The organism is Enterobacter sp. SGAir0187, assembly GCF_002952735.2.
In the GTDB taxonomy this organism is placed as follows: domain Bacteria; phylum Pseudomonadota; class Gammaproteobacteria; order Enterobacterales; family Enterobacteriaceae; genus Enterobacter; species Enterobacter quasiroggenkampii.
Genome location: NZ_CP025034.2, coordinates 3,937,398 through 3,995,068, shown reverse-complemented (window position 1 = coordinate 3,995,068; position 57,671 = coordinate 3,937,398). Strand labels below are relative to the sequence as shown.

Annotated in this window: 51 protein-coding genes, 1 tRNA gene and 1 pseudogene (1 of these 53 only partly in view); 6 read left to right on the top strand and 47 right to left on the bottom strand. The window is 55.1% G+C overall.

Going from position 1 to position 57,671, the window contains the following annotated elements; all coding sequences use genetic code 11:
- Window positions 1–112: 112 nt before the first annotated feature.
- The 15 genes from hisP to pdxB all read right to left on the bottom strand — a co-directional run bounded on the left by hisP (window position 113) and on the right by pdxB (window position 14,134).
- The gene (gene hisP, locus CWR52_RS19260; RefSeq protein WP_045908735.1) at window positions 113–886 is read right to left on the bottom strand and encodes a histidine ABC transporter ATP-binding protein HisP; all 774 of its coding nucleotides are present in this window, start codon (window positions 884–886) and stop codon (window positions 113–115) included.
- 8 nt (window positions 887–894) lie between these two features.
- The gene (locus CWR52_RS19255) at window positions 895–1,611 is read right to left on the bottom strand and encodes an ABC transporter permease (RefSeq protein ID WP_008502590.1); all 717 of its coding nucleotides are present in this window, start codon (window positions 1,609–1,611) and stop codon (window positions 895–897) included.
- Window positions 1,608–2,294: a histidine ABC transporter permease HisQ gene (locus CWR52_RS19250; RefSeq protein ID WP_014832782.1), complete on the bottom strand. Its 687-nt coding sequence runs from the start codon at window positions 2,292–2,294 to the stop codon at window positions 1,608–1,610. Before CWR52_RS19250 ends, CWR52_RS19255 begins: the two co-directional genes overlap by 4 nt.
- An 88-nt stretch (window positions 2,295–2,382) precedes the next feature.
- Window positions 2,383–3,165 (bottom strand): histidine ABC transporter substrate-binding protein HisJ, encoded by a 783-nt coding sequence (gene hisJ / locus CWR52_RS19245; protein WP_008502592.1) that lies wholly within the window; start codon window positions 3,163–3,165, stop codon window positions 2,383–2,385.
- Window positions 3,166–3,391: 226 nt separating this feature from the next.
- Entirely contained in the window at window positions 3,392–4,174 is a 783-nt protein-coding gene (argT, locus tag CWR52_RS19240) for a lysine/arginine/ornithine ABC transporter substrate-binding protein ArgT (RefSeq protein WP_023616063.1), read from the bottom strand.
- Between the two features lie 291 nt (window positions 4,175–4,465).
- A complete protein-coding gene (locus CWR52_RS19235; protein ID WP_104950452.1) occupies window positions 4,466–5,035 on the bottom strand; it encodes a UbiX family flavin prenyltransferase in 570 nt (189 codons plus the stop codon).
- 89 nt (window positions 5,036–5,124) lie between these two features.
- Window positions 5,125–6,642, bottom strand: a complete 1,518-nt coding sequence (gene purF, locus CWR52_RS19230) for an amidophosphoribosyltransferase (RefSeq protein ID WP_021241570.1) — start codon at window positions 6,640–6,642, stop codon at window positions 5,125–5,127.
- A 33-nt stretch (window positions 6,643–6,675) separates the two neighbouring features.
- Window positions 6,676–7,164, bottom strand: coding sequence for a colicin V production protein (gene cvpA / locus CWR52_RS19225; protein WP_000262116.1), 489 nt, complete (start codon window positions 7,162–7,164; stop codon window positions 6,676–6,678).
- Between the two features lie 165 nt (window positions 7,165–7,329).
- Complete coding sequence (gene dedD, locus CWR52_RS19220) at window positions 7,330–8,028, bottom strand: cell division protein DedD (protein WP_045908737.1); 699 nt, start codon at window positions 8,026–8,028, stop codon at window positions 7,330–7,332.
- Window positions 8,018–9,286 carry a bifunctional tetrahydrofolate synthase/dihydrofolate synthase gene (gene folC / locus CWR52_RS19215; protein ID WP_104950451.1) on the bottom strand — a complete coding sequence of 423 codons (1,269 nt, stop codon included), beginning with the start codon at window positions 9,284–9,286 and terminating at the stop codon, window positions 8,018–8,020. The genes dedD and folC overlap by 11 nt, the downstream gene beginning before the upstream one ends.
- 70 nt (window positions 9,287–9,356) lie before the next feature.
- The gene (gene accD, locus CWR52_RS19210; RefSeq protein WP_104950450.1) at window positions 9,357–10,262 is read right to left on the bottom strand and encodes an acetyl-CoA carboxylase, carboxyltransferase subunit beta; all 906 of its coding nucleotides are present in this window, start codon (window positions 10,260–10,262) and stop codon (window positions 9,357–9,359) included.
- Window positions 10,263–10,416: 154 nt separating this feature from the next.
- Entirely contained in the window at window positions 10,417–11,076 is a 660-nt protein-coding gene (locus CWR52_RS19205; protein ID WP_104950449.1) for a DedA family protein, read from the bottom strand.
- Window positions 11,077–11,104: 28 nt separating this feature from the next.
- Window positions 11,105–11,917, bottom strand: coding sequence for a tRNA pseudouridine(38-40) synthase TruA (truA, locus tag CWR52_RS19200; RefSeq protein WP_008502600.1), 813 nt, complete (start codon window positions 11,915–11,917; stop codon window positions 11,105–11,107).
- Window positions 11,917–12,930 carry an aspartate-semialdehyde dehydrogenase gene (locus tag CWR52_RS19195; protein ID WP_032646629.1) on the bottom strand — a complete coding sequence of 338 codons (1,014 nt, stop codon included), beginning with the start codon at window positions 12,928–12,930 and terminating at the stop codon, window positions 11,917–11,919. The genes truA and CWR52_RS19195 overlap by 1 nt, the downstream gene beginning before the upstream one ends.
- Window positions 12,931–12,997: 67 nt before the next feature.
- Window positions 12,998–14,134 (bottom strand): 4-phosphoerythronate dehydrogenase PdxB, encoded by a 1,137-nt coding sequence (pdxB, locus tag CWR52_RS19190; protein WP_104950448.1) that lies wholly within the window; start codon window positions 14,132–14,134, stop codon window positions 12,998–13,000.
- A 113-nt stretch (window positions 14,135–14,247) separates the two neighbouring features.
- Here pdxB and flk point away from each other — a divergent pair, with 113 nt between their 5' ends.
- Window positions 14,248–15,252 (top strand): flagella biosynthesis regulator Flk, encoded by a 1,005-nt coding sequence (gene flk / locus CWR52_RS19185; RefSeq protein ID WP_104950447.1) that lies wholly within the window; start codon window positions 14,248–14,250, stop codon window positions 15,250–15,252.
- A 90-nt stretch (window positions 15,253–15,342) separates the two neighbouring features.
- Here the strand turns inward: flk and CWR52_RS19180 are convergent, their stop codons facing one another.
- Both CWR52_RS19180 and fabB read right to left on the bottom strand, forming a co-directional pair.
- A complete protein-coding gene (locus tag CWR52_RS19180; RefSeq protein ID WP_104950446.1) occupies window positions 15,343–16,521 on the bottom strand; it encodes an MFS transporter in 1,179 nt (392 codons plus the stop codon).
- A gap of 208 nt (window positions 16,522–16,729) precedes the next feature.
- Window positions 16,730–17,947: a beta-ketoacyl-ACP synthase I gene (gene fabB / locus CWR52_RS19175; RefSeq protein WP_014832795.1), complete on the bottom strand. Its 1,218-nt coding sequence runs from the start codon at window positions 17,945–17,947 to the stop codon at window positions 16,730–16,732.
- A gap of 158 nt (window positions 17,948–18,105) precedes the next feature.
- Between fabB and mnmC the strand changes: the two genes are divergently transcribed.
- Window positions 18,106–20,103: a bifunctional tRNA (5-methylaminomethyl-2-thiouridine)(34)-methyltransferase MnmD/FAD-dependent 5-carboxymethylaminomethyl-2-thiouridine(34) oxidoreductase MnmC gene (gene mnmC, locus CWR52_RS19170; protein ID WP_104950445.1), complete on the top strand. Its 1,998-nt coding sequence runs from the start codon at window positions 18,106–18,108 to the stop codon at window positions 20,101–20,103.
- 494 nt (window positions 20,104–20,597) lie between these two features.
- On the opposite strand, the gene CWR52_RS19165 is transcribed toward mnmC, so the two are convergent.
- The 6 genes from CWR52_RS19165 to prmB are packed head-to-tail and all read right to left on the bottom strand — an operon-like array spanning window position 20,598 to window position 25,149.
- Window positions 20,598–20,876, bottom strand: coding sequence for a YfcL family protein (locus CWR52_RS19165; RefSeq protein ID WP_104950443.1), 279 nt, complete (start codon window positions 20,874–20,876; stop codon window positions 20,598–20,600).
- A 13-nt stretch (window positions 20,877–20,889) separates the two neighbouring features.
- Window positions 20,890–21,435 carry an elongation factor P hydroxylase gene (locus CWR52_RS19160; RefSeq protein WP_104950442.1) on the bottom strand — a complete coding sequence of 182 codons (546 nt, stop codon included), beginning with the start codon at window positions 21,433–21,435 and terminating at the stop codon, window positions 20,890–20,892.
- Entirely contained in the window at window positions 21,435–22,244 is an 810-nt protein-coding gene (locus tag CWR52_RS19155; protein ID WP_045908744.1) for a sulfite exporter TauE/SafE family protein, read from the bottom strand. The genes CWR52_RS19160 and CWR52_RS19155 overlap by 1 nt, the downstream gene beginning before the upstream one ends.
- Window positions 22,244–23,068 carry a penicillin-insensitive murein endopeptidase gene (gene mepA, locus CWR52_RS19150; RefSeq protein WP_023336439.1) on the bottom strand — a complete coding sequence of 275 codons (825 nt, stop codon included), beginning with the start codon at window positions 23,066–23,068 and terminating at the stop codon, window positions 22,244–22,246. The genes CWR52_RS19155 and mepA overlap by 1 nt, the downstream gene beginning before the upstream one ends.
- 2 nt (window positions 23,069–23,070) lie before the next feature.
- Window positions 23,071–24,156: a chorismate synthase gene (aroC, locus tag CWR52_RS19145; RefSeq protein WP_023312577.1), complete on the bottom strand. Its 1,086-nt coding sequence runs from the start codon at window positions 24,154–24,156 to the stop codon at window positions 23,071–23,073.
- Between the two features lie 60 nt (window positions 24,157–24,216).
- On the bottom strand, window positions 24,217–25,149 hold the full coding sequence (prmB, locus tag CWR52_RS19140; RefSeq protein ID WP_008502612.1) for a 50S ribosomal protein L3 N(5)-glutamine methyltransferase: 933 nt from the start codon (window positions 25,147–25,149) through the stop codon (window positions 24,217–24,219).
- 145 nt (window positions 25,150–25,294) lie between these two features.
- On the opposite strand from prmB, the gene smrB reads away from it, so the two are divergent.
- A complete protein-coding gene (gene smrB / locus CWR52_RS19135) occupies window positions 25,295–25,846 on the top strand; it encodes an endonuclease SmrB (RefSeq protein ID WP_008502613.1) in 552 nt (183 codons plus the stop codon).
- A 49-nt stretch (window positions 25,847–25,895) separates the two neighbouring features.
- Here the strand turns inward: smrB and sixA are convergent, their stop codons facing one another.
- The 4 genes from sixA to CWR52_RS19115 form a co-directional block, all read right to left on the bottom strand.
- Window positions 25,896–26,381, bottom strand: coding sequence for a phosphohistidine phosphatase SixA (gene sixA / locus CWR52_RS19130; RefSeq protein WP_032623034.1), 486 nt, complete (start codon window positions 26,379–26,381; stop codon window positions 25,896–25,898).
- Between the two features lie 209 nt (window positions 26,382–26,590).
- A complete protein-coding gene (fadJ, locus tag CWR52_RS19125) occupies window positions 26,591–28,738 on the bottom strand; it encodes a fatty acid oxidation complex subunit alpha FadJ (RefSeq protein ID WP_104950441.1) in 2,148 nt (715 codons plus the stop codon).
- Window positions 28,738–30,048: an acetyl-CoA C-acyltransferase FadI gene (gene fadI, locus CWR52_RS19120; RefSeq protein WP_021241580.1), complete on the bottom strand. Its 1,311-nt coding sequence runs from the start codon at window positions 30,046–30,048 to the stop codon at window positions 28,738–28,740. The genes fadJ and fadI overlap by 1 nt, the downstream gene beginning before the upstream one ends.
- A gap of 278 nt (window positions 30,049–30,326) precedes the next feature.
- Entirely contained in the window at window positions 30,327–30,611 is a 285-nt protein-coding gene (locus CWR52_RS19115; RefSeq protein WP_023336445.1) for a YfcZ/YiiS family protein, read from the bottom strand.
- A gap of 372 nt (window positions 30,612–30,983) precedes the next feature.
- Here CWR52_RS19115 and fadL point away from each other — a divergent pair, with 372 nt between their 5' ends.
- Window positions 30,984–32,306: a long-chain fatty acid transporter FadL gene (gene fadL / locus CWR52_RS19110; protein WP_048029663.1), complete on the top strand. Its 1,323-nt coding sequence runs from the start codon at window positions 30,984–30,986 to the stop codon at window positions 32,304–32,306.
- A gap of 44 nt (window positions 32,307–32,350) precedes the next feature.
- On the opposite strand, the gene mlaA is transcribed toward fadL, so the two are convergent.
- Window positions 32,351–33,103 (bottom strand): phospholipid-binding lipoprotein MlaA, encoded by a 753-nt coding sequence (gene mlaA / locus CWR52_RS19105; protein ID WP_104950440.1) that lies wholly within the window; start codon window positions 33,101–33,103, stop codon window positions 32,351–32,353.
- A 315-nt stretch (window positions 33,104–33,418) separates the two neighbouring features.
- On the opposite strand from mlaA, the gene CWR52_RS19100 reads away from it, so the two are divergent.
- Both CWR52_RS19100 and CWR52_RS19095 read left to right on the top strand, forming a co-directional pair.
- Window positions 33,419–34,348 carry a formate/nitrite transporter family protein gene (locus tag CWR52_RS19100; protein WP_104950439.1) on the top strand — a complete coding sequence of 310 codons (930 nt, stop codon included), beginning with the start codon at window positions 33,419–33,421 and terminating at the stop codon, window positions 34,346–34,348.
- Between the two features lie 75 nt (window positions 34,349–34,423).
- Window positions 34,424–34,495 (top strand) — tRNA-Arg (locus CWR52_RS19095).
- A gap of 49 nt (window positions 34,496–34,544) precedes the next feature.
- Here the strand turns inward: CWR52_RS19095 and CWR52_RS19090 are convergent.
- From CWR52_RS19090 to tssH, 19 genes and pseudogenes are all read right to left on the bottom strand, one after another.
- Complete coding sequence (locus tag CWR52_RS19090) at window positions 34,545–35,876, bottom strand: VasL domain-containing protein (RefSeq protein WP_104950438.1); 1,332 nt, start codon at window positions 35,874–35,876, stop codon at window positions 34,545–34,547.
- Between the two features lie 59 nt (window positions 35,877–35,935).
- Window positions 35,936–36,406: a hypothetical protein gene (locus CWR52_RS19085; protein WP_062936052.1), complete on the bottom strand. Its 471-nt coding sequence runs from the start codon at window positions 36,404–36,406 to the stop codon at window positions 35,936–35,938.
- A gap of 14 nt (window positions 36,407–36,420) precedes the next feature.
- Window positions 36,421–36,876 (bottom strand): type VI secretion system baseplate subunit TssE, encoded by a 456-nt coding sequence (tssE, locus tag CWR52_RS19080; protein WP_104950437.1) that lies wholly within the window; start codon window positions 36,874–36,876, stop codon window positions 36,421–36,423.
- Window positions 36,876–37,421, bottom strand: a complete 546-nt coding sequence (gene tssJ / locus CWR52_RS19075; RefSeq protein WP_104950436.1) for a type VI secretion system lipoprotein TssJ — start codon at window positions 37,419–37,421, stop codon at window positions 36,876–36,878. Before tssJ ends, tssE begins: the two co-directional genes overlap by 1 nt.
- Window positions 37,399–38,484, bottom strand: coding sequence for a type VI secretion system baseplate subunit TssG (gene tssG / locus CWR52_RS19070; protein WP_104950435.1), 1,086 nt, complete (start codon window positions 38,482–38,484; stop codon window positions 37,399–37,401). The genes tssJ and tssG overlap by 23 nt, the downstream gene beginning before the upstream one ends.
- Window positions 38,448–40,202, bottom strand: coding sequence for a type VI secretion system baseplate subunit TssF (tssF, locus tag CWR52_RS19065; protein WP_104950434.1), 1,755 nt, complete (start codon window positions 40,200–40,202; stop codon window positions 38,448–38,450). The genes tssG and tssF overlap by 37 nt, the downstream gene beginning before the upstream one ends.
- Before the next feature lie 63 nt (window positions 40,203–40,265).
- Window positions 40,266–40,538: pseudogene (locus CWR52_RS19060) on the bottom strand (PAAR domain-containing protein); the annotation flags it as partial.
- Between the two features lie 31 nt (window positions 40,539–40,569).
- Entirely contained in the window at window positions 40,570–42,171 is a 1,602-nt protein-coding gene (tssA, locus tag CWR52_RS19055) for a type VI secretion system protein TssA (RefSeq protein WP_104950432.1), read from the bottom strand.
- A complete protein-coding gene (locus CWR52_RS19050) occupies window positions 42,171–45,299 on the bottom strand; it encodes an ImcF-related family protein (RefSeq protein WP_252152200.1) in 3,129 nt (1,042 codons plus the stop codon). The genes tssA and CWR52_RS19050 overlap by 1 nt, the downstream gene beginning before the upstream one ends.
- A 339-nt stretch (window positions 45,300–45,638) precedes the next feature.
- Window positions 45,639–46,862 carry a hypothetical protein gene (locus tag CWR52_RS19045; protein WP_104950430.1) on the bottom strand — a complete coding sequence of 408 codons (1,224 nt, stop codon included), beginning with the start codon at window positions 46,860–46,862 and terminating at the stop codon, window positions 45,639–45,641.
- A gap of 234 nt (window positions 46,863–47,096) precedes the next feature.
- Complete coding sequence (locus CWR52_RS19040; RefSeq protein ID WP_104950429.1) at window positions 47,097–47,852, bottom strand: DUF6708 domain-containing protein; 756 nt, start codon at window positions 47,850–47,852, stop codon at window positions 47,097–47,099.
- A gap of 44 nt (window positions 47,853–47,896) precedes the next feature.
- On the bottom strand, window positions 47,897–48,694 hold the full coding sequence (locus CWR52_RS19035) for a DUF6708 domain-containing protein (protein ID WP_104950428.1): 798 nt from the start codon (window positions 48,692–48,694) through the stop codon (window positions 47,897–47,899).
- A 44-nt stretch (window positions 48,695–48,738) separates the two neighbouring features.
- Window positions 48,739–49,548, bottom strand: a complete 810-nt coding sequence (locus CWR52_RS19030; RefSeq protein WP_104950427.1) for a DUF6708 domain-containing protein — start codon at window positions 49,546–49,548, stop codon at window positions 48,739–48,741.
- 44 nt (window positions 49,549–49,592) lie between these two features.
- Window positions 49,593–50,381, bottom strand: a complete 789-nt coding sequence (locus CWR52_RS19025; protein ID WP_104950426.1) for a DUF6708 domain-containing protein — start codon at window positions 50,379–50,381, stop codon at window positions 49,593–49,595.
- 40 nt (window positions 50,382–50,421) lie between these two features.
- Window positions 50,422–51,216, bottom strand: a complete 795-nt coding sequence (locus CWR52_RS19020) for a DUF6708 domain-containing protein (RefSeq protein ID WP_104950425.1) — start codon at window positions 51,214–51,216, stop codon at window positions 50,422–50,424.
- Window positions 51,217–51,236: 20 nt separating this feature from the next.
- A complete protein-coding gene (locus CWR52_RS19015; RefSeq protein ID WP_252152167.1) occupies window positions 51,237–54,308 on the bottom strand; it encodes a T6SS effector BTH_I2691 family protein in 3,072 nt (1,023 codons plus the stop codon).
- Window positions 54,308–55,201, bottom strand: coding sequence for a hypothetical protein (locus CWR52_RS19010; protein ID WP_104950423.1), 894 nt, complete (start codon window positions 55,199–55,201; stop codon window positions 54,308–54,310). Before CWR52_RS19010 ends, CWR52_RS19015 begins: the two co-directional genes overlap by 1 nt.
- On the bottom strand, window positions 55,201–57,543 hold the full coding sequence (locus CWR52_RS19005) for a type VI secretion system Vgr family protein (protein ID WP_104950422.1): 2,343 nt from the start codon (window positions 57,541–57,543) through the stop codon (window positions 55,201–55,203). The genes CWR52_RS19010 and CWR52_RS19005 overlap by 1 nt, the downstream gene beginning before the upstream one ends.
- Window positions 57,540–57,671: the final stretch of a type VI secretion system ATPase TssH gene (tssH, locus tag CWR52_RS19000; RefSeq protein WP_104950421.1), read on the bottom strand. The gene runs 2,523 nt beyond the window's last position; the window shows 132 of its 2,655 coding nt (coding positions 2,524–2,655); its start codon lies beyond the right edge, outside the window; its stop codon occupies window positions 57,540–57,542. Before tssH ends, CWR52_RS19005 begins: the two co-directional genes overlap by 4 nt.

Sequence of the window (57,671 nt, the reverse complement as noted above, 5' to 3'; positions counted from 1 at the left end):
GATGCCCTCACCCCGACCCTCTCCCACAGGGAGAGGGAGAACATCCAGCCCGTTAGGCCCGGTAAGCGAAGCGCCACCGGGCGATTGGCCTGCACTGCGGTCTGATGCCCTCTTACTTCAGGGAGCCTTTAAGGAACTGCTGCAAACGCGGGCTTTGTGGGTTCGCCAGCACCTCGTCCGGGTGCCCCTGTTCTTCAATTTTTCCCTGATGCAGGAAAATCACGTGGTTCGAGACGTTACGGGCAAAGCCCATCTCGTGCGTCACCACCACCATCGTTTTGCCCTCTTCAGCCAGCTTCTGCATGATGCGCAGCACTTCGCCAACGAGTTCCGGGTCGAGCGCGGAGGTCGGTTCGTCGAACAGCAGCACCTCGGGCTCCATCGCCAGCGCGCGCGCGATGGAGACACGCTGCTGCTGACCGCCGGAGAGATGCACCGGGTATTTCATCTGCTGGCGCTCGTCGATGCCCACTTTTGCCAGGTATTTCACCGCGCGCTCGCGGGCTTCATGCTTGCTCAGGCCAAGCACCTGAACCGGCGCTTCCATCACGTTCTCCAGCACCGTCATGTGGCTCCAGAGGTTAAAATGCTGGAACACCATCGTCAGACGCGTACGCAGCAGACGCAGCTGGTGCTTATCGGCCACCTTCAGCTGGCCGTCTTTGTCACGCACCAGGTTGATGTTCTGCCCGCTCACCACAATCGAGCCTTCGCTCGGCTTTTCCAGGAAGTTAATGCAGCGCAGGAAGGTACTTTTACCCGAGCCGGATGAGCCGATGATACTGATCACGTCGCCCGCGTTTGCCTGCAGCGACACCCCTTTCAGCACTTCATGTTCGCCGTAGCGTTTGTGCAAATCAATAACGTTTAATTTGTTCTCAGCCATCATCTTTCTCAGTGCGTCGAAGAAGGTTTTATATGCTGCAACCAGCGTTTTTCAGCCTTACGGAACAGGCTAATCAGAACATAAGAGATAATTAAATAGAGCACCGCCGCAATGCCAAATGCGGTAAACGGCTGATAGGTCGCGGAGTTAATATCGCGCGCGATTTTAAGCAGATCCGGCACCGTCGCGGTAAAGGCAAGCGCGGTCGAGTGCAGCATCAAAATCACTTCGTTACTGTACGCCGGTAACGCGATACGCAAGGCCGACGGCAGAATGATGCAGCGGTACAGTTTCACCGACGAGAAGCCGTAGGCCCGCGCGGCTTCAATCTCACCGTAAGGGACAGAGCGAATTGCCCCCGCGAAAATCTCGGTGGTGTAGGCGCAGGTGTTGAGCGTCAACGCCAGCACCGTACAGTTCAGACCGCTGCGGAAGAACGCATTCAGCATCTCAGTGCCTTTTACGATCTCAAGCGTGTACATCCCCGAGTAGAACACCAGCAGCTGCACGTACAGCGGCGTACCGCGAAAGACGTAGGTGAACAGCCAGATCGGGAACTGGATAAATTTATTGTTCGACACGCGGCCAATGGCGAGAAACACCGCCAGAATTCCGCCCATTACCACGGAGGAGATCAGCAGCCAGAGCGTAATCGCCACGCCGGTAAAGCGGTAGCCATCCGTCCACAGCAGCGATTTCCAGTATTCCTGAATAATCTCAATCACAGGTCAGCCCTCTTCACACCCACGGAGTAGCGACGCTCGAGCAGAAGCAGCACACCATTGGAGACGGTCGTAAAGACCAGATAAATCACGCCACAGACCACCGCAAAGTAGAACGGCTCCCAGGTACTCTTGCCCGCCAGTTGAGTCGCTTTCACGACGTCTTCCAGACCGAGCAGCGAGACCAGCGCTGTCGCTTTGAGGATAACCTGCCAGTTGTTGCCGATGCCCGGAAGCGCATAGCGCATCATGGCCGGGAACATAATCCGGCGAAACGTTTGTGATGAGGTAAAACCAAATGCGGTTGCCGCCTCAATGTGACCTTTCGGCACGGCCATGTAAGCACCGCGGAAGGTTTCGGTGAAGTAGGCGCCGTAGATAAAACCGAGGGTAATAATACCGGCCACCATTGGGTCGATATCAATTTGTCCCATGCCCATCGCGTCCGTCACGCTGTTCAGCGCAATCTGCAGACCGTAAAAGATAAGCAGCATCAGCACCAGATCGGGAACGCCGCGAATAAGCGTGGTGTAGCCTTCAAAGATCAGCGCCAGCGGTTTGTTAGCCGAAAGCTTCGCCCCTGCGCCTGCCAGACCTATCAGCACCGCCAGCACCACGGAGCTGATAGCCAGCTCAAGGGTGACAAGCGCGCCCTGTAAAATAACGCCAGAAAATCCGTACAGCATACCGCGAGCCCTGTCGTATCGTGAGTGGTGGAACCGTGTCTTTTCCCCTCCCGCCGTGGGAGGGGCCGCACGTTATATGACGGGGCGATTAGCCGCCGTAAACATTAAAATCAAAGTACTTTTTCGCCAGCTTGTCGTACGTGCCGTCAGCGCGCATTTCAGCGAACGCTTTGTTCAGCGCCTCACGCAGTTCGTTGTCTTCTTTGCGCAGGCCCATACCGGTGCCCACACCAAACAGCTTAACGTCCTTAATGGACGGGCCACCAAACTTGTAATCTTTACCGACCGGCGTTTTCAGGAAGCCTTCGCTTGCCGCGACTTCATCCTGGAATGCGGCATCAATTCGGCCTGCCGTCAGGTCAGCGTAGATATTTTCCTGGCCCTGATAGGAGACAATTTCAATCCCCTTCGGTGCCCAGTGTTCGTTACCGTAGGTTTCCTGGGTAGTGCCCTGCAGCACGCCCACGCGTTTACCCTTCAGCGACTCCAGCGTTGGCTGAATGTCAGACGATTTCGCCACCACCAGACGTGAATCGGCCGCGTAGAGTTTGTCGGTGAAGGCAATCTCCTGCTGGCGTTTTTCGGTGATGGAGAGGGAGGACATAATTACGTCGATTTTTTTCGCTTTCAGGGACGGGATTAGCGCATCCAGCGGGTTCTCAACGTAGGTACACTGTGCTTTGATGCGTTTGCACAACTCATTGGCCAGATCGATGTCAAAACCGACCAGTTCACCCTTTGAATTCTTCGATTCGAACGGCGCATAGGTTGGATCGGTACCAATGCGAATTTTCTGCGGAATGGCTGCGAATGCCGCGGTGGCGCTGGAAAAGGCCAGTACCAGTGATAATGACAACACGAGTTTTTTCATATTTGTCCTCAACAAACTGTCTTCATACGGGATTTTTACGACGACGGGGTGGTGCTAATGTGCCATTAATCCCCTCAGTCAGGCAAAGATTAATGCCTTTCAGGCGGGAATTTTTGCATTATAAATGCGTAAGTATGCACAAAGCGATCCAATACGGTGCAACATATGCACCGTATTGGGTCAACCGCTCCCGTAACGCACCGTTACAGTGCGTTACCGCCAGGTGTTATTCACCGTATACGTTGAAGTCGAAGTATTTCTTCGCCAGTTTGTCGTAAGTACCGTCTTTACGCAGCTCCGCAAAGGCTTTGTCAAAGGCGGCTTTCAGCTCGGTATCATCCTTACGCAGGCCAATCCCGGTGCCGTCACCAAAGTACTTTTTGTCTTTCACCGACGGGCCTGCAAACGCGAATTCTTTGCCCGCAGGCTGCTTCAGGAAGCCTTCGCTCGCGGCGACTTCATCCTGGAATGCCGCATCCAGACGGCCTGCCGCCAGGTCAGAGTAAATCAGATCCTGGTTCTGATAGGCCACCACGTCTACGCCCTTCTCACGCCAGTTAGCATTGGCATAGCCTTCCTGCGTCGAGCCCTGAAGCACGCCGACATGCTTGCCTTTCAGCGAGTCGATGGTGGGCTTAATCGGGGAGCCTTTTGGCGCAATCAGGCGAGAATCCGCGGCGTAGAGCTTGTCAGAGAAGGCAATCTCCTGCTGACGTTTTTCGGTGATGGAGAGAGAAGAGATAATGGCGTCGATTTTCTTGGCTTTCAGCGACGGGATTAACGCGTCAAAGTCGCTGCCCACCCATGTGCATTTCACCGCAATGCGTTTGCACATCTCATTACCCAGATCGATATCAAACCCCACGAAATCGCCTTTCGCATCCTTGGAAGAGAATGGCGCATAGGTTGCGTCTGTACCGATACGAACCGTCTGTGGAAGCGCTGCGTAGCTACCTGCTGCCGCACTTAACCCCACGAGCAAAGACAGAGCCAGAACCGTCTTCTTCATACATTTACCCTCAAGTACCGTGATTTTATTATGTATTGTGTTGTGTGTTGTGTTGCAGGCTTCATCTTGCAGGTCTTATGCCACATTGCCGTCTGGTCAAAACTTCGACGTTAAATATGTTAATAAAACGTTGCGATATTGCCTTAATGGTGAAAGATAGCAGGTCTGCCGAACGAACCGGAGAGAGAAAAAGGGAAAAAACGAATTAAATGTCGAGGATATGATCGCCGTTGCATAATTGCCCTGAAACAGGGCAACTTGTCTTTTCATGCACCTGGTTTGTGCACAGATTCAGGCACCCTGCCAGCGGGTGAAGAGATCGTCGGGCAGGTCGATGTCAAACTGATCGAGCACCCGGTTAACCGTCTGGTTAATGACGTCGTCCAGCGTTTGCGGGCGATGGTAGAACGCGGGTACCGGCGGCATGATGACCGCGCCCAGCTCCGCAGCCTGCGTCATTAAGCGAAGATGGCCCAGGTGCAGCGGCGTTTCCCGCACGCACAGCACCAGAGGACGCCGCTCCTTCAGCACCACATCCGCCGCGCGCGTCACCAGGGTGTCCGTATAGCTATTCACAATGCCGGAGAGCGTTTTAATTGAACAGGGCAGGATAACCATGCCGGCTGTTTTAAACGAGCCTGAGGAGATGCTGGCAGCGATATCACGGGCATCGTGAACGACATCCGCCAGCGCCTGAACATCGCGCAGGGAGAGTTCGGTTTCCAGTGAGAGGGTCTGCCGCGCCGCCTGGCTCATCACCAGATGGGTTTCGACGTCCGCCACGTTACGCAGAACCTGTAACAAACGTACGCCGTAAATCGCGCCGCTGGCGCCGCTGAGCCCAACTATGAGTCGTTTCATGATTTTCGCCCTTACTGATTTCAGGGCAGACTGTGCAGGATTTTCCGGGGAGTTGCAAGTGAGGGCATACGCCCTCACCTGCCAGAGCATCAACCTTCGTTGTGCATCTCTAAGCTTTCAAGATCGTTCTGCAGCTGGACGGCTTTGGCGTCGTCGTTGCGCAGTGAATCAAGATAGTCGAGGTACTGCTGGTCAACGTCTTTGGTCACGTAAATACCGTTGAACACGGAGCATTCAAACTGCTGAATTTCTGGGTTCTCGGCACGTACCGCGTCGATGAGATCGTTCAGGTCCTGGAAAATCAGGCCATCAGCGCCGATGATCTGGCGAATTTCATCCACTTCACGGCCGTGAGCGATCAACTCGTTGGCGGTTGGCATATCAATACCGTACACGTTCGGGAAGCGAATCTCCGGCGCAGCAGAGGCCAGATAGACTTTCTTCGCACCCGCTTCGCGGGCCATCTCGATAATCTGCTCAGAAGTGGTGCCACGAACAATGGAGTCATCCACCAGCAGAACGTTCTTATCGCGGAATTCCGCGCGGTTGGCGTTCAGCTTGCGGCGCACGGACTTACGGCGCAGATGCTGCCCCGGCATGATAAACGTGCGGCCAACGTAGCGGTTCTTCACGAAGCCCTGACGGTATGGCTTATCCAGAATGCGGGCGATCTCCAGCGCGATATCGCAGGAGGTTTCCGGGATAGGAATCACCACGTCGATGTCGAGATCGTCCCACTCGCGGGCAATCTTCTCGCCGAGCTTGGTGCCCATATTGACGCGCGCGCTGTAGACGGAAATCTTGTCGATGAACGAATCCGGACGGGCAAAATAGACGTATTCAAACAGGCACGGGTTGCTGACCGGGTTGTCGGCACACTGACGGGTGAACAGCTGGCCCTTCTCGGTGATATACACCGCTTCGCCCGGCGCCACGTCGCGCAGGAATTCGAAGCCCAGGGTATCCAGCGCCACGCTCTCAGAGGCAACCATATATTCGGTACGGCCATCGCCGAGGTCGCGCTTGCCCAGCACCAGCGGACGAATGCCGTTTGGATCGCGGAAGGCGACCATGCCGTGACCGATGATCATCGCCACGCAGGCGTACGCACCGCGGATCTGGCGGTTGGTCGCGGCAATGGCAGCGAAGATATTGTCTGCTTCCAGCGGGTAGTGACGGAAGTTATCCAGCTCGCTGGCGAACACATTGAGCAGGATTTCTGAATCAGAGGTGGTGTTAATGTGGCGACGTTTCTCTTCGAACAGCTTCTTACGCAGCTCATGAGCGTTGGTCAGGTTGCCGTTATGGGCAAGCGTGATGCCATACGGTGAGTTGACGTAGAAAGGCTGTGCCTCAGAGGCGCTGGAACTGCCAGCAGTAGGATAACGAACGTGACCGATCCCCATATTACCTTGCAGACGCTGCATATGGCGGGCTTCAAACACATCGTTTACCAGGCCATTCGCCTTGCGTAAACGGAAGCAGTTGTTGGCATCAATGGTGATGATACCCGCAGCATCCTGCCCACGGTGCTGAAGCACCGTTAACGCGTCATAAATCGACTGGTTTACCGGCATGAAACCGGCGATACCGACAATACCGCACATTCGTCTTTTCCTCGTTAAGCCACATCTCAGGGTTTATGCCCTGGGCAAAAAACTCGACGAGCTTTGCAGATAGTCAAAGAACCATCTGATGATGAAGCTGAACTCTGGAATGAGCTGCGATTTCTGCCAGTCTTCACTTTTGGAGAACCCGGTGAAGGTATCCAGAAAGAACAGGATCGCGGCCACAATCAGCACGCCTCGTAATGCCCCGAAACAGATCCCGAGCACCCTGTCCGTTCCTGACAGACCGGTTTTCTCGACCAGCTGACCTATCACGTAATTCACGATAGCGCCGACAATCAGCGTTGCGATAAACAGCACCGCGATGGCAATTCCGTTTCGGACCAGTTCATCTTCAAAGCCCGTGAACCAGACAGACAGGTAAGTGTAGTAATGACTGGCGACAAAGAAAGCACAACCCCAGGTCACCAGCGATAACGCTTCACGAACAAAGCCACGGATCAGGCTAACCAGACAGGAAAAACCAATCACCGCAATGATGGCGTAATCAATCCAGACCATATGTGTCCCACGATTTAACGCCCTGTCATCCAGTTCGGGGCGAATTCTAACAGAAAAAGAAAACGTTTGCGTAGGGATTTCCTTCCCGCGCGTAAATAAAAAAGGCGCTGAAAAAATGTTCAACGCCGTGGCTTATCGCCTCTCTCTTAAAGGAGCAGGTCGTACTTAGTTTGCGCTGTAGCCCATCACCACACCGCTCAGGCCGGAGATCTGCTTCAGTTCACCCAGCGACCCTTTCAGTTTGTCTTTAGACGCTTCTGGCCCCACGAGGATACGGGTAATTTTACCCTGCACCGGCGTGGAAGGTGAAGTGTAAACACGATATCCCGCACTGCGCAGTTTGCTTACGACCTCGTTGACTTTATCAGCATTTTTCAATGCACCGAGCTGCACCACATAGGCTTTACCCGTTGGGGCAGCAGCGTCCTGCTGCGTCGGTTTTGCTGGCGGAGGCGTCTCTGACGCCGCGGCGAGCTGTTCTGCCGCTTTATCACGCTGCGGTTTCGGCTGCGGCTTCTCAACCGGCTTCGGTTTTTCAACCGGCTTAGGCTGCTCGACCGGCACAGGATCGATATCGCTGTTGCTCGTGGCCGCCAGGCGAGACGGGTCGAGCGACGGTGCGGCGGCATCACCCGCGCGCACCTCTTCCGCCGCGCCTTCCGGTGGCTGGGCAGGCAGCGCCTGCGTCGCCGCAGGCAGCATATCCGGCTCATCGCGGTCACCCGGTTTCGGCACCAGCGGAATCGCGGCAAACTCATCCTGATAATGCTTTTTCTGCCCGTCGAGCAGCCCGGGAAGAATAATCACCCCGAGCGCGACCAGCACAATGGTTCCTGTTAAACGGTTCTGAAACTTACTCGCCACCGGTTCTCCCCGCGTCCATCACTTCCATGACATGTGCCACCGTGTGGAATGAACCACACACCAGCACGGTATCTTCTGGTTTAGCATCCGCCATCGCGGCATGCCAGGCCTGCGCCACGCTACTGTAGATTGCGCCTTTGCCGAGATGTTCCATCAGCTGCTCAGCCGTCGCACCGCGCGGCCCCTCCAGAGGAGCACAATACCAGCTATCGACCACACTCTCCATGCAGGCCAGCGTCCCGCCGATATCTTTATCATGAAGCATACCGATAACCGCCAGCACGCGCCCGGTTTTTGGTAACGATTTGAGACGTCCCGCGAGATACGCCGCCGCATGGGGGTTGTGCGCCACATCCAGAATCAGGCGCGGTGACTCGCTCACAATCTGGAAACGTCCGGGCAGAATCGCGTTTTGTATGCCCTCGCGGATCGCCTGTTCGCTGACCACGAGGCCGCTGGCGCGCAGTGCCGCCAGCGCGGTGGCTGCGTTCGGCTGCGGCACCTGGGGCAGCGGCAGGTTGTCGAGTGCGCCCTGCGCATCGCTAAAGCGCCAGCCGTTGTCCTGAACCTCATACTGCCAGTCAACACTGCGGCGCAGCAACTGCGCGCCCTTCTCCTTCGCCACGTCAGCAATGGTATGCGGCATATCCGGCTCGCCAACCACGGCAGGTTTATTTGCCCGGAAAATACCGGCCTTCTCACGGCCGATACTTTCACGATCGGGCCCCAGCCAGTCAACATGATCCAGCGCGATGGAAGTCACCACCGCCACGTCCGCATCCACGATATTGGTCGCATCAAGACGTCCGCCGAGACCGACCTCAAGGATCACCACATCCAACTGCGCCTGTTTAAACAGCCAGAGGGCCGACAGAGTGCCGTATTCAAAATAGGTTAATGAGATCTCTCCGCGTGCGGCTTCAATTTCCGCGAACGATGCCGTATGCGCCGACTCCGGCAGCTCGCTGTTCTGCACACGAACCCGCTCGGTGTAGCGTACCAGATGTGGCGAGCCGTACACGCCGACCCTGTAGCCCGCCGCCATCAGGACGGATTCCAGCGTGCGGCAGGTGGTACCTTTGCCGTTGGTTCCCGCGACGGTGAACACGAAAGGCGCCGGTTTCAGCACATCAAGACGCGCGGCAACCTGGCTTACGCGCTCAAGCCCCATATCGATGGTTTTACTGTGCAGGTTTTCCAGATAAGAAAGCCACGCGGCCAGGGGCGACGTGGCTTGGGGAATGCTTTTATTTTCCATAATGCCCGGTTGTCATTAACAGATTAGAAAGCAAAAGGGCAGCGCCAACCGGCCCTGCCCTTTTCAGTTATCAGGCCTCGGGTTCCTGATCCGGTACCACCACGCCTTCACGCGGCTCATCCGGTTTCGGCGCTGGCAGATTCATCAGCTTCGCCAGGATGCGCGCCAGTTTCAGGCGCATTTCCGGACGGCGGACGATCATGTCGATGGCGCCTTTCTCAATGAGGAACTCACTGCGCTGGAAGCCCGGCGGCAGTTTTTCACGAACGGTCTGCTCGATAACGCGAGGACCCGCAAAGCCGATCAGCGCTTTTGGCTCAGCGACGTTCAGGTCGCCCAGCATCGCGAAGCTCGCGGAGACGCCGCCCATGGTTGGGTCGGTCAGCACGGAGATGTACGGCAGACCGCGCTCCTGCATCTTCGCCAGCGCTGCAGAGGTTTTAGCCATCTGCATCAGGGACATCAGCGCTTCCTGCATACGCGCACCGCCGGAGGCAGAGAAGCAGATCAGCGGACAGTTGTCTTCCAGCGCCTGCTCAACGGCACGCACGAAGCGCGCACCGACCACGGAGCCCATTGAGCCGCCCATAAAGGAGAACTCAAACGCAGCGGCAACAACCGGCATCCCATGCAGGGTGCCTTTCATGACGACCAGCGCGTCTTTCTCGCCGGTCTCTTTCTGTGCGGAGGCCAGACGATCTTTATATTTTTTGGAGTCGCGGAACTTCAGCACGTCTTTTGGCTCAAGCTCGCTGCCCAGTTCTACCAGAGAACCTTCGTCCAGCAGGCTATGCAGGCGGTTGCGCGCCGACATACGCATATGGTGGTCACACTTCGGACACACCTCAAGGTTGCGCTCCAGCTCTGCGCGATACAGAACCTGGCCGCAGCTATCACACTTCGTCCATACCCCTTCAGGAATGCTCGCTTTACGCGTTGGGGTAATGTTGCTTTTAATTCGTTCAATCCAGCTCATTGATAACCTTTCTGCCTGAACCTGGTCGTATGCCAGTTTTGCTATAAGAGGCGAATAATGCCATTTTTGCCTCCAACAGACCATGAATGTTGCACATTAAAACATAACAGCCCGAAACTTTGGATAAAAAAGTGGTCGAACCGCCAGTGTGCATTTACTTCGCTTGCTTTGCCGCCGCACGTTTGTGACGAATGATTTCGATAACGCCCGGCAGTACGGAAAGCACAATAATCGCTACAATCAGTAACTTAAGATTTTCCTGAACCACCGGGAGATCGCCAAACAGGTAACCTGCATAGGTAAACAGCAGTACCCACAGCAGCGCCCCCGCAACGTTATACAGGGCAAAATGACGATAGGACATATGCCCCATTCCCGCCACAAACGGTGCAAATGTGCGCACAATAGGCACAAAGCGCGCAAGGATAATGGTTTTTCCGCCATGGCGTTCATAAAACGCATGAGTTTTGTCTAAATAGCTGCGACGGAAAATTTTTGAATCCGGATTACTGAATAACCGCTCACCGAATACGCGTCCAATCGTGTAGTTGACCGCATCACCGACGATGGCGGCAATCACCATCAGCACCACCATAAGATGCACGTTCAGATCGTTGGTGGGCAGCGCCGATAACGCCCCGGCAACGAACAGCAGGGAATCCCCCGGCAGGAACGGGGTTACAACCAGCCCGGTTTCACAAAACAGAATGAGGAACAGAATGGCATAAACCCAGACGCCATACTGCGCGACCAGCTCTGCCAGGTGAACATCAATATGCAGGATGAAATCAATCAAAAAACGAATTACGTCCATATTGTCTAAGCCTTAATTGCACCTTTGTTTAGTCCGCTAAAAACAGCGGACCCATTGGCGGTTTCGGCAGGTCAAACCGATCCGGATAGTCTACCGAGACCAGATACAACCCTTCCGCTTTCGCCGTGGCTGCCGCAAGCGTTCTGTCCTTCGCTGCCAGCAGGTCTGCAATCCAGCTCTCCGGCTGGTGTCCGGCACCCACTTCCATCAGGCTGCCCACAATATTCCGCACCATATGATGTACAAAGGCATTGGCTTTGATATCCACCACCACATACGCGCCAAAACGGCTGACGTTGATGTGCATGACGTTACGCCACGGCGTGCGGGACTGACACTGCACCGCACGAAACGAGGTAAAATCATTTTCACCAATCAGACACTGCGCCGCACGATGCATGCGTTCCGCATCGAGCGGTTCATAAAAATGCGTCACGCCCTGGCTTAACACCGCCGGACGCAGACGCTGATTGTAGATGACGTAGCGGTAACGGCGCGCGGTGGCGCTGAAGCGCGCGTGAAAATCATCCGGCACAGCTTTCACCCAGCGCACCGCAATGTCACCAGGTAAATTCGCATTTACCCCCAGCGTCCAGGCGGCATCCTTACGCACGGCGGTGGTTTCAAAGTGAACCACCTGCCCCGTGCCGTGAACGCCCGCATCCGTACGGCCTGCGCACAGGACATTAATCGGCTCGTTTGCCACCTGAGAGAGCGCTTTCTCCAGCTTCTCCTGGACGCTGCGCACCTCATTCTGACGCTGCCAGCCATAATATTTACTGCCATCGTACTCAATACCGAGGGCAATTTTATGAACCGGCTTTTGTTCCACGTCTGACATCAGTACAGGTACTCCTGCACCAGTTTTTCAGCGATCTTGACCGCCATCAGCGCGCCGCCGAAACGAACGTTGTCGGCAACGGACCAGAACTGGACCTGCTCCGGCATACCGTAGTCGTTACGCACGCAGCCAACGGAAAGATGCGCGCTGCCGGTGGCATCGCCCACCTGAGTCGGGAACTCGCTCTCTTCAGAGAGGACGATATCTTCCCCGCGGCCAAACGCATCGCGCGCCTCTTCTGCCGCGAGGGGACGCAGCGCTTCAAAGCCGACCATCTGCGCGTGACCGTAGAAGACCGGGGACTGCACGACGCTTGCGGAGATCATCAGGCCATCGTCCTGCAGAATTTTACGCACTTCATCGACGATACGACGCTCTTCGCGCACGGAGCCCTCGCGGTCCGGCAGCAGCGGCAGCATGTTGAACGCAAGCTGGCGGCCAAAGAAATCATCTTCGTCAATCGGAATGCCGTTCAGCAGCTTCGCGCTCTGCCCGGCCAGGGCGTCAACGGCCTTTTTGCCGTTTGCGGACGCGGACAGCAGGCTGGTGACGGTAATGCGCGACAGGCCGCCGTCGTCGATCAGCGGTTTCAGGGCGGTCAGCAGCTGGCTGGTCAGGCTGTTCGGTACCGCAATGACGTTACGGTTGCGGTAATCAGCCAGCACAAACGGGTTCACGTCCGGCACAACCAGCGGCACATCCGGCTCCATGGAGAACAGGCCGCTCAGGTCGATGACCAGGCAGCCTGCGTTGGTCGCCTCTTCAACGTACGCCGCAGTGGCTTCAGCGCCTGCGGCGAAAAACGCCAGCTGCGCCTGCGTCCAGTCGAACGCCGCCGCATCCTGAACCATGACGGATTTACTGTTAAAACGCAGATGCTCACCCGCGCTATCGGTACGCGCCAGCGCATAGATATCGCCCACCGGGAACTGACGCTCAGCAAGCGTTTCGAGCAGGGCTTCGCCCACGGCACCCGTGGCACCTAAAATGGCAATGTTCCAGCCTTCAGACATGGTGGTTTACTCCAGAAATAAAAAAGCGTCCCTGTCGGAGTATCCGACAGGGAGCATTAAGAAGACATTAATGCGCCGGGTGATGAACGGCGTTAAACCCCAGCTTATGCAGCAACGTCGCCGCCGAGGCGTCATCGCACATGACATACAGGGAAGACCACTCGCGGCGCTCAACGTAGTGCTTGCGCAGCTTATCAAACTCACCCGGGATCCCCGCCACTTTACGCAGCAGCGCATCATCGCGGCGCACATCATACACCAAATGCACCAGCCTTTTCAGCGTTGCCTGATCGAGCGGGCCGTGAAGGGTAATGCGGCCAAATTCAGGCGCGGGGAGTAAGGTATCCAGCGCCACCTGCTGCGGATGACCGATAAAGGCGCTGTAGGCCTCGAAGACCTGCGTTGTGCCGCGGGCTTTCCCTTCGAGGGTATAACCGGCGATATGTGCGGTGCCCACGTCCACCTTGTTAAGCAGCTCAACGTTGAGGTCCGGCTCCGGCTCCCAGACGTCCAGCACCACGCTGAGATCTTGTCCTTCGTTCAGACACGTCAGCAGCGCGGCGTTATCGACTACCGGACCACGACAGGCATTTATCAGAATAGTGCCAGCCTTCAGACGGCGAATGAGCGCCTCATCGGCAAGATGCAGCGACTTATACGGCCCCTCTTTAAACAGCGGCGTGTGGAACGTCAGCACGTCACACTGTTCAACCAGCTCGTCCAGCGAGCGTAAATCCCCGTCATCGCCATTGTCTTTGCGCGGCGGATCGCACAGCAGCGTGCGGATCCCTAACGCTTCCAGGCGCTTTTGCAGGCGCCCGCCGACGTTACCCACGCCGACAATCCCCACGGTGCGGTCCTTCAGCGCAAACCCGTCGCGCTCGGCCAGCATCAGCAGCGAGGAGAAAACGTATTCCACGACGGCAATCGCGTTACAGCCCGGCGCGGCGGAGAAACCGATTCCGGCCTGCTTCAGCCATTTATCATCCACATGATCGGTCCCTGCCGTTGCGGTCCCAACGAACTTAATCGCCTTACCGGCGAGCAACACCTCATTTACTTTGGTTACCGAGCGCACCATCAGGGCGTCGGCGTCGTCCAGTTCGTTGACCGGGATTGGGCGACCAGGAACAGCCTTAACGTTACCCAGGCGGCTAAACAGCTCACGGGCGTAAGGCATATTTTCATCAACGAGGATTTTCACGTCTGAGTACCTGTTTGAGAGGAAGAAAACCTGGCAAGTGTGCCATAATCTGGCCGCCAGGCATATACGTCTGCCAGGTTTACGCTGAGTTTTGACTTTAAGGATTTTTGACGATGCAGCCCATTTCAGGTACGCCGCCACGCCCTCCGGGTGAAGGCCCTGTCACGCCAAACGTTGCCGGTGAACAACCGCTATCCACGCAACAGCGCACCGTGCTGGAGCGACTGATCACGCGCCTGATTGCGCTGACTTCGCAGCAAAACGCGGAAGTCTGGGCCGGGGTGAAGCATGATTTAGGCGTGAGGAACGACGCACCGCTGCAGTCACGTCATTTCCCCGCTGCCGAGCAAAATCTGAACCAGCGTATTACGACCGCGCAGCAGAACCACACCACGCGCCAGATTGTTTCTCAGTTGACGGAGCTGCTGGGCCAGGGAAATAACCGCCAGGCGGTGAGTGATTTTATTCGCCAGCAGTATGGTCAGACCGCGCTGGGCCAGTTGACGCCCGATCAGCTCAAAACCGTGCTGACGCTGCTGCAGAACAATCAGCTGTCGATTCCGCAGCCACAGGTGCGCCCGGCGACCGAGCGTCCGCTGCTGCCCGCCGAGCACAATACGCTCAAGCAGATGGTGACCAAGCTGGCCGCGGCCACCGGCGAGCCGACGAAGCTCATCTGGCAATCCATGCTGGAGTTGTCCGGCGTGAAGGCGGGTGAACTGATCCCGGCCAAACAGTTTACCCATCTGGTGACCTGGCTCCAGGCACGCCAGACGCTCAGCACCCAGAGCGCCCCTACCCTGCATACTGTCCAGGCCGCGCTGAAACAGCCGCTTGAGCCGCACGAGTTCGAGGTGATTCGGGATTATGCGCAGCAGAACTGGCAGGCCACGCCGCAGACGGTACTGACTACCGCGCAGGTGCAGGATCTTCTCAACCAGATCTTCGTTCGCCGCGCCGAGCGCGAAGGCGGCGTGCCGGAGGTGAGAAATGTTCAGCCGATTTACAGCCCGCTGTTTGCGCCGGTCGTCGAGACATTCAGAACGCTCTCTGCGCGTCCGGGATTGATGTTTATTGCACTGCTGATTGCGCTGGCGATTTTCTGGCTGGTTGCCTGATATTTTGCCCGGTGGCGCTGCGCTTACCGGGCCTACAACGGCTTGAACCGTAGGTCGGGTAAGGCGCAGCCGCCACCCGGCAACAACGACTCACGTTCTGCGAAACGCCACCAGCGTCACCACGATCCCCACCACCGCGGAAACCGCACCGGCCAGGAAGACGGACGGATAGCCAAACGAGGTCGCTAACAGCCCGGCCAGCGGCCCGGTAACGCCGTATGAGATATCCTGAAATGCCGCATAGCCGCCGAGCGCCGTCCCGCGCACCTGCGGGGCCACGCGCTTAACCACTTCAACGCCCAGCGCCGGGAAGATCAGAGAACAGCCGCAGCCGGTCAGCGCCGCCCCCAGCAGCGCCACGGATGCCACGGGCGCATTCCACAACAGCAGAAGACCGATGGTTTCAATGACCAGCGACGCCACCGCCACCTTCACACCGCCGAAGCGATCCGGCATCCAGCCAAAAAGCACGCGCATCAGCACAAACGCGCCCCCAAACGCGGTAAGCGTAAAACCGGCCATCGCCCAACCACGGCTCATAAAATAGAGCGAGACGAACGTCCCTATTACCGCAAAACCCACGCCCTGCAGCGCCAGGCCCAGGCCCGGCTGCCAGATTTGGCCGACCACGCTCCACAGGGAAGGACGCTCGCCTTTATGCGCGGGTACCTTACGCACCGAGCCGTTAAACGCCCATGCCACCAGCGGCAGCGCCATGGTGGTGGCAGCCAGCGCCGCAAAACCAAACTGGCTGTTGATCAGCAGGCCAAGCGGTGCACCGGCGGCCAGCGCGCCGTAGATGGCCATGCCGTTCCAGGACATCACCTTGCCGGAACGTGCTGGTCCCACCAGCCCCATTCCCCAGGTCAGGGTGCCGGTCAGCAACTGGCTTTCACCGAAGCCAAGAATTAAACGGCCCAGCACCAGCAGCGCAAATTTATACGCCGCGTCGACCGGCAGAAGTGCCGCCAGCAGCCAGGCGCCGCCCGCCAGCCCGCAGGCAAACATCCCCTGCAACGCCGAGCGTTTTGCACCGTGCTGATCCGCCAGCCGTCCGGCGTAACCGCGGGTTAATACCGTGGCTAAAAACTGAATGCCCACGGCAATGCCGACCATGGTGTTGCCATAGCCCAGCTCCTGATGAACGAACAGCGGGATCACCGGCAGCGGCAGGCCAACGGTCATATAGGTCAGGAATATCGCAAAGGCGATACGGAACAGCGAGACGTTCGCTGAAGGGGTTGTTTCTGTTTGAGTTACTGCAGTCATGCTTTACTCCGAAATGAAGAGTAAGGCGGGGAAATGCCACGCCCCCTCTACCTGATTATCAGGATTAAGGTGCGTTGGTTGACGTTAAACGCTTACGCATTATCGTGAGGATAATGTTGAGTGGTGAAGTTTGCCTGTGAGATCAGCTGCTTGTCAATGCATAAAAAAAGGGAGCCTTATGGCTCCCCTTCTGAATCAAACATAAAACTTATGCTTTCAGCTTACGCATGACCAGCGTGGCGTTGGTGCCGCCGAAACCGAAGCTGTTGGACATGACGGTAGTCAGCGTCGCTTCCGTTGGTTTGGTCACGATGTTCAGGCCAGCAGCCTGCTCGTCCATCTCTTCGATATTGATGCTTGGGGCGATAAAGCCGTTTTCCAGCATCAGCAGAGAGTAGATCGCTTCCTGCACGCCAGCCGCCCCCAGAGAGTGACCGGTCATGGCTTTGGTCGCGGAGATCGCCGGGCTGTTGTCGCCGAAGACTTCGCGGATCGCACCCAGCTCTTTCACGTCGCCTACCGGCGTAGAGGTACCGTGAGAGTTCAGGTAGTCGATTGGGGTGTCAACGCCGTGCATCGCCATCTTCATGCAGCGCACCGCGCCTTCGCCGGATGGCGCAACCATGTCGGCGCCGTCAGACGTTGCACCGTAGCCCACGATCTCAGCATAAATGTGCGCACCACGTGCCAGGGCGTGCTCCAGCTCTTCAACCACAACCATACCGCCGCCGCCCGCGATGACGAAACCGTCACGGTGCGCATCGTAGGTACGGGAAGCTTTGTCCGGAGTCTCATTGTACTTGGTGGACAGTGCGCCCATCGCGTCGAATTCGCAGGCCATTTCCCAGCCCAGCTCTTCACCGCCGCCAGCAAATACGATGTCCTGTTTACCCAGCTGGATCTGCTCAACAGCATTACCGATGCAGTGCGCGGAAGTCGCACACGCAGAGCTGATGGAGTAGTTCACACCGTGGATTTTGAACGGGGTCGCCAGGCATGCGGAAACCGCAGAACCCATGGCTTTAGTCACCACGTACGGGCCTACCGCTTTCAGACCACGCGGGCTACGCATTGCGTCAGCACCAAATACCTGCGCTTTAGATGAGCCGCCGGAACCGGCGATCAAACCCACGCGTGGGTTGTTCTGATAAACCTCTTCACTCAGGCCGGAATCTTTGATTGCTTCCTGCATGGAGAGATAAGCATAAATAGAGGCATCGTTCATGAAACGAACCACTTTGCGGTCAATCAAACCGGTGGTGTCCAGTTTGACGTTACCCCATACGTGGCTACGCATACCTGAATCTTTAAACTCTTCAGAGAAAGTGATCCCGGAGCGTCCTTCACGCAGAGATGCCAGGACTTCCTGCTGGTTATTACCGATGCTGGAAACAATGCCCAGGCCAGTAATCACTGCACGTTTCATTCAATACCTCTGTAAGTCGCACTATAGTAAGTTTCGAGTCGCACAATAGCGTACACTTGTACGCCGAACAAGTCCGATCAGACATTTTCTGCGGAAATTTGCACCGATGGACTCACATCGTTAAGATCGTGCCACTGCCTGTCAGACGAGTAACTTACGTGAAACAAAACGCTATACAACCCGCCAACCTCGAATTCAACGCTGAGGGTACACCTGTTTCCCGAGATTTTGATGATGTCTATTTTTCTAATGATAACGGACTCGAAGAAACTCGCTATGTTTTCCTCGACGGAAACCAGCTCAGCACCCGCTTCCCGGCGCACACGCGGAGCCTGTTTGTGGTCGCGGAAAGTGGATTCGGCACCGGGCTCAATTTTTTAACCCTCTGGCAGGCGTTTAACCAGTTCCACGCTGCACACCCTGAGGCTACGCTACAAAGATTACATTTCATCAGTTTCGAAAAATTCCCGCTCACCGCGCACGATCTGCGGCTTGCCCACCAGCGCTGGCCGGAGCTTGCACCCTGGGCGGAGCAGCTTCAGGCGCAGTGGCCGCCCCACATCGGCGGCTGCCACCGTCTGATTCTGGACGGCGGACGCGTGACGCTGGATTTATGGCTTGGCGACATCAATGACCTGACCGATACGCTCGATGATTCGATGAATCAGACGGTGGACGCGTGGTTCCTGGACGGCTTTGCCCCCGCCAAAAACCCGGACATGTGGAGCCAGCACCTGTTTAACGCGATGGCGCGGCTGGCTCGCCCTGGCGCAACGCTTGCCACCTTCACCTCGGCGGGCTTTGTCCGCCGTGGGCTGCAGGAGGCGGGCTTTACCATGCAGAAGACCAAAGGCTTTGGCCGCAAACGCGACATGCTGGTCGGCAGGATGGATCAGACGCTGGACATCCCCGCTCAGACGCCCTGGTTTGCGCGCCGCGCCAGCGTATTGCGCGACGTGGCGATCGTTGGCGGCGGGATCGCCAGCGCCCTGCTCTCGCTCGCGCTTCTGCAGCGTGGCTGGCAGGTCACGCTCTACTGCGCTGACGACGCGCCCGCCAGCGGCGCGTCCGGCAACCGTCAGGGGGCGCTCTATCCGCTTTTAAGCGCGCACGACCCGGCCCTGTTCCAGTTTTTCCCGGCGGCGTTTACCTTTGCTCGTCGCCTTTACGACGCCCTGCCGGTGGCGTTCGATCATGACTGGTGCGGCGTCACGCAGCTTGGCTGGGATGAAAAGAGCCAGCAAAAAATCACGCAGATGTTGTCGCTGGGTCTGCCGCAGGAGATTGCTCGCGCGGTGAGCGCGCAAGAGGTGAAAGACACCGCTGGCGTGGAAACCGGGTGTGGGGGCATTCAATATCCGCTCGGCGGCTGGCTGTGCCCGGCTGAACTGACCGCGGCGGTCATTGCCCTGGCGCAGTCGCGCGGGCTGACGGCGCATTATGCTCACACCGTTGAATCGCTGAGCCGAAGCGAGCGCTGGAATCTGCGTTTTGCGGATGGCAAAGCGGTAAGCCATGCCAGCGTTGTGCTGGCAAACGGGCATAACATCAACCAGTTTATCCAGACAGAAACGTTGCCGGTTTATCCGGTCGGCGGCCAGGTGAGCCATATCCCGACCGCGCCTGCGCTCGGCAAACTGCGCCAGGTGCTGTGCTATGACGGCTATCTGACGCCGCAAAATCCGTCTAACGGCCATCACTGCATCGGGGCCAGCTATCATCGTGGCGAAACGGAGATGCACTACAGCGAGGCGGATCAGTTGCAGAACCGCCAGCGCCTGATTGACTGTTTCCCGGATGCGGCGTGGGCGCAAGAGGTTGACGTTAGCGAGGGTGACGCGCGCTGCGGCGTGCGCTGCGCCACCCGCGATCATCTGCCGATGGCGGGCAACGTGCCGGACTACGAGGCGACGCTTGCGGCCTATGAGGATCTGGCTGAACACCAGGAAACCGCGGTGGCCTCACCGGTCTATCCAGAGCTGTTTATGCTGGGGGGACTGGGTTCCCGCGGGCTGTGCTCTGCCCCGCTGCTGGCTGAAGTGTTAGCCGCGCAGATGAGTGACGAGCCGATTCCGCTGGACAGGGTTACGCTTGCGGGGCTGAATCCGAATCGCTTGTGGGTACGGAAACTGCTGAAGGGGAAGAAGGTTAAGTAGGATGCGGTCAGGTGCCCTCAACCGTCCCTCTCCCACAGGGGTGAGGAATCCCCAGTAATTTTATACCTGAAGCGATGCATGTGACTTCAGGAAAATGAATGGCTTACAGCGATGCCCTGGTCCGGCTGTAAATCGCTGAGGCGTTTCCTGTAGGCCGGGGCGAGGCGCATGGATGCGCCGAGAGGGCGGGCTTTACAGGGACGTTACCTCCGCCCGTCCCCGAAAAGCCGGAAGGAATAAGCCGAAGGCACCGCGAAGCGGCGATTTACCGCCGGGAGCCCGGGTCGCCAGGGCGGTGGCGATTGAGCCGCCCTGGCACGTTCACCGGCCATGTCCTTAAAGAGTAGCAAGGAACATAAAGTGAACGGAATGACCACCAGAGCCGTATGTTCCCCCTCACCCCAGCCCTCTCCCTCAAGGGAGAGGGGGTCGTCCGTGCTGGTATTATTTTGTGGGGATTCCTCAGCCCACAGGGAGAGGGACGGGTGAAACATTTACTTCGTTTTCGCCTGCCGGAACAAATTGTCCCACATGCCCAGCACCAGTGACTGGTCGCGCGGAGAGAGCTCCCCGGCCAGAATGGCTTTTTCCAGGCTGCGGGTCACTTCAGCGTGAACGGCGTAGGCAGAGTGATCGTCACCCGCTTCCAGCTCGGCTACCGCGAGCGTCAGGTGACCACGCAGATAACCGCTGGCGAACAGCTCATCATCACTGGCGTGTTCCACCATGTCATCAATTAACGCCAGAATGCGTGATTCAAATTCTGCGATCATCTTCTTTCCTCTGTTAAAGATCTTCCGGCCAAGGGAAGCATTCCGCCGTGATAACCGGCGTGTGGTAATAATTCTGTAAGGCCTCAATCAGGCGTGCTGGACGTTCCGCGATGCCTTTCTCAAGATATTCCATCACCTGCGCATGCACGCGGCGCTGGAAGACGATACGGTCTGGCTCGAAGTCGCCTTCGAGGTTGTCACAGCTCACGTTGAACGGGAAACCCGCCGCGACGCAGAATAGCCATTCCAGCGCCTGCGGCTTCACTTCCACATCTTCAAACTGCCCCTGCGTGGCGGCGTCACGTCCGTCCGGGCAGTACCAGTAGCCGAAGTCCACCAGCTCGCGCCGCGCTTTCCCCGCAATGCACCAGTGCGAAATCTCGTGCAAGCCGCTGGCGTAAAAGCCGTGGGCAAAGACGATGCGGTTATACGGAACCTCGTCATCAGCAGGAAGATAGATCGGTTCGTCGTCGCCTTTAATCAGACGGGTATTAAAATCGTCAGCAAAACAGCCGTCAAAGATCTCAATCAGCTGTTCGTATTTATGCGTACTGTTCATTAGTGCATCCCCAACCAGGTGAGGATCTCCTGTCCATGGCTGTCATAAAGAAGTTTGGCGCTCATTACGGCCGAGACGATGACGATCATCGGGCGAATAAGTTTTTGTCCTTTGCTTAACACCAGACGCGAACCCGCGCGCGCGCCCAGGAACTGTCCTGCCATCATCACGAATCCGGTTGCCCAGATGACCTTGCCGCCAATGATAAACAGCAGCAGACCGCCGAGGTTCGACGTCGCGTTGAGCACTTTGGCATGAGCGGTCGATTTGGCGAGGTTAAACCCGGCCAGCGTCACGAACGCCAGCGCGTAAAACGAGCCTGCCCCCGGGCCGAAGAATCCGTCGTAAAAGCCGACGCAGCCCCCGGCAATCAGGGCAAACGGCAGGCCGTGCAGACGACGCTGGCGGTCTTCCTCACCGAGCTTCGGCATCAGCAGGAAATAAAGCCCGATGCAGATGACCAGAACCGGCAGGATCTGGCGCAAAATATCCGACTGCACGTGCTGAACCAGCAGCGCGCCCGACGTGGAACCAATAAAGGTCATCAGGATATTGAGCTTCTGGTCGGCCAGGCTCACCACCTTGCGGCGGATAAAATAGAGCGACGCTGAGAGCGAGCCGCCGCAGGCCTGCAGCTTGTTGGTGGCAAGCGCCTGCGCCGGGCTCATGCCTGCCGCCAGCAGCGCGGGTACGGTTAATAACCCGCCGCCGCCCGCAAGGGCATCAATAAAACCGGCCAGCATGGCCACGAAGAACAGCACCACCAGCAGCAGCGGTGACACCATAAACAGATCGACGAAATTATCCATTAAAGTACATGCTCATCCAGTAGCGCCTGGCAGGAAGGCGGCAACGGAGGCGGTGTCTTCTTCTCAGGCTTAGAGGTTCCAGGTTTTGCCGGTTCAAACCAGCTTTGCAGTTCCGCACCACAGCCATCGCCTGGCGGCGGAAGCGGCTGATCTTCACATTCCAGGCTGTTCGCCGGGCAGCGCAGGCGAACGTGCATGTGCGCGCGATGCTGGAACCACGGGCGCACTTTGCGCAGCCAGTCGCGGTCCGTTCCGGCATCCAGGCAGAGCTGCTGCTTGATGGCCGGGTTGACGAAAATCCGCGTGACGTCGTTATCTTCTGCCGCCAGCTTGATCATGCTGGAGACCTCCCGCGTCCACAGGGACGGCACAACGCGCTTGCCGTCGCTCGCCACCAGATCCAGCGCCTGCGGCTTCAGCAACTGGGCAGACGTCCAGCGCGCTTTCGGCAGCTGCAGGAAGATATCAACATCCAGTCCGGTCTGGTGACTGGCGTGGCCACCGTTAAAACGACCGCCGGCAGGCATCCCCATATCGCCAATCAGCATCGTACCCAGCCCCAGGTTATGCACCTGGTTTCCCAGACGCTGAATAAACAGCACCAGATCCGGGTGGCCAAAGTAGCGACGCTGGTCGGTACGCATCACCTGATAGGTATCAGACTGAAGAGGCAGCTCCTGGGCACCGACGATACAGCCGTTGGAAAAGGCGCCAATGGACTGCGCGCTCCCTGCCACCGGGTGGGTGATTTTTTGCCATGGCGTCGCAGCCAGACTGGCTCCACTGGCGAGCAGCGCCAGCAGAGCAATTGCGGTTTTTTTCATGTTTACCAGCGTGGAATGGTGGTCGTCACATCCGCATTCTGCGCGCGCTGGCGCAGGAAGTGATCCATCAGCACGATCGCCAGCATCGCTTCTGCGATCGGCACCGCGCGGATCCCCACGCACGGATCGTGACGTCCTTTGGTGATCATCTCAACTTCTTCGCCATCGCGGTTAATCGTGTGGCCCGGTACGGTAATGCTGGAGGTTGGCTTCAGCGCGATGTTGGCAATAATCTGCTGCCCGCTGCTGATACCGCCCAGAATGCCGCCCGCGTGGTTGCTCTGGAAGCCCGCCTTCGTGATTTCGTCGCGGTTCTGACTGCCGCGAAGCTGAACCACGTCAAAGCCGTCGCCAATCTCTACGCCCTTCACCGCGTTGATGCTCATCAGCGCGTGGGCGATGTCGGCGTCGAGACGGTCAAATACCGGCTCGCCCCAGCCAGCTGGGACGCCGTCGGCCACCACGGTCACTTTCGCGCCAATGGAGTCGCCCTCTTTTTTCAGACCGCGCATCAGTTCGTCCAGCGCCTCCAGCTTGTCGGCATCGGCGCAGAAGAACGGGTTTTGTTCAACCTGATCCCAGTCTTTGATCGCCAGCGGAATGTCGCCCATCTGGGTCAGACAGCCGCGGATAACGATGCCAAATTTCTGCTGCAGGTATTTTTTCGCAATCGCTCCTGCCGCCACGCGCATCGCGGTTTCACGCGCGGAAGAACGTCCGCCACCGCGATAGTCACGGAAGCCGTACTTTTGTTCGTAGGTGTAGTCGGCGTGGCCCGGACGGAACACGTCTTTGATGGCACCGTAGTCCTGGGAGCGCTGATCGGTGTTTTCAATCAGCAGACCGATGCTGGTGCCTGTAGTGCGTCCTTCAAAGACGCCGGAGAGAATTTTGACCTGGTCCGGCTCGCGACGCTGCGTGGTGTAGCGAGAGGTGCCCGGACGACGGCGGTCGAGGTCGTGCTGTAAATCGGCTTCGGTCAGTTCGATGCCTGGCGGTACGCCATCAACGATACAGCCCAGCGCCAGCCCGTGCGACTCGCCAAAGGTGGTCACACGGAATACCTGTCCAATACTGTTTCCTGCCATCACGGCTCCGATGTTGTTGTTTGTGTTTGAGCGTTGTGAAACGGGCCGAAGCCCGCTGGATTAATCTTTATAGATGCTGAAGTGTTCGCGCGCGTCGAGCAGCTGCGCTTTGGTCAGCATAAAGACGCCGTCACCGCCGTTGTCGAACTCAAGCCAGGTGAACGGCACATCCGGGTACTGCTCTATCAGATGTACCATGCTGTTGCCCACTTCACAAATCAGAACGCCGTCGTCGGTCAGATAATCCGGCGCGCAGGCCAGAATACGGCGGGTCAGCTTCAGGCCGTCAGATCCTGAGGCCAGACCCAGCTCCGGCTCATGACGGTATTCGTTCGGCAGATCGGACATGTCTTCCGCATCAACGTACGGCGGGTTGGTGACGATCAGATCGTACTGCAGCGTCGGCAGATCGCGGAACAGATCGGAGCGAATTGGCGTGACGTGATGGATCAGTCCGTGCTCTTCAATGTTGTGCTCGGTCACGGCCAGCGCGTCGGTGGAGATGTCGACGGCATCGACCTCCGCTTCCGGGAAGGCGTAAGCGCAGGCAATGGCGATACAGCCGCTGCCGGTGCACATATCCAGGATGTGCTGCGGCTGATGGCCGATCAGGCCTTCAAAGTGGTTGTTAATCAGCTCACCAATCGGCGAGCGCGGCACCAGCACGCGTTCATCGACATAGAACTCGTGGCCGCAGAACCAGGCTTTGTTGGTCAGGTAGGCGACCGGGATGCGTTCGTTGACGCGGCGGATCACGCGCTCAACGATGCGGTGTTTTTCGCTGGAGGTCAGGCGCGCGGTGCGCATGTCTTCTGGAATATCCAGCGGCAGATAGAGTGAAGGCAGCACCAGCTGTACGGCCTCATCCCACGGGTTGTCGGTACCGTGACCGTACCAGATATTGGCGGCACTGAAGCGGCTAACCGACCAGCGCAACATGTCCTGTATGGTATGCAGCTCGTTTACTGCTTCATCGACAAAAATTTTATCCACTCTTTCCTCCAGGGCATGCTCGCATAATTTTCGGCGGCTAGTTTGCCATGAAGACGGCGATAAATCAGCAATGACGCGTACCGCTTGAGGTTAAAAAATGCGTTTAGTCGGGTACACTATCGGAAATACGAGATGAGAATGACGAATGAAAAAGAAAACATCGCTCAGCGAGGAGGATCAGGCACTCTTCCGCCAGCTAATGACCGGGACGCGGAAAATCGCGCAGGACACGATTGTTCATCGCCCGCAGCGTAAAAAAATCAGCGAAGTCCCGGTCAAACGGCTGCTGCAGGAGCAGGCGGATAACAGCCACTATTTTTCAGATGAATTTCAGCCGCTGCTCAATACGCAGGGTGCGGTGAAGTACGTGCGCGAAGACGTCAGCCATTTTGAACTGAAAAAGTTACGTCGCGGAGATTATTCGCCGGAGCTGTTTCTCGATCTGCACGGTTTAACGCAGATGCAGGCAAAACAGGAGCTGGGGGCATTGATCGCCGCCTGTCGCCGCGAACATGTTTTTTGCGCCTGCGTGATGCACGGCCACGGTAAGCATATCCTCAAGCAGCAGACGCCGCTGTGGCTGGCTCAGCATCCACACGTGATGGCGTTTCATCAGGCACCCAAAGAGTACGGCGGAGATGCCGCCTTGCTGGTGTTGATTGAAGTAGAAGAGTGGCAGCCGCCAGAATTACCCTGACAGGATGGCGGGAGGCCTGTTTTGCGCCCCCGCACAATCACACGTCACGTCAGATGGCTTTTGCCATCCTCAGGTTGCACGGACTCATTTGCCAGTTAAAGACACCTTTACCCGTTTCGTCCAGAGACACATTGGCAATGGCGGATGTTGTGAACATCGGCGGCGTTTCGCCCGGGCACAGCTCAGACACCAGATAGCCAACCAGTGGCAGGTGGGAAATGACCAGCGCAGACGCAACACCTTCATTGCACAACGCCTGAAGATAGGCACTGACAAGGCCTACATCGCCACAGGGGGTGAGTTCAGGAAGAACATCCACGCTGGCCGGCAGGTTCATGCACTCCCCTACCACCTCCAGCGTCTGTTCAGCACGCAGGAACGGACTCACCAGAACGCGTTCGATGTCCACTTTTTGACCTTTAAGCCAGGTCGCCATCTGACGAGATTCGTCGCAGCCACACACGGTCAAAGGACGTACTGAGTCACTGGCGGCATCGAGTGCCGCGTCGCCGTGACGCATGATAAAAACTTGCATATTGCACCGCTTTTGTTAACCAGAATCACCGGCGTTAACTACCCGCGATAAATGCTGAGAGGTAGAAAACCCGATGGCCGGGCATTGTGCCTGATCCATTCGGTGAATGAAACGCTGTTTTTTACCTCAATGGCGTAAGTATAGTCAATCTCTGTTTACAAAATCGCCAGAACAGGTTCATTCACCTCAGGATTTACCCTTCTTTGACCTCAGCTTACGAGGACAGTTTCCCTTGCAGGCCAAAATGTCTGGCCCCGTTCCACCATCTGCAATAATTCGTCACACGGTGTAAAGCGTGGACCATGTTGCGAAGCCAGACGTTGCAGGATAGCAACCACTTCACCCGCGCCGAGCGTATCCATGTAACGGAACGGGCCGCCAAGGAACGGCGGGAAACCTATGCCAAATACCGCGCCGATGTCGCCATCGCGCGCGCTTTTGATCACCTGCTCACCAAAGCAGCGCGCCGCTTCATTGAGCATCATCATCACGCAGCGTTCAGCGCACTGAACGGCGGACAGTTTTCCCTGACCGGTGGTTGAAATAAGCCCATAAACCGAAGGGTCGACCTGTTTCTTGCTTTTACGCCCTTTCGCGCCGTAAAGATAGAAACCGCGTTCATTTTTTCTGCCTTTGCGATCGTCCTTCAAAATTGCAGAAACAATGTTTGCAGGTGGGCTAAAACGATCGCCATAAGCCGCCTCCAGTACAGGTATAATTTTAGTGCCGGTGTCTATTCCCACCTCATCCAAAAGTTGGATTGGGCCCACGGGGAAACCAAACTTTACCAGCGCCTCGTCGACGTGCTCGATCTTCTCGCCTTCCGTCAGCAGCCGCATGGCTTCATTAATGTAGGGCGCCAGAATGCGGTTGACGTAGAAGCCGGCTTTGTCTGCGACCACGATCGGCGTTTTACCCTGCTTCTTCGCAAGTTTGACTACTGTGGCGATGGTTTGCGGACTGGTAGTCTCGTGTGGAATAACTTCCACCAGCGGCATTTTTTCTACCGGGCTAAAGAAGTGCAGCCCGATCACCTGCTCCGGACGCGCGGCTTTCGCCGCGATATCGCCAATCGGTAATGACGACGTGTTAGAAGCAAAAATGGTATGCGGGGCGCAATGTTGCTCGACATCTGCCACCATCTGCTGCTTAAGGGCCAGATCCTCAAACACGGCTTCAATCACCAGATCGCGATGCGCAAAACCGCTGTAATCCGTTGTGCCGGAGATCATCGCCAGGGTTTTATCACGCTCGCTTGCCTTGATATGGCGGCGCTTGACCTTTTGATCAAGGTTCTGCCAACTGTACTGCAGCGCGTGGTTGATTCCCTTAGGATTAATGTCTTTGATGCGTACAGGCAATTTGCCTTTGCTTGCGGTAACAAAAGCGATACCGCCGCCCATGAGTCCTCCACCCAGCACGCCAATGGCACGCAGCGGCGCAGGCGATGCCTCGCTGCCCGGGTCTTTTTTCACCTCAGTGCTGGCGAAGAAGATGCTGCGCAGCGCCTGTGACTGCGGCGTCATCGCCAGTTCGCCAAAGGCTTTGGCCTCTGCGGCATAGCCGCTGCTGCTGCCCTGCGACAGCCCGGTTTCGATCACGTCAAGGATCCGCTTTGCCGCCGGGTAATTGCCTTTGGTCTTTTGTTCGGTCTTTTTGCCCACCATGTTGAACAGAAGCGTTCTGCCCAGCGGGCCGGCCAGCACGCGCTCGCGAACCGGCAGAGGACGTCTTGCCTGACGCCCTTTCAGCGCAAGCTCAACGGCGGCCTCCAGCAAAATGGACTGCGGCACGACGTCATCGACCAGACCGGCTTTCAGCGCCTGACGGGCACGCAGCTGTTTACCGGTTAAGATCATCTCCAGCGCCGTGCTGACGCCCACCAGGCGCGGCAGACGTTGCGTTCCGCCGGAGCCAGGCAGCAGCCCCAGCTGCACTTCAGGCAGGCCCAGAATGGTTTTCGGATCGTCGGTACATATACGGCTATGGCAGGCCAGCGCCAGCTCCAGCCCACCGCCCAGACACGCCCCGTGGATCGCGGCGATAACCGGGATCGGCAGGCTGTTGATCTCCGCCATTACCTGCTGGCCCTGACGCGCCAGCTCTTCGGCTTCCAGCGCGCTTTGCGCCCGGGCGATCATGTTGATATCGGCCCCGGCGATAAAGTTATCCGGCTTGGCAGAGATAAACACCAGGCCGCGAATGGCTTTGTTCTCGCGGATCTGCTTTAGCATCGCGCGCACCTGAACGCCAAATTCGGCCTTCAGGGTATTCATCTTTTCATCAGGCACATCAATAGTGATAACGGCCACGTTATCGAGGCGAACCGTCAGATTAAATGCAGATGGCATATCCATTATTCAGCCTCCAGAACCATTGCTGCGCCAAGGCCGCCCGCCGCACAGGCGGTTACAAGGCCAAACCCGCCGCCACGGCGACGGAGTTCATGTAATGTTTGCGTGATCATTCGCGCGCCGGTGGCGGCAAACGGATGACCGTAGGCGATAGAGCCGCCCAGTACGTTGAATTTACTCTGATCCACTTCGCCTGTGGCATGGGCGCGGCCCAGCACATCGCGTGCGAAACGCTCGCTTGCCAGCAGCTGGACGTTTGCCAGGGTTTGTGCGGCAAACGCTTCGTGCATATCAATCAGGGTTAAATCAGCCAGCGTCAGCCCCGCGCGATCGAGCGCCAGCGGCGTGGACCACGCCGGACCTAACAGCATGTCCTGCCAGACGTCAATGGCGGTGAAGGCGTAGCTGCGTAAATAGCCCAGGGGAGTAATGCCCAGCTCCTTCGCACGGGATTCGGTCATCAGGATCACGGCGGCAGCCCCGTCCGTCAGCGGCGTACTGTTCGCCGCCGTCACGGTGCCGTGCTTGCGGTCAAACGCCGGGCGCAGTTTGGCGTAATCCGCCAGCGTTGAGGTGCCGCGAATATTGTTATCTTCCGCAAGCGGTTCGCGATAGGGCGGAATGTAGGCGGTCATGACCTCGTCGGTCAGCTTACCTTCCGACCAGGCTTTTGCCGCAAGCTGATGCGAGCGATGCGCCAGCGCATCCTGCTGTTCTCGGGTAATGCCGTAGGTTTTCGCCATCTGCTCGGCGGTATCGCCCATGCGCAGGCCGGTGGAATATTCCGCTACGGCAGGGGGGACAGGCATCAGATCGCGCAGACGTAAACGCGAGAAGAGTTTGAGCTTCTGACCCGTCGTACGGGCTTTGTTGGCATCGACCAGGATACGCGCCAGCTTTTTACTGACCCCAATCGGCAGTACCGAAGAGGAGTCCGCTCCACCCGCTATCCCGGCGCGAATGGTACCCGCCATCAGACTTTCGGCGACGTTCGCCACGGCCTGGAAGCTGGTTGCGCAGGCGCGGCTGACGCTGTAGGCGTCGGTATGAACATTCATCCCGGTACCGAGGACGATTTCCCGCGCAATGTTGGGGGCTTCAGGCATCTGCACGACCTGGCCAAAAACCAGCTGTTCGATGACCTCCGGCGGAATTTCGCTGCGAGCCAGCATCTCCCCCACTACCATTTTCCCCAGGTCGACGGCCGGTATGCCATGAAACGCCGTTGCCTGACGCGCAAATGGCGTGCGCAATCCACTGACGATGGCAATGCGATCGCCCTGACGGGTAATAAGCGGTAATGCCTGACTCATAACACTCCCCTGTAAAAAAATTTTCGCAAACGCAAAGTGGTCTGACCTGATAATAGTCTTAACCATTTTTTTACATTCAGCCAATCGGGGAAACGAAAAAATGCGAGCTAAAACACAGAGAAGAAAAAGAAAATGCCCCTGCATGGCAGGGGCATTTGTGCGGTGTGTTGCCGGGTGCGCAAGGTAAAAGCAAAACGGTAACCCGTAGGTTACCGTTTTTAATGTTTGCGCCCTCTCCCGTGGGAGAGGGTCGGGGTGAGGGCATCAGGCCGCAGAAATTAACGCAGACCCAACTGGAAAATCAGCGTTTCTGCTTCGCAAGCGAAAACAAAGTCGATGTCCAGCTTCACGCCGCCTTCCACTTCGGTAAAGGTCGACTTGATTTCACACGGATCGGATTCAACATCACGCGCACGCTTGCTCAGCGCGGCCAGGGTCTCTTCCGCTTCGGCGCGGTTGGTGAACACACGGCTGTAAGACGCGGTGCAATCGGTGTTGTCCATGATGGTCCCAACATCCATACAGCAGCAAACCGGGGTTTCATCAGCACTGCATTTACTCATAGCTCAATTTCCTCTGTATTCGCGCAACGCGCGAGATAAACACGATGCTGCTATTTTACGCCCCGGCTCGGGCTCTCTCCAGCCGTTAATGGCGCAAAATCGGATAAGTGACCAATATCACACTAAAAAATGATCTAAAACAAAAACCACCCTTTTGGATGAGTCGCGATGGTCACAATTTTGCCAACCAGATCTCGTTTCACGAAACATGTTTGAAAATATTAATAAACAAACTTGCAACATTCAGGCTGGTCGGACCTATACTCTGGCCACTGGTCTGATTTGTCTGTCATACCTCAGACCCTACACTTCGCGCTCCTGTTACGGTATGTAACAATTATTGAATAAAAATAACTCAATGAGGTTATGGTCATGAGCCAGAAAACCCTGTTCAACAAGACTGCGCTGGCAGTCGCAGTGGCACTCGTCTCCACTTCCGCATGGTCAGCGGGCTTTCAGTTAAACGAATTTTCTTCCTCTGGCCTTGGCCGCGCGTATTCGGGGGAAGGTGCGATTGCGGATGATGCGGGTAACGCGAGTCGTAACCCTGCATTGATCATGATGTTTGATCGTCCGACCTTCTCTGCTGGTGCGATTTTTGTTGATCCAGGCGTTGATATTTCAGGTCGTTCTCCGACGGGCGCCAGCCTGAATGCGGATAACATCGCGCCAACAGCATGGGTGCCAAACCTGCACTTCGTCGCGCCAATCAATGACCAGTTTGGCTGGGGTGCCTCCGTGACCTCTAACTACGGTTTAGCGACCGAGTTTAGTGATAACTATGCCGCAGGGGCGTTTGGCGGTAAAACCGACCTGGAAACTCTGAACCTCAACCTGAGTGGTGCTTACCGTCTGGATAACCACTGGAGCTTTGGCGTTGGCTTTGATGCTGTATATGCCAAAGCGAAAATCGAACGTTACGCGGGAGACCTGGGCAAAGTCGTTGCTGGCTCAGGTGCACTGCCGCCTGCTCTGGCGCGTCAAGTTGCGGGCATCCCGGCAGACACTCAGATCGCTTATCTGAAAGGTGATGAGTGGGGCTTTGGCTGGAACGCTGGCATCCTGTATGAACTTGATAAAAACAACCGTTACGGATTTACCTATCGTTCCGAAGTTAAAATCGATTTCGATGGCGATTATAAGAGTAGCCTGCCTTCTGCCTATAACCAAATCCTCGGCAACTTCGGCCTGCCGATGGGTACCAACGGCAGCACCACTGGCGGTTCTCTGAGCCTGCACCTGCCGGAAATGTGGGAACTGTCAGGCTATAACAAAGTGGCACCGCAGTGGGCAATTCACTATAGCCTAACCTATACCAGCTGGAGCCAGTTCCAGGAGCTGAAAGCAACCAACAGCAAGGGCGACACGCTCTTCTATAAAGATGAAAGCTTCAGAGACGCTTACCGCATCGCGCTGGGGACCACCTACTATATGGATGATAACTGGACGTTCCGTACCGGTATTGCCTTCGATGACAGCCCGGTACCTGCCGACAAGCGTTCCATCTCTATTCCGGATCAGGACCGCTTCTGGCTGAGCGCAGGCGCGACCTACGCCTTCAACAAAGATGCCTCAGTTGATGCCGGTATCTCTTATATGCACGGGCAAAAAGTTAACTTCAAGGAAGGTCCGTATGAGTTCTCTTCCGAGGGTAAAGCCTGGCTATACGGCATGAACTTCAACTACGCGTTCTAATCGTACTGGAATCAAAAAAGGTGAGCATTGCTCACCTTTTTTATTTACTCGGAATCGATATCTTTTAGTTCGTTTTCGATAGCCTTCGCGTTTGGATTCTCTTCCGGCTTCAGCTTACCGCCGTTGGCAATAAAGTCATGATTCTGGAAGTACGCTTCACGCACCATAATGTACGGGTCAGAAGACTGGCGCAGCAAACCGTCAGAGTCGAGCAGTTGCGCACGTGTTTCAATCCCTTCCACCGTCCATTTACCTATCGACAGCGGCCAGGTCAGCCACGACAGAACCGGATACAGCGTATCGACCATATCACCGCCATCATCACGCACGGTGAAGCTGCCATAGAACGGCAGATGAACGTAAGGGCCGTAGCCGACACCATAATGCCCCAGCGTACTACCAAAACGGTGCGGCTGTTCACGCTGCAGTTTCGGGTTCGCCATGCCAGCGACGTCAATAAAGCCGCCCATCCCCAGAATGGAGTTCAGGAAGAAGCGGGTAAAGTGCACCATCCCCTGATACGGGTCGCCCTGCAAGAAGTAGTTCACCATTACCGCAGGCTCTTCGAGGTTGCTGGTAAAGTTACTTAACCCGTTACGCGCGGGTTGTGGAACATAATCGCGCCATGCCACTGCCACCGGGCGAACCACATACGGGTCCAGCACGTTGTAGTTGAAGCTATACATGGAGCGGTTAAATCCTTCGAGAGGATCGGAGCGTCCCGTTTGCTCCCCGGAGCTGGCGCAGCCCACAAGCATCGTCGCGCCCAGCGCAAGCGCCGACAGCCGAAGTTTCATAAATATCTCCCTGTTCAGTATGGCTATCGTTGATTGCCATCCGTAACGGAGCCGTTGACGCTCCGTCTGTAAACGTGCAAGCGATTGTAACAGCACGTTTACCGATGTCTATGAGCACAATTACGGGCAGTAACCACCGTGACTCTGATCTCAGCATAGCCTGGCTTTTGGAATTCGTTTCGCTGGCAATTTTATAATGTCTTTGAAAGAGATGTATCACCTTTGTTGTCATTGCCGCCAATTTAAGAGCATCCCCACAGGCATCCCGACAAAAGCCGCTACGCTTAACAGAAAGATCAACCTCCGGGAGCAGATATGAAAGAAGTGGGCGAAGAAAAGATTGGCGAGAGCAATGAGGAAATTGAAATTGAAAGCGAGGAGAAAGCGCGCGGCGAGAAAATAGAAATTGATGAAGATCGCCTGCCTTCCCGCGCGATGGCCATCCACGAGCATATCCGCCAGGACGGTGAAAAAGAGATGGAGCGCGATGCCATGGCCCTCTTCTGGTCAGCTATCGCCGCTGGGCTCTCAATGGGCGCATCTCTGCTTGCGAAAGGGATATTTCATGTGCAACTGGAGGGTGTACCCGGCGGATTTTTACTGGAGAACCTCGGCTATACCTTCGGCTTTATTATTGTCATCATGGCTCGCCAGCAGCTGTTTACCGAAAATACGGTGACCGCCGTTCTGCCTGTAATGCAAAACCCTACCCTCGGCAACTTCGGTTTATTGATGCGTCTGTGGAGCGTCGTCCTGCTGGGTAATATCATTGGCACGGGCATCGCGGCCTGGGCGTTTGAATACATGCCGATCTTTGATGAACCCACCCGGGACGCGTTTGTAAAAATCGGCATGGATGTGATGAAAAACACGCCGGTGGAGATGTTCTCGAATGCCATCATCTCCGGCTGGATCATCGCCACAATGGTCTGGATGTTTCCTTCAGCTGGGAGCGCCAAAATTGTGGTGATTATATTGATGACCTGGCTGATTGCGCTGGCTGATACCACGCATATCGTGGTCGGTACCGTGGAAATACTGTATCTGGTCTTTAACGGTACGCTTCACTGGAGCGATTTTTTCTGGCCGTTCGCCCTACCGACGCTGGCGGGTAACATCTGCGGCGGAACGTTTATCTTCGCACTGTTAAGCCATGCCCAAATCCGTAACGACATGTCGAACAAACGCAAAGCTGAGCTTAAGGCACGGGAAAATGATGATAAATCGACAAAAAAACCGTCCTGAATGGTGACTCTTTGAGCAGTCAGGCGGCGATGCGCTTAACGCACAGTGTAAATAAGGCTATACTCGTGCCGCCTCGTCCCCTTAGTTAAATGGATATAACGAGCCCCTCCTAAGGGCTAGTTGCAGGTTCGATTCCTGCAGGGGACACTTTGACCTCCACGCGTTGTTGAACACATTCGCCTGTCTACCGCAGAATTCACTGCGAAGAAGAATCCCGTTTTATTTGAGCGTAACGCGTTGCCAGCTGTTTAAGACGCAACTCCAGCTGGGTCTTTTCGGCTTCAGGAAGCACACCGCCTGCTGGATGCTGTGACAGGCGTCTGAGTTGTTCTTCAGCCGGTATTGTTTGGTTAAATGACTGTATAGTCGAAAAAACCACCGATTTAAGCTCACTCACCGTGATATATTTTCCTTTTTGCTCATCCAGACTACTCAGCCGAAGGCTCAGTTGCTGAAGCTTCATCATTCCCTGGTACCAGCTGTTCATGGCATCAACAGGCAACGCTGCCGCGTTAAATTTTTGCTGCCACTGCACGGCGAGCGGCTTCGCCTCCTCCGGCCGCACTGTCTGGAGTTGCGCTAACAGCTGAAGGCTGTAGGAAATATTCCAGTCAGGGGGCAGCTTATCCAGTCGGGCAAGCTGCTGCTGCGTTTCTGTGATAAACGTGGACGATAAAGTGCCTCGCTGTGCTAACGCCTCTTGCTGAGCAGGTGTAAGCGCTTCAGGTAACGGCGCCAGCGAGGCAACAGCCTGCGTAGTTAAGGGATCAGGTCTGGACAGAAAGCCCCCTCCCCACGCCGCGGCGACGCAGACCACCAGCATAGAACACATCCCGGCGACAAAGGGCTTCCATGGTCTGACCGACCCGTGCGCTGTCGTAAGCCCCTCTGCATCAGGCTGAGTCTCCGGCTGCACAACATAGACCCATTTCACTTCGTCAACCGGCTCTGCCCTTTCCTGAGGTATTTCGCAACCGGGCATCATGCGTGCATTCTGATCTGATGCGTCATTACTGCTTTCCAGCCGTTCAGCATTCGAACGTATCATTGTTCGTAACGTATCGAACTGGCTTAGGTGTTTCAGTTCAAAGCGCTGGAGCACCGAACTCAGCCGGGCAAGCAACGCTTCAGCACGATAAAGCTCACTTAGATGGCTGTTGTTGAGTGGAAGCATACGCATGCGCTGCTGCAGTCGCTGGCTCAGGCCGGTAAGGATTTCCAGACGAGTATGTAGCGTCTTCGGCCAGAAAACGACCCACTGATGTCTAATCAGGGCCTCCAGAATCGCCAGCCCTTCGTTCAGGCCAGCCAATCCAGACAGGTGAGTCCGGGCAAGGGTGAACCAGGCCGCAGTCTGCAACTCCACACCGTTTTGTTCAAACAGAGAGAGACAGCGTTTTTCGACATATTGCCAGTTCACATCCGGGCGAGCAGGATGCGTCAGCTTGCTGAGCTCATCGCGGAGGGCGGCGTAATCTGGCAGCGTACGCGGGTCGCCGCCGGTTTTTAACGTTATATGTGTGGTCATCCTGGAGGGCCTGCATATCCGTGTCGGTTAATGACTAATTAAAGGAATAAATGTTATCGCTATGGCAGCAGCGCAAAAATCAGACCGTAAAAAATACCTTCATCAAATAGTTGTCCTGACCGGGATGAGGTATCAGGGGGAGTAAAGATCCAGCCATTTAGGTTCCCCACCCGCATGAACAGGCGCCCTTGAGAAATCACCTTATTCCCGGAACAGAACGTCACCTCGACACAACCGGCGACGCCCTGTCCATACAGAAAGATCGGCATAAATTTGACCGCCCGGCTGTCATAGCGCAAAACGATACCGGAAATCTCAAAAGCACCGCCCTCCACCAGCAGATCCGGAACGGATACGGTCAGTGGCTCCACATTCAGTCCCGTATCCGTCAGCCACGCGTCCATTTGCTCCTGAAGCTGGGCCATTCGCTGGCGAAACTCTGCAATATCAGCCTGACTCTTACTGATGGCAGGAACAGGTGCAGGTTGGCGTGCCTGCAACTTCTTCAGGAACTGTAATTTTACAGACATGATGTTATCGGACCTTATATACGAAGATTGGTGTCGAGATACTGCTGTTCCCTGAGATGTCTTAACAGAACCCGCCCTTCGGGCATAAATTCAGTTCCGTAGCGCACCAGGCCAATCCCTTTAAGTTCAGCGTCAATGGCATAGCGCAGTTCGCCGGGGACGTTCTGTTCCAGCAGGACAACGGTTATTTTTTTCAGGCGGGGTTCATATTTGAGCAGGACGGCAGACAATGTGCCCATCAGTTCATGGGCCGTTCCCGGCATGCCCTGCAGGATTTTGGTCATATCCGGCAGGCCGTAGTCAGGCAGATGTGCCAGCGTGCCGGCACGACAGTTGAGGATACGCTGCATGTTATCCAGTACCGAGAGGATGACCTGATTTTCCTCACTGACCTGGTTGAGATTGAGGCCTCCTGTAAAATTTCCCGTTAGCATTTCATACAGCGAAGGCGTGTTATGTCCGTAGGGCATCAGTCGTCCTTAAGCGGTTGCAGCGTCAGAGAGTTATCACCTGCTTTCAGGATACGCGCTTTATCCGGATCCAGGTCACTGCGTTTGATAACCTGCTTCCAGGCGTTGTTGTCCATATCCGGATGGCGGAACAACCCTACCACCGCGACAAACTGCGCCTTTTCTTCCATTGGCATATCAAGGTTTGCATCGCCACCCGGTTTCACCACGACATCACGACTGGCCAGCATGTCGTCTTTCAGAATGGTGCTATCATCCTGAAGCAACTGCTGATACACCGTCTTATCAAAGGTTTTGCGGTCTTTGAGCTGGTAAACCCTTATCACCACCGGCTGAGACAGCGAGTTACTTTCACGGGAGTCGGTGTTCAGCGCTTCACGTGCGGTGAAATCCAGATGCAGGATTTTAATTTTTTTATAGAACACAGAATTAAACGCCGATTTGGTAGCGTCGGTGACGCTCTGCGTTACCCCACAGCCCGTCAGAGTGAGTGCTATCAGCGGCATCAGCCAGCGCGTAGTCTTAATTAAACTTGTACGTAACACGTCTGTTTCCTTGTTGTGTTTTTGCAGGCTCCAGGCCACTGTAATAACCCAGCTCTGTCGTAAAGGTTTCAGGAATATCATCCGGAAGGCTATCATCATCAGCGCCCAGCACGCCGTTCAGCCCCAGCCAGAAAGGATTTTCTCCAAGCGGTGGAGCGGCCAGCAGACGTACGGAAGTGGTCAGGGTAATTCTGGCTTTAAACCGCCAGCCCAGATATACCCGTAGCATTACCAGGAAATCCAGGTACAACTGGCCATCGGGTTTCCAGCCCTGCGCTTCCTGTTCGTTGTCCGTTGCGAGAGCAACCAGCAGTTGGCTGCCGGCATCCATCGCTTCGTCACCCAGAGGCGTATTGCCATCAAGCAGAAACTCTTCGTCACCGTAAAAACCCAGCGGCCTGTCAATCTCTACAGGCCGGAGACAATACGGACTCACCTGCACCGTCGTATCGGGCGCCAGCAGGCGCACCAGTGCCTGCATCCCTTCCTGAGTTTTGCCCGGCTGCTGCAGCACACCCAGTAGCGCCAGAAAACGGGACACTGGCGTGGCTATATGATTCGCAGTGCCCGGTATTCCCAGACCAACCAGACCCAATAACGACTGCGAAATGCTGTCGGTACCGCCGGGCTCAAACGTGGCCGGATACGAGTATTTACGCCAGACGCGGTAAAACTGTGTCAGGATGCGATGACTGAAAATATCCAGAAACCCCTGCAGCGCCTCATGTCCTTCCCGGCGCTGGGAAATGTCATCGAGATAGGCAGTCGGTAGAGGCGAATCAACACCGTACATCCCCATAAAGGTCGTGCGGATAAGCGGTGGCCTGCTGTCATCATCCTCGTCATACTCGACAGCCTTCAGTTCACTGGCCGGGAATCCCATTCCAGGGTGCGGCGCAAAGCGTACCGGGTCATCCGCCGGATGGCTGGTTGAGCCCATCAGCGGCCTGTCCGGATGGCGCTTCTCCAGTAGCTGGCATAAACGATAAAAGTTGATGCGGTGAAGATCGGCCTCCAGCCGCGGGGTCAGCCGGGAATGCGGTGGTTGTGCTTCTCTTCCCATTCCAGGCGCTCTCCGGTAGGTTGCAGAATAATAATCAGGCGGTTAAACAGATAGATATCGGTGTACAGTGCAAAGAAGCGGCTCAGCATCTCGCCGAACAGACAGATATCGCCGCGCCCGGCAAAGCCGTTGCTCTCAAGCGTCACCTCAATCTGCACCCCGCGCACCAGATATCCCTGCTCAAAGCGTTCCGTTTCACTGTGCTTCACATCGATAATCGCCTCCAGACGACGGCGGTTCATCTCGCTGTCAGTCCACTCGTACAACGCCAGCGTGCCGCGCAGCACGTCGGGATTGTCCATCATCGACAGGAAGCCGCTGCCGAGATGGCTCAGCACACGCCAGTGAAAGCGATCCTGTGCCGGGGGATAACAAGGCAGCGTCGGCGCACACAGATTACGCACGGCGATACTGGCTGAAGTGGTTTTCATCACTGTATCGAGCACGGTACTTTGCAACGCTCTGCGAGGTAGTTGGCCATTGGTGCCGGTTAGCGTCAGCGACAGGCTTTCATCCTCCGGCACCGTGTGGTTATCAAACGCTTCCCCGCCGAGGATAAGCCAGGTGTTATGCAACCCCGACGGGCCACGGCGCACGCGGGTGTGGTAGTAATATTCCGGGGCTTCATGGCGCATCATTCCGCCCTTGTGGCGGAAGCTTGAAAATGGCACGTAGGTATGCTGGCTTGATGACATCACCGAATCCACAGCGTAAATCTCGGTATGGCCATCCTGCACGCGCATCGGACGTAGCATGTACTCTGTCTGCAGTGAGTTCAGCGTCAGCGGGTCTGATTCCAGCGGGAACAGGTTAATCACCGGCACGCAATTCATGCGCAGATGCTTTTCGGTAAAGCTGAAATCATGCTCCCAGCGCTCTGTCAGCACCACGTCGATTTCAAACCAGGGGAGTTCAGCTGGAAAGGCCACGGTTTCCAGCCCACGCAGCCCCGTGAACATGAATTTCTCACGGAAGGTGAAGTACTCCAGCAGCAACTGATAGCCGCTAAAGCTGCTGCTTCCCTTCGGCCACAGGACGTCATCATCGCCAAAGCCCAGCGCGGTGAAATACCCGTCGAGCGGTCTTCTGTCCATGTCGCCCGGCACCCGCAGCCAGAGGCGCGCTGTATTCATGGTAAAGGCTTCATGCATGGCGCAGGCCAGCGGTGCATCAGCGTTGAAGTAGAGCGGGATCTGGCTGAGATCGATACGACTCCAGTCGGCAAGATGGCTGCAGTTAAAGCGCAGGCTGATAACCGAACGCCCGTCAGGGTCAGTCGACAGGCGGGCTTGCTCCAGCGATAACGGCAGGAGGGTGATCTCTTTGGTTGTGGTGTACCGACAACGCGTGGCCTTCTCGCCGATCGGCCGCGAGTTCACTTCGAAACCTTTGGCGATGCGCATCTGCTCTTTCATCTCGCGCCAGTCAGGGGTGAACTCCACCACCGACATCGACGGTATGGTGCGCAGATAATGCGGCCACAGCAGGCTGACCAGCCCTTCGGTCAGTTCAGGCAGGTCGTCATCGAGCTTTTCACGCAAGCGCCCCATCAGGAAGGCAAAGCCCTCGAACAGGCGTTCAACATAGGGGTCGCGCGCTCCGGCTTTATCAAGGTTGAGCATTGCTGCCTGCTCGGGGTGAGCACGGGCAAATTCTTCGCCGGCTTCCAGCAGGTAGCGCATTTCGGCGTCATAATAACGCAGGGTTAAATCGTCCATAAAAACCTGAGTGTTGTGTGACCATCCGGCTAAGCGTGCCGGTGAAGAATGAAGGCTTTAAGCTTCGTAGGTGCGTTCCCGATGGGAGGGTATCAACGTCGCCGCGCACGGGCATCCACTTTTACTGTGTAACGTGCCCGCAAACTTCCGACCATTCACTAAGTTTTGTGGAATAGCGCCAATAATTTTATAAGTGCCGGCATGTTTCCCGCACGTCACACTGTCCTGTTCGCGTGTAACTGGGATCCCCTCAATCGTGTTAGTTGGATCGCCCTCGATGATCTTCCCTCCACAGGTGGTTTTATCCCCCTGCACCAGATAGTAACCTTTCGCCATTTGTCATCCTCCTTGCAAAATTCAGTTCACGCTAACCACACAGCACCGCAGCACTGGCAGGATCAAGTACGATAAGACCAGCCAGAAGCAAATCCATCTCTGGCTGAAGCCGTGCTTTGTCGGTTTCACTGCGGGTGGCTTTTATACGCAACAGTCTGAGGCGACGCGATTTCACTTCAAACAGCAGCGCCGGTGTCCACTGCGTAAGGGTGATTGATTCCGCTGCACCATCAAGTTCACCCAGCAGATGCAGCGCCAGTTCATTCCTGCCCTTCTGCTCGGCCACGCGGGCCATCAGCAGACGCAGCAGCCATTTGTCTTTCGTGGAGTCCGACCCCGGACGTGTCTGAAGCCAGTGGAGTGCGGCATCCAGGCCATCCGAATCCGCTTTCTCAAGCGCTTCCGGCTCGAGGGCCAGAATATCGTTGCCCGTCTCACTGACAGCGCTGACCGGCTCATCACGCCAGTTGGACATATCGTCCAGCACGCTTTGATTTATCCAGTTGAGCGTGACCTCATCAGCAAACGGCGTTCCGTCATTAAAGGCCAGGGTTTCAAGTCCGGTGAGGCGTCGCAGCAACCCTCTCAGGTCGGCGATGATGATGTCGGCCAGCACATCCTGACCCAATTTCACCAGAGCCTGGTGGATATACCACTGCAAATCCAGCCAGAGGTGATTAGCACCACGCGAGAAGGTGCTGTCCGCCTGTTCCAGTATCTCCAGCCAGCTCTGCTGCAGATATAATCGTTTGAGCATGGCCCTTTGATCAGCCCGCGGCGGTTCAATGCGCGTTTTCCCCTCGGCATCCGGTGCAGGGATCGCTCTCAGCGTGTCATGACGCAGGCTTTTCATAAGCCGGTGTGCGGGAAGCCATCCATCGGGTTGTTCACGTAAATACCCCGCCAGAGTACGTGCCTGACTCAACAAATCCTGACCGGACGTGATGCGGCTCAGGGCTGGAGCGTCATGCTCTGTCGTGTGTGCAGAGGTCTGTGGCTGAGGGTTGTTACTGGCGTTCTGCGGAACTAAAGCATCCACGCCACCATCCTTCATCAGGCGGGACTCCAGCGCGCTGTAAAGCGCATTCAAATCCGGCCGCGACGCTTCTGGCTCAGCCTCAAGACAGCTGCGGATGAGCAACAACGCACCGGTAGTGCGCATAGCATCGTCGCGTACCACTTCAGGCCACAGGGACAGACTATCAAGCAGACGAGAGCCTGCGAGCCACTCCAGCGCCGGCTTACGGCTTCGTTCCCGCTGCGGATGAAGCTGCGCTCCATAGCGCTGCAGTAATCCCGCCAGCAGTTCAAGCCCTTCGCCAAAGCCAGCCTCGCCATCCTGGTGCAGACGGGCCCAGCAGTAATAGGTCGCAATACGGATATCTTTGGCGGTAGCGGTCAGCAGTTTTTCAGCAAGCGTACAAATCAGCCCGGTATCGATGCCGGAGAGTTTATTAACCTCCTCTCTGATACGCTGAAAATCATCGTCATATCCCGGTTCCTCCCCAGCAGGGCAGGTATCGTTGACAGGAGCAAGCCAGGGATGCCAGCGTTCCGTGCGCGCCTGCGCCTGCTGTCGCAGCTCAATTTCATCCGCCTGACAGGCGGCGATCAGATTCTGCAAAGTGCTCATTATTCGATTCCATCCATGTCACTGATTTCCGTATTGGCCATCAGAGCCTGAGCCGTGGCCGCGCTGTCAACGCTGAAAATCTGGTCCGGCAGCTTGAAGCCGCGCAGTGCCAGTAATGCCAGCGGCCCGCTGCCCAGCTGTGAACGCAACACCCACTGCAGCGTACTACCATCCGGGGCAGTAAAACTCACCATCCACTGACTGCGGTCAAGCTGCTGGCGCTTGCCCTGATCCAGCCAGCGAATAAAGCCCCAGGTCCCGCTGTAATCCCCAAACAGACGCGCACCGGCGTTGACCGCGGTCCAGGTCAGCATGGTTCCCGGCTTGTAAGTCTCTCCCGGCCAGCGGAAGGACTGCCAGTCAGCCATCTGGTTAAAGTAGTGCAGCTTTTGTCCATCCATGGTCAGTTGTGTTTCCACAACCTGCGATGCCGGGCGTGCCTGCAGCTCGAAGCTGATGCCCTGACTGCCATCGGTAAACAGAATGTCTGACAGCTCGCTCAGCTGATTAATGGCCCGCAGAAAAGCTGGGTTAAAACTCAGCCCCTGGCTGTTGACCTTATCCGGTACCCACTGGCTACCTTCTTTGTGAAGCACCCCACTGAGTTCTGTGGTCAGGAATCTATCTATGCGACCACTGTCTTTACGGATAAACTCTGCCAGCATCGGCAAAGAGGCGTCACTCTTGCTCGCTGCAAACGGGAAGCGCTCTTCAAAGGCGGTGCGCCAGTTCGCCACTACGGATCGGCTCCATTTGTCATTCAGGCTCGCCGCCGACGGCTGGAGTACAGTCTCCCAAGCCTGGGTCAGCGGCTGTACAAACATCGTGCTACCAAAACCACTCCACTCTTCACCAAGGCTTGCCGAAATCAGACTGCCATATTGCTGGGTGTCGGTCAGGTCAACGCTTTTCCCCTGAAATACGGTCTGCGCCAGGGTTTGCATCATCTCCTGCGGGTCAGAAGCGCTGGCCACCTGCTGCAGGCGAAGACGCACGCGAGTGATACGGGTCAGATAGGTCTGCAGGCTCAGAGAGTTGTCAGCCGACATGACGTTGCTGCCCGTGTTTTTGCCGAGAAGCTGAAGCAGCGGACCGAAAGTTTCATCCAGCGGCCCCTGTGGACCTGTCGCAGACTGGTCAATTGCGGGTTTGTCTTTTCCACCAACCAGATCTTTTGCCGATTTGATAATGGAGTCCGAAAGGCCTTCGCTTTTCTGGCCGGTCTGCCCCTGCCAGGCGAGAGTATTCATCAGGGCAATCAGTGGAGACTGGCGGACATCACTCATCAGTGTCAGCTGGTCGGTCACATCGGCAATATTGTTCGCAGGATTCCAGCGCAGACTGTTAAGGAAGTTCAGCCAGCTGCCGGCAAAGTCAGTGAAGTAACGCTCAGTCAGGCGTGCTTTGAGCGCTTCAGGCAACATGTCCGCCGATACGGCTTTACGGGAATCGCTCAGCACCCAGTCAATCTCATCCCGTCGCGAGTTTGCGGCCTTTTCGATAGCCTGCTGAATGCCCCCTTCCCAGGCCTGTCGAGTGAACATGCCCGGCACTACTTCATCGGTGGTGAACAGTCGCCGTGCATCGGTACCGCTGGTCATGTCTTCGAGGGACACATCGGCAAAGTTACGGCGTACCGATTTGAGCATATTCTCGTACAGCGTGCTTTCTGCATTGCGGCGGCCAATCTGCTGCAATAGCACCTGGCGGCTCTGGCTAACCAGCTGTGCATCCGGCGTGATTTTCCACTGTGGTTGTTTTGGCAGTTCAGAGATATAGAAGGCCCATAAATCCGGTGACAGGCTTTGCCATAACCCGGTGGAGATCCCCATACGCGTTGGCTGCACGGTTTTCATAGTTTGTGCATAAAACACGCCGTCGACTTTATCCGGACGGGCCATCATCAGCCAGGCTTTAAGCTGGTCATAACCCGGTTTCGCCAGCTGTGCACGCTGGTCGCTGTTTGGCGCTGAGTTGATCAGGGCGGTGAGCTTTTGCGCCAGGGCAGCATTTGCCGGGTCGCGTATTAGCCGGTTATTCGCCACGCCATACCAGGGCAGCATTGCGTTTAGCAACTGCTGATTATGATCAAGCCCAAAGCGCTGATACCAGGGAGTTCCCTCCTGAACATTGTGCAAAAGGCGGCCGGCATCGTTTCGCAGTTCATGCAGTGCCGTCAGCTGATAGTCGGATACGGAAGAATGCTCGACCAGGGCATGAGCCTGCTGCGCAACAGAAACTATCTGTGATCGGTTGACGGCAAACGACAGCAGCGTCCCCGCCCCCCAGACACAGATAATGGTCAACAGCGTCCATGCGAGGGTCTGCTCCCACGCCATACCGACACGACGGCCACGTACGCGTGTACAATCATTAACGATTCCCTGCCAGGTCACCGGCAGGGTCAGAACATGGCGTTGTGATTCCGGGATATACTGCTCAGCGTCGGCTGTTCCCGCTGGCGTACAGGCAGATTTATTCTCCGGCAGGCTGAACATCAGCCCCCGCAGCGGAACGCGCTGCTGAGAAACAGAGAGCCATGGCACCAGTTGCTGAGCCCAGCGGGTGACAGTGCCGTCCTTCAGCTGCTGGCTCAGGCGCAGCAGAAAGTCGTGGCTGTTCTTTTCCGCGACCTGGCTCATACCCCGCACCCGCAGGGGCGACAGCATCCGCTCCAGCTGGCGGATAATATCGTCTTCTTTTGCGCGTGGTGGAAAGCTTGCGCCTACCGCCTGCTCAGGACGCGTACCCTGCGACCAGTTACTGCTGCACAGTTGCCACAGCCAGACCGGAGCGGAATAACGCAGCAGTTCGCTGATTTTTTCCAAGCCGCGTAAATCGCTGTCGCTGATTTGTGGGGTCAGATTAAGCGACTGCGGCAATACACGGACAATCCCGTCCAACGGACGCCCGCGGCGTAGTTTACGCAGCGCGATGTATTTTTCTCGGTCAGGCTCCGATGCCAGGCTGCCGCCGTAAATCAGCACGGTGCGGTTGCCTTCAAGCCACTGCTGCTGTTGCAGGCCGGGCACCAGTTGTTCGATTGCCGCCTCATCTCCAGTGATTAATAGCAGACGAGTTTTGTGGTGCCAGAAGAAGGTATATCGATGGCGGAGGTGATCGCGAATCTGAAGACTTAAAGCAACAGAAGGGGTAACAGAAGATACAGTTACTTTGGCTAGTTCTTTGACATCGTCACCCTGAGAATTCTTACGCTTTTTATTAAAACTCTGCCTTCCTTCTGCTTTTGCGCCGAAATAAAGAAAGAGTGCAAATGCCAGTATCGCTAAGCTTCCCGCCGCAGAGCCGTAAAACCATTTATACCAGGTGGGAGTATCCTTAATAAGATTCAATTTTTCGGGGTACCATTTAGTCAGGCAGAAAATCCCCCCCCCCAACCCCCAGAGCGACCAGCATTAAACACCAGAATCCCAATTCTGGTTTCTTAATCTTTGATAGAATATACCTCATTCTTCGCGCTCCTCATCGGGTACTGTAGGGGATACAACCATATTCCAGAACTTTCCATTCTGCTGTTCGCGACAAATTAATAAATGATGCACCCGCTGTTGCTGCATCGACTGTGTGGCAGCAACAATAGCTAACCAGACTCCGGTCTTTCCCGGATCGCCAAGATAATCGTTAAAATTGTGAGTGCCTGTCTTTTGAGATACGTTTTTGAGGTCAGAATCTGCAATCGCCTTTATAAGAGTGGCGTAACTATCCATCTCAGCCTCCACGCCACTTAACCAGAGATGTTGTATTTCACTACTTTTTACTGGCCCCCAGTCCAGCGCCTGCGTAATGGCATAACGCAAGTCCTCATCGGTACCTTCACCAGATTCCGGACGATGAAGAATAGCAAGTGAGGGAAGCGTTTCTTGCGTAAGACGATTGCCAAACAATACTCCACATATCGCTTCTGCAGAATCTCGGGTATTAATGGGCGCATAATGCCAGGACAAAACCAACAAGAGGGCATCACTTCGAATATTGTGATCCAGCCATTCATCAACGGCCTGAGCACCAAAAGAATTAATACGGTTTAAGGTTTGTTGAATACCTGCATTCTGCCATGCCTGCTGCCATAAATTAATGGCTTTTTTCTCAGGTATTGATGACGTGAAATCCAGTAACACCATGACAGGTCTTTCCTTTGGATAAGCAGAAAACGATATTGCAAGCCTTTCGGCAAGGACTGCGAAAAGCAGGCTAAGATGCATTTCTTCTTTAATTTTTATTGGCCTTGGCAACTGGCTTAAGCGAACATTTTCTTCACCACGCCAGGAGCGTTGGGGGAAGAAAACATTTTCATTATTCACAAGACTATTACTTCCTGATGCAAATGGAGTTTCACACAGAGAATGCGCGGTACAGCACTCAGCGAATAATATTTGTAACGCCCTCCGTCCCCGTCGGACCTCCTGGATAATGGTTTTCTCTCTTAGCATGTCATGTGAATTCGCCACTAACTGCTGGACCAGATAATTAATAAACCTGACAAAAATCACGCCACCTATAATCACTGTGGGCACAATAACAGAAAACCATACGTTGTTATTCCCGGTGAATAAGCGAGACAGGGTAATACTCAGACCAATCAGAATCACAAGAACCATTAGTGCTCGTACGAACTTTGGCGGTGCAGGTCTGACACTTGGCTCTGGGATATTTTTTAAATCAACAGGCATAGGTTTGATCTTACGGTGGGGGTGATTAATAGCAACCTAAAATGACATGAAAAAGTGACACCACTTTTCAACTAGTATTTCGCAGGCCAATATAAAGTTAAGCTATTGATGAGCGAATTAACCCTGGCTACGATTTATCAAAAGTGTGTAGTACCATAATGCGGCTTCCTTGTCGGGTTAGCGCTCCAGTTGAGTATTGAGTTTCAGTCTATTGCCCCCGGTTGGTTTTATCCACTACGGCCTGATTGAGTCCTGCGGGGCAGTCGTGGATTCTCGCTCCATATCTTCTGGCCATTTATCTGCCTTACGTGGTCGCCAGAAATCCGGACGGCCCTTAAATCTCGGCTCCGGCAAGTCGGATTCGCCTTTCATATAGATGCACAGATAGCTCCAGATTTGGTTGAGCTGCTCCCGCTCTTCCCACTCTTTTGCCAGCAGAAAACGATCCACTACGTTATACGTGCCAGGTTCACAAATCGCTCCGTATAAGTGATATCCTCTGTCACCACCTACTCCGGAAAACATGATTTCACCATACACATCTGCCCAGTTGTACACCTTGATGGAAACTGGCCAGTTCAGCCACGGAAGACGTGAACGGTTGTAATTAAATATATAAAGCTTTTGTCGTTTACGGTTTAGACGAATGGGTTGATCTCGAGGGGTAATAAAATATATTTTTAAAAAGAATAACAAAAATGAAAACAGTACAGCAGTAGAAACAAAAGAAAACATATAAAAACCAATTGAAACGAAAAGAAATATAAAATAAAACATTACACCGACTACTAATGCTGATAGTGGAAGCATCATCAACCAAGATACCTCCGTACTGTATCGCGGCACCTCCAAGTAAATATCATTTCGCGTTGTCATGCAACGCAACTGAGGTGGTACAAGCTGAAGCTCGTGGTTTTCAGGCATATCTTCCCGCCAGCAGGTGATCGGCGGATTCAGTCTTGGCTGTGATTCAATAGTAAGTAGTGGCATTGTGTCGCATCCTTAACGAATTAACTGTCCAGTTGAGTGATCAGTTACAGGCTATTATTCAGGCGGATTTTATCAGTCCAGGATTGCAGAGTTTCAGTTGGAGCTGTGGTTGACTCGCGTTCCATTTCATCAGGCCACTTATCTGCCTTTCGCGGTCGCCAGAAATCCGGACGGCCCTTAAATCTCGGCTCCGGCAAATCGGATTCGCCTTTCATATAGATACACAGAAAGCTCCAGATTTGGTTGAGCTGCTCCCGCTCCTCCCATTCTCTTGCCAACAGAAAACGATCCACAACATTATAAGTACCTGGCTCGCAAACTGCACCATACAGACGGTATCCCCGGTCTCCTGGCGTAGGGGAAAAACTGATTTCGCCATAAACATCTGCCCAATTGTACACCCTTATGGAGACTGGCCAGTTCAGCCATGGAAGGCGCGATCGGTTATAGTCGAAGATATATATTTTTTGCCGTTTACGGTTCAGACGAATAGGCTGGTTACGTGAGGCGGAAAAATATACTTTCATGCCCCAACTCGCTATAACCGAAAGAATCAAGGCAGTTAATAGTCCAATAGTGATAAATACAACAATACCAGTTAAAAAACAGGAAATGACAATAAAAATAATTAACGATGTAAGAAAAATTGACCAGAAAAGCATCCCTCGCCATATGACATCCGTACCGTAGCGTGGCACTTCCAGATAAATATCATTTCGTGTTGATAACCAACGCAGTTGGGGAGGCACTAACTGCGGTTCGTGGTTTTCAGGCATATCTTCCCGCCAGCAGCTGATCGGCGGATTCAGTCTTGGCTGCGATTCAATAGTAAGTAGTGGCATTGTGTCGCGTCCTTAACGAATTAACTGTCCAGTTGAGCGATCGGTTACAGGCTATTATTCAGGCGGATTTTATCAGTCCAGGATTGCAGAGTTTCAGTTGGAGCTTTGGTTGACTCGCGTTCCATTTCATCAGGCCACTTATCTGCCTTTCGCGGTCGCCAGAAATCCGGACGACCTTTAAATCTCGGCTCCGGCAAATCGGATTCGCCTTTCATATAGATGCACAGATAGCTCCAGATTTGGTTGAGCTGCTCCCGCTCCTCCCATTCTCTTGCCAACAGAAAACGATCTACAACATTATAAGTACCTGGCTCGCAAACCGCACCATACAGACGATATCCCCTGTCTCCTGGTGTAGGGGAAAAACTGATTTCGCCATAAACATCTGCCCAATTGTACACCCTTATGGAGACTGGCCAGTTCAGCCATGGAAGGCGCGATCGGTTATAGTCGAAGATATATATTTTTTGCCGTTTACGGTTCAGACGAATAGGCTGGTTACGGGGAGCAATAAAATATATTTTAAACTCTAAAAATGCTAAGGAAGAAAATACAACAAGTGACACTAATCCCATAATTCCAAAAACATAACTTCCGCTTTTGGCCTGTAAAACAAGGGAAAACACCAACGTACCAATATCTAAAACGCACATTAAAACTGCACTAAATAACACCCCCCGCCAGATAATTTCCGTGCCAAAGCGCGGCACTTCCAGATAAATATCATTTCGTGTTGATAACCAACGCAGTTGGGGAGGCACTAACTGCGGCTCGTGGTTTTCAGGCATATCTTCCCGCCAGCAGCTGATCGGCGGATTCAGTCTTGGCTGCGATTCAATAGTAAGTAGTGGCATTGTGTCGCGTCCTTAACGAATTAACTGTCCAGTTGAGCGATCGGTTACAGGCTATTATTCAGGCGGATTTTATCAGTCCAGGATTGCAGAGTTTCAGTTGGAGCTGTGGTTGACTCGCGTTCCATTTCATCAGGCCACTTATCTGCCTTACGCGGTCGCCAGAAATCCGGACGACCTTTAAATCTCGGCTCCGGCAAATCGGATTCACCTTTCATATAGATGCACAGATAGCTCCAGATTTGGTTGAGCTGCTCCCGCTCTTCCCACTCTTTTGCCAGCAGAAAACGATCCACTACGTTATACGTGCCAGGTTCACAAATCGCTCCGTATAAGTGATATCCTCTGTCACCACCTACTCCGGAAAACATGATTTCGCCGTAAACATCTGCCCAGTTATAAGTCTTGATGGTTACTGGCCAGTTAAACCATGGAAGATGCGACCGGTTGTAATTAAATATATAAAGTTTTTGTCGTTTACGGTTTAGACGAAGAGGCTGATCGCGGGGAGCAACGAAAGACATCTTTAGAGCCAGAAGAACAAATGGTGATAGAGAAATTAAACCGACCAAAGAAAAAATATAAAATTTCATTAATACACAAACAAAAACAAAAACAACCGTCACCCCAAACATTAAAAATGCTATTGGTAGCATCATCCACCACGACACCTCCGTACTGTATCGCGGCACCTCCAGGTAAATATCATTCTGCGTTGTCATGCAACGCAACTGAGGCGGTACAAGCTGAGGCTCGTGGCTTTCTGGCATATCTTCCCGCCAGCAGCTGATCGGCGGATTCAGTCTGGGCTGTGATTCAATATTAAGTAGTGGCATTGTGTCGCGTCCTTAACGAATTAACTGTCCAGTTGAGTGATCAGTTACAGCTATTATTCAGGCGGATTTTATCATTCCAGGATTGCAGAGTTTCAGTTGGAGCTGTGGTTGACTCGCGTTCCATTTCATCAGGCCACTTATCTGCCTTACGCGGTCGCCAGAAATCCGGACGACCTTTAAATCTCGGCTCCGGAAAGTCGGATTCGCCTTTCATATAGATGCACAGATAGCTCCAGATTTGGTTGAGCTGCTCCCGCTCCTCCCATTCTCTTGCCAACAGAAAACGATCTACAACATTATAAGTACCTGGCTCGCAAACCGCACCATACAGACGGTATCCCCGGTCTCCCGGCGTAGGGGAAAAACTGATTTCGCCATAAACATCTGCCCAGTTGTACACCCTGATGGAGACTGGCCAGTTAAGCCATGGAAGGCGCGACCGGTTATAGTCGAAGATATATATTTTTTGCCGTTTACGGTTAAAGCGGAGAGGGAGGTTACGAGGAACAACAAAATACATTTTAACAAAAAAGGATATCATTGAGGAAAATATAAAGAAGCCGATAGATGCAAAAAGATAAAAAAGCATCGACAAGCAGAGAATAACAAAGAAAATCATTACTCCGAAAATTAAAACTGCTGTAAAAAGCATTCCCCACCAAATGACTTCTGTACTGTAACGCGGGACTTCCAGGTAAGTATCGTTCTGTGTTGTCAACCAACGCAGTTGGGGAGGCACTAACTGCGGCTCGTGGTTTTCAGGCATATCTTCCCGCCAGCAGCTGACTGGAGGATTTAATCTCGGTTGGGGTTCTTCAAAAGTGAGCAGTGGCATAAATTGACATCCTTATTGAATTAGCTGTCCAGTTGGGTGGTCAACTGTAAACTATAATCCTGCTGAGTTTTATCCGGCCAGTAGGTGACCGTCAACTCAGCGCCGGTGAAACGGGACAAGTTTAGCGGGAATTCACCATCCAATTGCAGCCCTTGCGGTTTTCCTTCTGCGACCAGCCAGCTGGCGTTCAGAGAGGTTGCAGATATTGCCTTTGTCATCACGGCGGGTACCATAGGCGTCAATTCTCCTCGACCAATCTGCTGGGCCGCTGTTTCATAGCTCTGCGGTTCTGGTGTTTTTAGTCCTGCTAGCTTTGCATCTGATCCACTGCGGGCCAGCACCTGATGTGATCCCCCCCCCGTAGCGGTCAGTTCCACCAGCCAGTCGGATCCCGTAGGGCTACAGTCGGCAAGGATAACCCGAGCCGCCATCATCCGGTTGCCCAGCAATCGAGTGTTATTCGTCATATCGGCGAACCAATCACCTACAAGTTGGGCAGACACGCCGCTGGCAATGACATGCAGCGCCTTCATGGCTTCGCGCATATCAGAGAAGCTCTCCTTATGCCACACCACCTCACTCTCATCACACTCGTCGCGGTTACCAAAGCAGGTATGTGTCAACCAGCGTTCCAGCGGTGAACGGGTATAAGCGTTGCCAATCGTCATCAACGTTACAGCCACGACACCCAGTGCGATGCACCAGCCAACTGGCCCCAGCACAACTGCTTCACTAAACAAAGCGAAATTACCAGCAAAGCTAAACCCAACCCCGATAGCTCCTGAAGTCACAGAAAGTAATGTAGCCCCAATATATAGCCCTGCTGCGGTCTTATCCCCAGATTTCCAGAGTTCATTAGCCTTGATCCCCAGCGCAATCCCATCCACTATCGCCGCCAATCCACCGATCACCCCGGCACTGCGGATCAAAAAATCACCTTTATTAAATAAGTTCAGCACCGCCGAGCCCTGGCCCAGTATTTCAACCCCGCAGGCCAGCGCAATCAGCGAGCCCGAGGTCATGGACATTTGCGCCTGAGTATCACCCGGCATCGCCGTTTTCAGGGCTTCAATATTATTGAAGGTGGTATTAATCAATATTCCGGCCAGGATCAACCCCAGCAGGCCACTCTGGAAATCGGTCGATATTGTGGCCTGGTAGCGGCCTATGCCGCGCATCTCTGCCGGGCCCAGCGCGATTTCACCGCGAGTTAATGAGTTATCAATCACATCCGGTGTCAGCATGGTAATGCCGGATAATTTCCCCTGATTGCTCAGCGGAGCCGTCAGGCGAACCTGGATTCTTTGCTGCAGCACGACCGGGTCGGTAACCTGTAACCAGTGCCCGACACGCGTTGAGCGCATTGCCCCGCCAGCCTCTTCGGTCTGCATAGTCAGGGGCGATTTCCCATGAACATCAAGCTGGGTGCGCAAAAGATTCTGATAATCCCGGATGGTCATTTCCCCGGTAAAAACGGTTACAACCGGGCTGCCTTCCGCCACATACGCCACCCCCTGCAACGTTCTTAACACACCGCCTTTGGCTGATTCAGACAGCAGGCTCCACAGACCGCTGTACGCCCCGCCAATCGCACTGACCAGGCTTGCGGCTAATTGCTGGTACGCTTTATTGTTAACAAAAGCGCTGGCCTCTTTGCTGTTCAGCACTGCTTTCAGGTTCGAATAGGTCAGCGATCCATTGAACACTTCTGCTGAAAAATCATGCTTATTGCGCAGCAAAGCCATCAGCGGTGGGCTCATTGGATCTTCCAGCCAGCCTGCCCACTGCGGTTTTTTGCCCCCTTGTTGGATTTTTTCAGTATCGCATCCGGCCAGGCTACCCTGGAGACAAGCGGTAATGGTTCGCAGCTGGAAGTGCCAGCTGACTACGCTGGTTTCCGGCGAGTAGTCGTTATTCAGAAGCACCAGCCACAGCGTAGAGGTATACAGATTGTCGAGGTCCTGCCAGATAGCTGCCATCTGTTGCTTATAACCGTCCACGGTTGACTGCCAACTGCTGGCAAAAGCCGCACGTGCAGGCTCGTCGTAGTATTCCTCCATGCGGCCCAGGGCTTTTCGTAACTCAATAGCAACCGCACTTTCACGGCTGACGGAATACGATGTGCTGTAACCCGGCGTGGAGAATCCCTGAATCTTCGGATCGTTTTCAGTCTGCTTTGTTGTGGATGCCCGTAGCTGCACAATCGCATCTGAAATGGTTTTCTGGTGAATGTTGCTCTTTTCAGACGTGTACGTGGCAAGTGCCTGAACCACATCCAGGCGACCGTGGTTAATTTCCTCCACCACGCCCACGACGTCATCCAGTACGATGGCTTTTACAGGAGCGCCATACTGCTGTTGCAGCTGAGCAATCTGGTTACCCAGGGCGGTTTGCTTGCTCTTTTCCATTCGCGGGTAAAAACCATGGGCCCCGTCAGGGTCGGCATCTTTGCCGACGACGGAAGGGAAAGATTCCGTCGCAAACTCCAGCGCGTTGCTTTTGAGCGCAGACAAAGAGGGATCGAGTGTCAGGCTCCGGCTTGCTCCTTCTATCGTCGCTTTTCCATCCGAGACGGTAACCTGCGTAAAACGTGTAGCAGGACGCTTTCCACTTTTATATTCATCCAGGACCGTTTTACACCATGGATCGCTGCTAAATCCGACCATCGCCTGCGAGTAGTTAGGATCAATATTGATGAAGCTTGCCAGCACATCATGGTTTTGCGTCAGGCATGCCGGGCTCAGTGAATCCACTGTTTCGCTTTCCGGCATCTCGTAGGCATTGAACTGACGTAAAAAGCCTTCGGCGGTGACCTGGTAGGCCTGCCAGACTGATTTGTCCAGCAACACATAAACATAGCCCTGACGCAAGGTGCGAAGGGCATATTTAAACTCCCCCCCGGTTAGCTCATTATCCTGGGGAGGAACCGCAGGTTGCCAACCTGTATTTACCAGAGGCTGTGGAATTGCGGCCACGCGCAGAGGATAAATGGCAACGCCCTCACGTTTACAGGCTTTACAACCTGACGGAACCACTGCTGCCTGCTGACTTGCTTCGGCGTTACTGCCTGCCTTATCTCGCGTACCCATCATTAAATTCCTTCCACTTTCGGCTCAGGCGAGCGCTGTTCCTGCCAGACTGCGTCCGGGAGCGTTTTCATAAGTTGCGTGAGATGCAAATCTGGATTGCTGGCCACTTTTTGCAGGAGCGTCTTCATTTCATCGTGTATGGTCACGCTGGCTGGTAACGTCAGCGAATTAAGTACGAGAAAAATCCGATCGCTCAGATGGTTAAGCCCAACCTTGCCCGATCCAGCCCAGGCTTTTGCTGCCTGTCGGGCAGCGTCTGTCGGTAGAGGTCCTGAGGTAAGACCCCACGCAGAAAGCAGACGCCAGATATCACGATAGTTATCCAGTACCTGTTCAGTCCCCCACTTTAGTTGCCACTCCTTACTGTTTACTGCACCTGACAAGACCGTCTGTTCTCCTGTAGCAGAAAGGAATATCCAGCGACCGATGGGTGCCAGCAACGTGGACAACTGAGCGGGATCTGCCGTGCTCCGTAACAGCTCAAGGCGCAAGGGTTCAAACACTGGCACAATTGCGCCCGGTCTGATTTTTTTACACAACTCTGCAAGCCAGGTCGCCATTTCTTGAGGATCTAATGAAGCGCTCATCCAGCCGCAAACGTAGCGTTTCTCATACAGGACTTCACCGAGAGCATATTCTTCACTCTCTTCAATTAACCTTTCATCGCAATTTTCGCCTGGCGAAGCCAGCAGCACTAACAATGGACAGTGCTCCGGTGTCCATGCCAGGTCTGGACGCAGTACCCGCTGCAAGAAATTAGAACCTTTCCCCTCTTTCAGGCAATCAGGATGCAAGGGATTCCACGACATTACTGGCTTCAATGGGTCGATTAACAAATACCGGTATTCATCCTGTCTCGCATTCAGGCATTCCGCTATCGTCGCAATACTCTTCATCAGCGGGCGCTCTCCACACAGGTTGCTTCAGGTGGTAATTCAGGCTGCACCGGACTGAAGCTTTGAGGGGCCAGTTGGTTGATACTGGCGCATTTGGCATTCACATCACCCGGAGTCAAAATCGTGATCCCCGACGGCTCAATCACCACCGCCGTTTTGCCACAGCTCAGCGTCAGTTTTTTACTGGCCTGGATATAAACCTCATCACTCTTGCTAATAATTTTCATGGCCTTCAGGGAGGTCAGTGCCATTTCATCCCCCTGAGCCTGAATATCCACCTTGCCTTTATTAGCGTAGATTTTGATACCCAGCGTTTTGGCAAACAGACTGATGATCTCGCCTGCCGCAACGGTGAATTTTTTGAAGACGCTAAAGTCACTGTTCTCGCCGGAGGTCTGAATAAAGTTCTGTCCGCTGCTGATTTGAATACTTTGCGGTGATACCTGAGCTATCCCGTCCGGGGCGCTCATCAGCAACGCGGACTGCTGCAGATCCTTGATAGAGGATTCCAGCAATGTTTTTTGTGCCTGGATCTGCGCGAGTTCAGCCTGTGCAGTGGCTACAGCATCGCTCAGTGACTTCGCTAACTGCTGCGCCTGATTGAGTGTCCCCAGCGCCGCATCCATCGCCAGAACCTGTCCCTGACCTTTGATTTGTGCATCGGCGGTGATGAAAATACCCTGCTGTGCACGAATAGCACCCCAGCTGTCCGTCCTGAGCTCAAACCCCTCACCGCGCTGCTGTTTCTCGCTGTCAACCAGGTGGCCGAGATTCAGCGAGCTCTTGCCACCGTACTCCGTGCTGACCTTGATGTGCTCTTTTCCACGCTCGTCGTCGAGGCGGATTTTGTTGTTCGCCGGCGTGCGCAGGACGTTGCGTTTGTAGTTGCGGATGGTGACGTGGTCGCCGTGCGCCGAGTCGTGCAGCACGCCGGCAATGTACGGACGGTCCGGGTTACCGTCCTCAAAGCCAATCGCCACTTCGGTGCCCGCCAGCAGCGGCAGGTGCAGGCCGTACGTGTCGCCTGCGTACGGGCGGGACTGGCGCACCCACAGGCTCTCGAACCCGGTTTCCCAGTTATCACGGTCAAACAGCATGTTGACGCGATAGCGACCGTCTTTATCGATATGCCCGTAGGTGTCATTTTCGGTGGTGCTGGTGACGCGGGCCGGTAAGGTGCCGGCCATCACCGGGCGTGAGCCAGGTTCCGGGCGGAAACCAAAATCGGTGCTGTCCGGGATGCCGTCAAAATCAACCGCAAAGTCCTTATCACGGCGGGCATACGTATGCATCGACGTGATGACCACGCCCTGCGCAAACACATCGGCCACTTCATACCCGCCGGTAACTTTCAGTACCTGACCCGGCGAGAGAGTCGGACAGCTGGTGATGCCCTGCGCCCGGGTCTGACCATTCAGGTAGCGTTCGTGACGAAGGCGGGCATAAAACGCCCCGGACTCCGGGGCCGGATTGCGGTCATAGGTGCTGCCCGGCGTCAGGTAGTTATCCGCCCAGTGATAGGCATCACCGTACGTGGTGACATCCCCGCGGGTCGCATCCACCAGGGTGTTCATGTCCTGCGTGGCCTGACGGTAGTTGTAGTCCCGGGTGCTGACCTGCTTCTGCACCACGTTGTGATGGCATTCCATTCCCCAGACTGAATCCACGCCTTTTGAATGCTGGCCCGATGGCGGTACCGACGGCAGCGTCAGACCTTTTTCATACCCCTGCTGGCTGTCGTAAAACTCCACCACGTCAATGTTGAGGCGCGTGTCGGTGGTGAAGCGAAACCAGATACCGACCTCACCCAGCAGGCGGGTGATGAAGTGCAGGTCATTCTCGCCGTACTGCATCACCTGCTCACGGCGCGGATACTCTTTAGTGAGCGAGAACAGAAAATCCTGGCCGCGCATACCGTGACGTTCGCGCAAGATTTTTTCCACGATTTGCGGGACCGACATGTCCTGGTAAATGGCGTTCTGGTGCGAGCGGTCAAGCAGCGCCAGTCGCGGCCGGAGCGTCAGGGCATAACGGGTTTCGTCTTTTGATGTGCCGAGGCGTTCAAAGCCGGTCACCACCCCCTGAAGGGTGCGCACGGCCTGCTGCACTCTGATGCCGTAACCCTGGTCTACCGGGGCCTGCAGCGTCAGGGAAGCCCCTTTCATCAGCATCATCTCTTTACTGATGGCGTGGTTACCGCTGGTGAATTCAATACGGTAGCGGAACGGTGTGCTCAGGGCTTCATCGCCTTCAAACGCCAGCACGTCGAGCGCGGACTCACAGCCTTTCACCGCCAGCAGGTGGTGGTTATGGCTGAACCTTAACGGAGGATTATTACTCATGCGTCCACTCCTTCCTGAACGTCAAATTCCAGGCCAATGCCCTCTTCTTCGCTCCAGCTCAGGTGTAACGACCGTGGTTTTTGTCTGTCGGCCATACGGGTCAGCAACTGCTGGCTCAGCACCGGCAG

Coding starts and splice junctions, on each gene's coding strand:
- hisP (WP_045908735.1), bottom strand. CDS start 886: ATGGCTGAGAACAAATTAAACGTTATTGATTTGCACAAACGCTACGGC.
- CWR52_RS19250 (WP_014832782.1), bottom strand. CDS start 2,294: ATGCTGTACGGATTTTCTGGCGTTATTTTACAGGGCGCGCTTGTCACC.
- hisJ (WP_008502592.1), bottom strand. CDS start 3,165: ATGAAAAAACTCGTGTTGTCATTATCACTGGTACTGGCCTTTTCCAGC.
- argT (WP_023616063.1), bottom strand. CDS start 4,174: ATGAAGAAGACGGTTCTGGCTCTGTCTTTGCTCGTGGGGTTAAGTGCG.
- CWR52_RS19235 (WP_104950452.1), bottom strand. CDS start 5,035: ATGAAACGACTCATAGTTGGGCTCAGCGGCGCCAGCGGCGCGATTTAC.
- purF (WP_021241570.1), bottom strand. CDS start 6,642: ATGTGCGGTATTGTCGGTATCGCCGGTTTCATGCCGGTAAACCAGTCG.
- cvpA (WP_000262116.1), bottom strand. CDS start 7,164: ATGGTCTGGATTGATTACGCCATCATTGCGGTGATTGGTTTTTCCTGT.
- folC (WP_104950451.1), bottom strand. CDS start 9,286: ATGGAAAATAAAAGCATTCCCCAAGCCACGTCGCCCCTGGCCGCGTGG.
- accD (WP_104950450.1), bottom strand. CDS start 10,262: ATGAGCTGGATTGAACGAATTAAAAGCAACATTACCCCAACGCGTAAA.
- CWR52_RS19205 (WP_104950449.1), bottom strand. CDS start 11,076: ATGGACGTAATTCGTTTTTTGATTGATTTCATCCTGCATATTGATGTT.
- truA (WP_008502600.1), bottom strand. CDS start 11,917: ATGTCAGACGTGGAACAAAAGCCGGTTCATAAAATTGCCCTCGGTATT.
- CWR52_RS19195 (WP_032646629.1), bottom strand. CDS start 12,930: ATGTCTGAAGGCTGGAACATTGCCATTTTAGGTGCCACGGGTGCCGTG.
- flk (WP_104950447.1), top strand. CDS start 14,248: ATGCAGCCCATTTCAGGTACGCCGCCACGCCCTCCGGGTGAAGGCCCT.
- CWR52_RS19180 (WP_104950446.1), bottom strand. CDS start 16,521: ATGACTGCAGTAACTCAAACAGAAACAACCCCTTCAGCGAACGTCTCG.
- fabB (WP_014832795.1), bottom strand. CDS start 17,947: ATGAAACGTGCAGTGATTACTGGCCTGGGCATTGTTTCCAGCATCGGT.
- CWR52_RS19165 (WP_104950443.1), bottom strand. CDS start 20,876: ATGATCGCAGAATTTGAATCACGCATTCTGGCGTTAATTGATGACATG.
- CWR52_RS19160 (WP_104950442.1), bottom strand. CDS start 21,435: ATGAACAGTACGCATAAATACGAACAGCTGATTGAGATCTTTGACGGC.
- CWR52_RS19155 (WP_045908744.1), bottom strand. CDS start 22,244: ATGGATAATTTCGTCGATCTGTTTATGGTGTCACCGCTGCTGCTGGTG.
- mepA (WP_023336439.1), bottom strand. CDS start 23,068: ATGAAAAAAACCGCAATTGCTCTGCTGGCGCTGCTCGCCAGTGGAGCC.
- aroC (WP_023312577.1), bottom strand. CDS start 24,156: ATGGCAGGAAACAGTATTGGACAGGTATTCCGTGTGACCACCTTTGGC.
- smrB (WP_008502613.1), top strand. CDS start 25,295: ATGAAAAAGAAAACATCGCTCAGCGAGGAGGATCAGGCACTCTTCCGC.
- sixA (WP_032623034.1), bottom strand. CDS start 26,381: ATGCAAGTTTTTATCATGCGTCACGGCGACGCGGCACTCGATGCCGCC.
- fadJ (WP_104950441.1), bottom strand. CDS start 28,738: ATGGATATGCCATCTGCATTTAATCTGACGGTTCGCCTCGATAACGTG.
- fadI (WP_021241580.1), bottom strand. CDS start 30,048: ATGAGTCAGGCATTACCGCTTATTACCCGTCAGGGCGATCGCATTGCC.
- CWR52_RS19115 (WP_023336445.1), bottom strand. CDS start 30,611: ATGAGTAAATGCAGTGCTGATGAAACCCCGGTTTGCTGCTGTATGGAT.
- fadL (WP_048029663.1), top strand. CDS start 30,984: ATGAGCCAGAAAACCCTGTTCAACAAGACTGCGCTGGCAGTCGCAGTG.
- mlaA (WP_104950440.1), bottom strand. CDS start 33,103: ATGAAACTTCGGCTGTCGGCGCTTGCGCTGGGCGCGACGATGCTTGTG.
- CWR52_RS19100 (WP_104950439.1), top strand. CDS start 33,419: ATGAAAGAAGTGGGCGAAGAAAAGATTGGCGAGAGCAATGAGGAAATT.
- CWR52_RS19090 (WP_104950438.1), bottom strand. CDS start 35,876: ATGACCACACATATAACGTTAAAAACCGGCGGCGACCCGCGTACGCTG.
- CWR52_RS19085 (WP_062936052.1), bottom strand. CDS start 36,406: ATGTCTGTAAAATTACAGTTCCTGAAGAAGTTGCAGGCACGCCAACCT.
- tssE (WP_104950437.1), bottom strand. CDS start 36,876: ATGCCCTACGGACATAACACGCCTTCGCTGTATGAAATGCTAACGGGA.
- tssG (WP_104950435.1), bottom strand. CDS start 38,484: ATGGGAAGAGAAGCACAACCACCGCATTCCCGGCTGACCCCGCGGCTG.
- tssF (WP_104950434.1), bottom strand. CDS start 40,202: ATGGACGATTTAACCCTGCGTTATTATGACGCCGAAATGCGCTACCTG.
- tssA (WP_104950432.1), bottom strand. CDS start 42,171: ATGAGCACTTTGCAGAATCTGATCGCCGCCTGTCAGGCGGATGAAATT.
- CWR52_RS19045 (WP_104950430.1), bottom strand. CDS start 46,862: ATGCCTGTTGATTTAAAAAATATCCCAGAGCCAAGTGTCAGACCTGCA.
- CWR52_RS19040 (WP_104950429.1), bottom strand. CDS start 47,852: ATGCCACTACTTACTATTGAATCACAGCCAAGACTGAATCCGCCGATC.
- CWR52_RS19035 (WP_104950428.1), bottom strand. CDS start 48,694: ATGCCACTACTTACTATTGAATCGCAGCCAAGACTGAATCCGCCGATC.
- CWR52_RS19030 (WP_104950427.1), bottom strand. CDS start 49,548: ATGCCACTACTTACTATTGAATCGCAGCCAAGACTGAATCCGCCGATC.
- CWR52_RS19025 (WP_104950426.1), bottom strand. CDS start 50,381: ATGCCACTACTTAATATTGAATCACAGCCCAGACTGAATCCGCCGATC.
- CWR52_RS19020 (WP_104950425.1), bottom strand. CDS start 51,216: ATGCCACTGCTCACTTTTGAAGAACCCCAACCGAGATTAAATCCTCCA.
- CWR52_RS19015 (WP_252152167.1), bottom strand. CDS start 54,308: ATGATGGGTACGCGAGATAAGGCAGGCAGTAACGCCGAAGCAAGTCAG.
- CWR52_RS19010 (WP_104950423.1), bottom strand. CDS start 55,201: ATGAAGAGTATTGCGACGATAGCGGAATGCCTGAATGCGAGACAGGAT.
- CWR52_RS19005 (WP_104950422.1), bottom strand. CDS start 57,543: ATGAGTAATAATCCTCCGTTAAGGTTCAGCCATAACCACCACCTGCTG.